54 protein-coding genes and 1 pseudogene (1 of these 55 only partly in view) are annotated in these 55719 nt (G+C 66.8%); 25 read left to right on the top strand and 30 right to left on the bottom strand.

The window, feature by feature from the left end; translation table 11 throughout:
* Positions 1 to 1147 carry the 5' portion of an MFS transporter gene (locus WKW79_RS11275; protein WP_340335242.1) on the bottom strand. 101 nt of this gene lie to the left of the window's left edge, so only the first 1147 of its 1248 coding nucleotides appear in the window; the start codon lies at positions 1145 to 1147; its stop codon lies beyond the left edge, outside the window.
* Positions 1148 to 1296: 149 nt separating this feature from the next.
* On the opposite strand from WKW79_RS11275, the gene WKW79_RS11270 reads away from it, so the two are divergent.
* Positions 1297 to 1797 (top strand): phosphate-starvation-inducible PsiE family protein, encoded by a 501-nt coding sequence (locus WKW79_RS11270; RefSeq protein WP_340335241.1) that lies wholly within the window; start codon positions 1297 to 1299, stop codon positions 1795 to 1797.
* Positions 1798 to 1821: 24 nt separating this feature from the next.
* On the opposite strand, the gene WKW79_RS11265 is transcribed toward WKW79_RS11270, so the two are convergent.
* From WKW79_RS11265 to WKW79_RS11220, 10 genes are read right to left on the bottom strand one after another with little or no spacing between them, the layout of a single operon-like run.
* Positions 1822 to 2811: an NAD(P)H-dependent flavin oxidoreductase gene (locus tag WKW79_RS11265; protein WP_340335240.1), complete on the bottom strand. Its 990-nt coding sequence runs from the start codon at positions 2809 to 2811 to the stop codon at positions 1822 to 1824.
* 18 nt (positions 2812 to 2829) lie between these two features.
* Positions 2830 to 4089 carry a CaiB/BaiF CoA transferase family protein gene (locus WKW79_RS11260; RefSeq protein ID WP_340335239.1) on the bottom strand — a complete coding sequence of 420 codons (1260 nt, stop codon included), beginning with the start codon at positions 4087 to 4089 and terminating at the stop codon, positions 2830 to 2832.
* A 29-nt stretch (positions 4090 to 4118) separates the two neighbouring features.
* Entirely contained in the window at positions 4119 to 5660 is a 1542-nt protein-coding gene (locus WKW79_RS11255; RefSeq protein WP_340335238.1) for an AMP-binding protein, read from the bottom strand.
* Positions 5657 to 6478, bottom strand: coding sequence for an SDR family oxidoreductase (locus tag WKW79_RS11250; RefSeq protein WP_340335237.1), 822 nt, complete (start codon positions 6476 to 6478; stop codon positions 5657 to 5659). Before WKW79_RS11250 ends, WKW79_RS11255 begins: the two co-directional genes overlap by 4 nt.
* The gene (locus tag WKW79_RS11245; protein ID WP_340335236.1) at positions 6475 to 7680 is read right to left on the bottom strand and encodes an ABC transporter substrate-binding protein; all 1206 of its coding nucleotides are present in this window, start codon (positions 7678 to 7680) and stop codon (positions 6475 to 6477) included. Before WKW79_RS11245 ends, WKW79_RS11250 begins: the two co-directional genes overlap by 4 nt.
* Positions 7677 to 8324 (bottom strand): TetR/AcrR family transcriptional regulator, encoded by a 648-nt coding sequence (locus WKW79_RS11240; RefSeq protein WP_340335235.1) that lies wholly within the window; start codon positions 8322 to 8324, stop codon positions 7677 to 7679. The genes WKW79_RS11245 and WKW79_RS11240 overlap by 4 nt, the downstream gene beginning before the upstream one ends.
* Positions 8324 to 9274 carry a branched-chain amino acid ABC transporter permease gene (locus WKW79_RS11235; RefSeq protein WP_340335234.1) on the bottom strand — a complete coding sequence of 317 codons (951 nt, stop codon included), beginning with the start codon at positions 9272 to 9274 and terminating at the stop codon, positions 8324 to 8326. The genes WKW79_RS11240 and WKW79_RS11235 overlap by 1 nt, the downstream gene beginning before the upstream one ends.
* Before the next feature lie 4 nt (positions 9275 to 9278).
* A complete protein-coding gene (locus tag WKW79_RS11230) occupies positions 9279 to 10148 on the bottom strand; it encodes a branched-chain amino acid ABC transporter permease (RefSeq protein WP_340335233.1) in 870 nt (289 codons plus the stop codon).
* Positions 10148 to 10888, bottom strand: a complete 741-nt coding sequence (locus tag WKW79_RS11225) for an ABC transporter ATP-binding protein (RefSeq protein ID WP_340335232.1) — start codon at positions 10886 to 10888, stop codon at positions 10148 to 10150. The genes WKW79_RS11230 and WKW79_RS11225 overlap by 1 nt, the downstream gene beginning before the upstream one ends.
* A complete protein-coding gene (locus WKW79_RS11220) occupies positions 10872 to 11567 on the bottom strand; it encodes an ABC transporter ATP-binding protein (protein ID WP_340335231.1) in 696 nt (231 codons plus the stop codon). Before WKW79_RS11220 ends, WKW79_RS11225 begins: the two co-directional genes overlap by 17 nt.
* A gap of 484 nt (positions 11568 to 12051) precedes the next feature.
* Between WKW79_RS11220 and WKW79_RS11215 the strand changes: the two genes are divergently transcribed.
* Positions 12052 to 12903, top strand: a complete 852-nt coding sequence (locus tag WKW79_RS11215) for an ABC transporter substrate-binding protein (protein ID WP_340335230.1) — start codon at positions 12052 to 12054, stop codon at positions 12901 to 12903.
* A gap of 106 nt (positions 12904 to 13009) precedes the next feature.
* Here WKW79_RS11215 and WKW79_RS11210 read toward each other — a convergent pair whose 3' ends face one another.
* Positions 13010 to 13732 (bottom strand): TetR/AcrR family transcriptional regulator, encoded by a 723-nt coding sequence (locus tag WKW79_RS11210; RefSeq protein WP_340335229.1) that lies wholly within the window; start codon positions 13730 to 13732, stop codon positions 13010 to 13012.
* 120 nt (positions 13733 to 13852) lie between these two features.
* On the opposite strand from WKW79_RS11210, the gene WKW79_RS11205 reads away from it, so the two are divergent.
* Genes WKW79_RS11205 through WKW79_RS11185 form a run of 5 tightly spaced genes read left to right on the top strand, consistent with a single transcriptional unit; the run spans position 13853 to position 20517 of the window.
* Positions 13853 to 14887: an HlyD family secretion protein gene (locus WKW79_RS11205; RefSeq protein WP_340335228.1), complete on the top strand. Its 1035-nt coding sequence runs from the start codon at positions 13853 to 13855 to the stop codon at positions 14885 to 14887.
* Between the two features lie 23 nt (positions 14888 to 14910).
* Positions 14911 to 16665 (top strand): ATP-binding cassette domain-containing protein, encoded by a 1755-nt coding sequence (locus WKW79_RS11200; protein WP_340335635.1) that lies wholly within the window; start codon positions 14911 to 14913, stop codon positions 16663 to 16665.
* A complete protein-coding gene (locus WKW79_RS11195; protein WP_340335227.1) occupies positions 16662 to 17819 on the top strand; it encodes an ABC transporter permease in 1158 nt (385 codons plus the stop codon). Before WKW79_RS11200 ends, WKW79_RS11195 begins: the two co-directional genes overlap by 4 nt.
* Before the next feature lie 9 nt (positions 17820 to 17828).
* A complete protein-coding gene (locus WKW79_RS11190; protein ID WP_340335226.1) occupies positions 17829 to 18959 on the top strand; it encodes an ABC transporter permease in 1131 nt (376 codons plus the stop codon).
* A gap of 16 nt (positions 18960 to 18975) precedes the next feature.
* Positions 18976 to 20517 (top strand): efflux transporter outer membrane subunit, encoded by a 1542-nt coding sequence (locus WKW79_RS11185; protein ID WP_340335225.1) that lies wholly within the window; start codon positions 18976 to 18978, stop codon positions 20515 to 20517.
* A gap of 12 nt (positions 20518 to 20529) precedes the next feature.
* On the opposite strand, the gene WKW79_RS11180 is transcribed toward WKW79_RS11185, so the two are convergent.
* From WKW79_RS11180 to WKW79_RS11160, 5 genes are all read right to left on the bottom strand, one after another.
* The gene (locus WKW79_RS11180) at positions 20530 to 20925 is read right to left on the bottom strand and encodes a tautomerase family protein (RefSeq protein WP_340335224.1); all 396 of its coding nucleotides are present in this window, start codon (positions 20923 to 20925) and stop codon (positions 20530 to 20532) included.
* 92 nt (positions 20926 to 21017) lie between these two features.
* Positions 21018 to 21491: an ASCH domain-containing protein gene (locus WKW79_RS11175; protein ID WP_340335223.1), complete on the bottom strand. Its 474-nt coding sequence runs from the start codon at positions 21489 to 21491 to the stop codon at positions 21018 to 21020.
* 12 nt (positions 21492 to 21503) lie between these two features.
* On the bottom strand, positions 21504 to 23723 hold the full coding sequence (locus WKW79_RS11170; protein ID WP_340335222.1) for a hybrid sensor histidine kinase/response regulator: 2220 nt from the start codon (positions 23721 to 23723) through the stop codon (positions 21504 to 21506).
* 99 nt (positions 23724 to 23822) lie between these two features.
* On the bottom strand, positions 23823 to 23981 hold the full coding sequence (locus WKW79_RS11165; protein WP_340335221.1) for a hypothetical protein: 159 nt from the start codon (positions 23979 to 23981) through the stop codon (positions 23823 to 23825).
* 20 nt (positions 23982 to 24001) lie between these two features.
* Positions 24002 to 24478 carry a hypothetical protein gene (locus tag WKW79_RS11160; protein ID WP_340335220.1) on the bottom strand — a complete coding sequence of 159 codons (477 nt, stop codon included), beginning with the start codon at positions 24476 to 24478 and terminating at the stop codon, positions 24002 to 24004.
* A 225-nt stretch (positions 24479 to 24703) separates the two neighbouring features.
* Between WKW79_RS11160 and WKW79_RS11155 the strand changes: the two genes are divergently transcribed.
* Positions 24704 to 25414, top strand: coding sequence for a response regulator (locus tag WKW79_RS11155; protein WP_340335219.1), 711 nt, complete (start codon positions 24704 to 24706; stop codon positions 25412 to 25414).
* Here the strand turns inward: WKW79_RS11155 and WKW79_RS11150 are convergent.
* Complete coding sequence (locus WKW79_RS11150) at positions 25376 to 26365, bottom strand: ABC transporter substrate-binding protein (protein ID WP_340335218.1); 990 nt, start codon at positions 26363 to 26365, stop codon at positions 25376 to 25378. The genes WKW79_RS11155 and WKW79_RS11150 overlap by 39 nt on opposite strands.
* A 173-nt stretch (positions 26366 to 26538) precedes the next feature.
* Between WKW79_RS11150 and WKW79_RS11145 the strand changes: the two genes are divergently transcribed.
* From WKW79_RS11145 to WKW79_RS11135, 3 genes are read left to right on the top strand one after another with little or no spacing between them, the layout of a single operon-like run.
* Positions 26539 to 27054: a 2,4'-dihydroxyacetophenone dioxygenase family protein gene (locus tag WKW79_RS11145; protein ID WP_340335217.1), complete on the top strand. Its 516-nt coding sequence runs from the start codon at positions 26539 to 26541 to the stop codon at positions 27052 to 27054.
* 45 nt (positions 27055 to 27099) lie between these two features.
* Positions 27100 to 28071, top strand: a complete 972-nt coding sequence (locus tag WKW79_RS11140; RefSeq protein WP_340335216.1) for a Bug family tripartite tricarboxylate transporter substrate binding protein — start codon at positions 27100 to 27102, stop codon at positions 28069 to 28071.
* A gap of 28 nt (positions 28072 to 28099) precedes the next feature.
* Positions 28100 to 28873 (top strand): SDR family NAD(P)-dependent oxidoreductase, encoded by a 774-nt coding sequence (locus WKW79_RS11135; protein WP_340335215.1) that lies wholly within the window; start codon positions 28100 to 28102, stop codon positions 28871 to 28873.
* Between the two features lie 2 nt (positions 28874 to 28875).
* Here WKW79_RS11135 and WKW79_RS11130 read toward each other — a convergent pair whose 3' ends face one another.
* The gene (locus WKW79_RS11130; protein ID WP_340335214.1) at positions 28876 to 29904 is read right to left on the bottom strand and encodes an AraC family transcriptional regulator; all 1029 of its coding nucleotides are present in this window, start codon (positions 29902 to 29904) and stop codon (positions 28876 to 28878) included.
* Positions 29905 to 30063: 159 nt separating this feature from the next.
* On the opposite strand from WKW79_RS11130, the gene WKW79_RS11125 reads away from it, so the two are divergent.
* The 6 genes from WKW79_RS11125 (at position 30064) to WKW79_RS11100 (ending at position 37401) form a co-directional block, all read left to right on the top strand.
* Positions 30064 to 31602, top strand: a complete 1539-nt coding sequence (locus WKW79_RS11125; RefSeq protein ID WP_340335213.1) for an arylsulfatase — start codon at positions 30064 to 30066, stop codon at positions 31600 to 31602.
* 30 nt (positions 31603 to 31632) lie between these two features.
* Complete coding sequence (locus WKW79_RS11120; protein WP_340335212.1) at positions 31633 to 32721, top strand: alpha/beta fold hydrolase; 1089 nt, start codon at positions 31633 to 31635, stop codon at positions 32719 to 32721.
* A 93-nt stretch (positions 32722 to 32814) separates the two neighbouring features.
* Entirely contained in the window at positions 32815 to 34365 is a 1551-nt protein-coding gene (locus tag WKW79_RS11115; RefSeq protein WP_340335211.1) for a long-chain-fatty-acid--CoA ligase, read from the top strand.
* Positions 34366 to 34403: 38 nt separating this feature from the next.
* On the top strand, positions 34404 to 35753 hold the full coding sequence (locus WKW79_RS11110; RefSeq protein ID WP_340335210.1) for an MFS transporter: 1350 nt from the start codon (positions 34404 to 34406) through the stop codon (positions 35751 to 35753).
* Between the two features lie 62 nt (positions 35754 to 35815).
* Positions 35816 to 37039: an alpha/beta hydrolase gene (locus tag WKW79_RS11105; RefSeq protein ID WP_340335209.1), complete on the top strand. Its 1224-nt coding sequence runs from the start codon at positions 35816 to 35818 to the stop codon at positions 37037 to 37039.
* 11 nt (positions 37040 to 37050) lie between these two features.
* The gene (locus WKW79_RS11100) at positions 37051 to 37401 is read left to right on the top strand and encodes a hypothetical protein (protein WP_340335208.1); all 351 of its coding nucleotides are present in this window, start codon (positions 37051 to 37053) and stop codon (positions 37399 to 37401) included.
* Here WKW79_RS11100 and WKW79_RS11095 read toward each other — a convergent pair.
* Together WKW79_RS11095 and WKW79_RS11090 are read right to left on the bottom strand one after the other, a co-directional pair.
* Positions 37386 to 38423, bottom strand: a complete 1038-nt coding sequence (locus tag WKW79_RS11095) for a DUF1254 domain-containing protein (protein WP_422823868.1) — start codon at positions 38421 to 38423, stop codon at positions 37386 to 37388. The two genes, WKW79_RS11100 and WKW79_RS11095, sit on opposite strands and share 16 nt — an antisense overlap.
* 164 nt (positions 38424 to 38587) lie before the next feature.
* A complete protein-coding gene (locus WKW79_RS11090) occupies positions 38588 to 39331 on the bottom strand; it encodes an SDR family oxidoreductase (RefSeq protein ID WP_340335207.1) in 744 nt (247 codons plus the stop codon).
* A 63-nt stretch (positions 39332 to 39394) separates the two neighbouring features.
* Between WKW79_RS11090 and WKW79_RS11085 the strand changes: the two genes are divergently transcribed.
* Positions 39395 to 40435 (top strand): GlxA family transcriptional regulator, encoded by a 1041-nt coding sequence (locus WKW79_RS11085; RefSeq protein ID WP_340335206.1) that lies wholly within the window; start codon positions 39395 to 39397, stop codon positions 40433 to 40435.
* On the opposite strand, the gene WKW79_RS11080 is transcribed toward WKW79_RS11085, so the two are convergent.
* Positions 40432 to 40746 carry an alpha/beta hydrolase family protein gene (locus WKW79_RS11080; protein WP_340335205.1) on the bottom strand — a complete coding sequence of 105 codons (315 nt, stop codon included), beginning with the start codon at positions 40744 to 40746 and terminating at the stop codon, positions 40432 to 40434. The two genes, WKW79_RS11085 and WKW79_RS11080, sit on opposite strands and share 4 nt — an antisense overlap.
* A gap of 288 nt (positions 40747 to 41034) precedes the next feature.
* On the opposite strand from WKW79_RS11080, the gene WKW79_RS11075 reads away from it, so the two are divergent.
* Positions 41035 to 42051, top strand: coding sequence for a tripartite tricarboxylate transporter substrate binding protein (locus tag WKW79_RS11075; RefSeq protein ID WP_340335204.1), 1017 nt, complete (start codon positions 41035 to 41037; stop codon positions 42049 to 42051).
* Positions 42052 to 42113: 62 nt separating this feature from the next.
* Positions 42114 to 43523 carry an aspartate ammonia-lyase gene (locus WKW79_RS11070; RefSeq protein WP_340335203.1) on the top strand — a complete coding sequence of 470 codons (1410 nt, stop codon included), beginning with the start codon at positions 42114 to 42116 and terminating at the stop codon, positions 43521 to 43523.
* Between the two features lie 22 nt (positions 43524 to 43545).
* On the opposite strand, the gene WKW79_RS11065 is transcribed toward WKW79_RS11070, so the two are convergent.
* The 8 genes from WKW79_RS11065 to WKW79_RS11030 all read right to left on the bottom strand — a co-directional run bounded on the left by WKW79_RS11065 (position 43546) and on the right by WKW79_RS11030 (position 51736).
* Positions 43546 to 44535 carry a LysR family transcriptional regulator gene (locus tag WKW79_RS11065; protein WP_340335202.1) on the bottom strand — a complete coding sequence of 330 codons (990 nt, stop codon included), beginning with the start codon at positions 44533 to 44535 and terminating at the stop codon, positions 43546 to 43548.
* A gap of 81 nt (positions 44536 to 44616) precedes the next feature.
* Complete coding sequence (locus tag WKW79_RS11060; RefSeq protein ID WP_340335201.1) at positions 44617 to 45492, bottom strand: alpha/beta fold hydrolase; 876 nt, start codon at positions 45490 to 45492, stop codon at positions 44617 to 44619.
* A 21-nt stretch (positions 45493 to 45513) separates the two neighbouring features.
* Positions 45514 to 47073 carry an arylsulfatase gene (locus tag WKW79_RS11055; protein ID WP_340335200.1) on the bottom strand — a complete coding sequence of 520 codons (1560 nt, stop codon included), beginning with the start codon at positions 47071 to 47073 and terminating at the stop codon, positions 45514 to 45516.
* Between the two features lie 165 nt (positions 47074 to 47238).
* On the bottom strand, positions 47239 to 47874 hold the full coding sequence (locus WKW79_RS11050; RefSeq protein ID WP_340335633.1) for a hypothetical protein: 636 nt from the start codon (positions 47872 to 47874) through the stop codon (positions 47239 to 47241).
* A 39-nt stretch (positions 47875 to 47913) separates the two neighbouring features.
* On the bottom strand, positions 47914 to 48702 hold the full coding sequence (locus tag WKW79_RS11045) for a DUF899 domain-containing protein (protein WP_340335199.1): 789 nt from the start codon (positions 48700 to 48702) through the stop codon (positions 47914 to 47916).
* Positions 48703 to 48829: 127 nt separating this feature from the next.
* Positions 48830 to 49525 (bottom strand): Vgb family protein, encoded by a 696-nt coding sequence (locus WKW79_RS11040; RefSeq protein ID WP_340335198.1) that lies wholly within the window; start codon positions 49523 to 49525, stop codon positions 48830 to 48832.
* Between the two features lie 45 nt (positions 49526 to 49570).
* Positions 49571 to 50791: a helix-turn-helix domain-containing protein gene (locus WKW79_RS11035; RefSeq protein ID WP_340335197.1), complete on the bottom strand. Its 1221-nt coding sequence runs from the start codon at positions 50789 to 50791 to the stop codon at positions 49571 to 49573.
* Between the two features lie 9 nt (positions 50792 to 50800).
* Complete coding sequence (locus tag WKW79_RS11030; protein ID WP_340335196.1) at positions 50801 to 51736, bottom strand: LysR family transcriptional regulator; 936 nt, start codon at positions 51734 to 51736, stop codon at positions 50801 to 50803.
* Positions 51737 to 51855: 119 nt separating this feature from the next.
* Between WKW79_RS11030 and WKW79_RS11025 the strand changes: the two genes are divergently transcribed.
* From WKW79_RS11025 to WKW79_RS11005, 5 genes and pseudogenes are all read left to right on the top strand, one after another.
* Positions 51856 to 52806: a hydroxymethylglutaryl-CoA lyase gene (locus WKW79_RS11025; protein ID WP_340335195.1), complete on the top strand. Its 951-nt coding sequence runs from the start codon at positions 51856 to 51858 to the stop codon at positions 52804 to 52806.
* Between the two features lie 24 nt (positions 52807 to 52830).
* Complete coding sequence (locus tag WKW79_RS11020; protein WP_340335194.1) at positions 52831 to 53985, top strand: CaiB/BaiF CoA transferase family protein; 1155 nt, start codon at positions 52831 to 52833, stop codon at positions 53983 to 53985.
* Between the two features lie 34 nt (positions 53986 to 54019).
* Entirely contained in the window at positions 54020 to 55006 is a 987-nt protein-coding gene (locus WKW79_RS11015) for a Bug family tripartite tricarboxylate transporter substrate binding protein (RefSeq protein ID WP_340335193.1), read from the top strand.
* A gap of 29 nt (positions 55007 to 55035) precedes the next feature.
* A complete protein-coding gene (locus WKW79_RS11010; RefSeq protein ID WP_340335192.1) occupies positions 55036 to 55560 on the top strand; it encodes a gamma carbonic anhydrase family protein in 525 nt (174 codons plus the stop codon).
* A gap of 24 nt (positions 55561 to 55584) precedes the next feature.
* A pseudogene (locus WKW79_RS11005) lies at positions 55585 to 55719 on the top strand (4-hydroxyphenylpyruvate dioxygenase); the annotation flags it as partial.

Genomic DNA, 55719 nt, shown 5'->3' with positions numbered 1-55719 from the left:
ACGCGATCCATCCGCTGGCCAGTTGATGGAAGGCGGTGCCGCAGAAGAACATCAGGTTCAGTGACGCCAAGGCCTTGCCGGACTTGTCCTTCGCGGTCGATGCCTGCCCCATCGCGAACAGCAGGGGCTGCGTCGAGATGCAGCAGCCGAAGGCAAAGAAGATCCACGCATCGAATGACGCCGAGCCCACGAAGCCGCCCTGCAGCCAGCCGCCCGGCACGGCGGCGACAACGACAAGCAGCAACAAGCCCGCCATGAGGTGACTGCTTGCGAGCAAGGCGCGCCGCGCGCCGGTCAGCCTGTCGATGGCGCCCGCGACCAGCGGGCCGACCGCCAATGCCACCGTCAAGGGAAGGAGCGCATTGCCGGCCTCGATCCGCGTGAGCCCCTTGACCTCCATGAACCACGGCCCGCCCCAGACGCCACGCAATGCGAGCGCCGCCGCCAGCGAAGTGAAGGCCAGCAGGACCGGCCCGCGCATTGGGAGCGAGGTCGTCATCCGCAGCACCTCGCCAAACTCCGCTCGCAGTTGCAGCGGCGGCGCAACCGCAGTCCTCTGCATGCCCGGCACGACCAGCGCCACCAATGCGCCGATGCCGATCGCCAGGCCCGCCGACAGCCAGAAGCTGGCCCGCCAACCATGGTGCTCGATGAGCCATGCCATGGGCGTCGCGGACAACAACATGCCGCAGTTGCCGATGCTCAGGATCAAGCCCGACCACATGGCAAAGCGGGCCGGTGGCAGCGTCTTGGCGGCCAGCGTGAAAGGGCACAGCAGCATGCCGCAGCAACCGATGCCCAGCAGCGCCTGCGCCGCGAAGAAACTGACAGTCCCTTGCGCGAGCGCGCCCGCCACGGCGCCGAGCGCAGTGATCCCGAACAGCGACAAGGACACGGTCCGCACGCCAAGCCTGTCCAGCATCACGCCCGCCGGAATTTGCCCCAGCGCAAAGAAGAGATGGTAGGCACCGGTGAGCACGCCGAGGTAGCCGGTGGTCGTGCCGATGTCGGCGGACATGACATCAGTGGCCACGGCGGGCAAGGTGCGAATCAGGTTGGACAGCGTGTGGCCGAACGCGAGGATGACCAGGGGCAAGGCGACTTGCAGGGACGGGGGCAAGCGGATGGAACGACTCGGGATGGGCATCGGGCGATCTTGCCCGAGGTTGTCGGGTCGAAGCAGCAATTCGTTACGCGGTGGCCCCTCCCCCAAGGAGGGGAGCCTGGACGACCCCCATCCCTACCATTGGAGGCTGATAAAAACCTACGGCTTCTTCGCTTGGCATCGCACGCCTTGTGCCGTTTTTCTGGACGACAAGAATGACTCTACAAAGCTCCCAGCCAGCACACGCCTTGGCACGGCATTCATCGACCCCGCAACTCACCACTCAAGTCACCAAATGGTTCGAGACATGCGTCCTGGTGGCGGCCCAGATCCTCTTGATGGCAGTGATCCTGGCGATGGTCGTCCAGTTGTGGATCATGTTCGGATCTGCCATCGCCAGCCAACTGAGCAGCATCGATTCGGTCCCCGAACTCATGAAGTCGGTGCAAACGGCCTTCTCCGGCGTGCTGCTCATCATTCTCGGACTCGAGCTGATGGAAACGCTGCGGGTCTATTTCAAATCGCACCGCATCAGGCTGGAAACCATCCTGGCCGTGGCCATCATCGCGGTCGGCCGCCACGTGATCAACCTTGACGTCGAGCACATGGCGGGCAGTTCGCTCTTCGGCATCGCGGCCATCGTGCTGGCGCTTGCGGGTGGATTCTTCCTGGTTCGTTACAAGGCGCCCTGACGGGGCACGAAGCCCTGCTCCCGCTCAGGCGAATTCCTCTTCGGCCACCAGCTCGCCGAGCCGTTCGCGGATGATCGAATTCGCCTCCTGCATGATTCGCCGCACCAGGTCGCCTGCCGTGGGAATGTCATCGATCAGGCCAGCCACCATGCCGCAGCTCCATGCGCCGGCATCCATCTGGCCTTCGTACATCACCTTGGGATACACGCCCGCGACTTCCGGGGCGATGTCGCTGAACTGGATCGCCCCGCCCAGCACGCGTTCCTTTTCCATCAGGCGTTCCACGGCAGCGTTGTTCAGGACCCGCTCCGTGTTGCGCAGGGGACGAAGGACCAGCCGGGTGTCCAGCTCGGACGCCCGCACGATCGCATCCTTCACGTTCTGGTGCACCGGTGCCTCCTCGGTGACCAGGAAGCGGGTACCCATGTTCACACCGTCGGCGCCCAGGGCAAGCGCCGCCACCAGCGAGCGGCCGTCCGCCATGCCGCCGGAGGCAATGAATGGAATCTTCAACGACTGCGCCGCCCGGGGCAGCAGGATGAAGTTGGGGATGTCGTCCTCGCCCGGATGACCGCCGCATTCGAAGCCGTCCACGCTCACCGCATCGCATCCAATGCTCTCGGCCTTGAGGGCATGCCGGATCGACGTGCACTTGTGAATGACCTTGACGCCTGCGGCTTGCAGCGCGGGCAGCACCCGCTCGGGGTTGTTGCCCGCCGTCTCGACCGCATTCACGCCGCCCTCGATGATGGCGCGGACATAGCCCGGGTAGTCCGGCTGCTTCACACTCGGCAGGAAGGTGAGGTTCACGCCGAAGGGCTTGTCCGTCATCTCGCGGCAGCGCCGGATCTCCTGCGCCAGCGCTTCGGCCGTGGGCAGCGTCAGCGCGGTGATCATGCCCAGGCCTCCGGCGTTGGATACTGCCGCAGCCAGGGGCGCGAGGCCCACGCAGTGCATGCCGCCCTGGACGATGGGGTGCTCGATGCCGAAGAGTTCAGTGATTCGTGTCTTCATGATGGATCCAATGAAAGGTCAGTTGAAGGAAAGGGCGCCGGATTCCAGCAGTCCCTGGATACGTGATTCGTCGAAGCCGGCGGCGCGCAGCACGTCGACGCCGTGCTCTCCCAGCCGCGGCGCTGGTCGCTGTCGGGCGGCCGGTGCGTCCGGCCAGACGGTGGGAACGCCCAAGGTGCGCTGGCGCCCCCCATCCGGGTGTTCTTCCTCGCCCAGCAGCCCGGTGGCGCGCAGGTGAGGATCGGCTAGCAGGTCGTCCAGCGTCGCCGGAACCTGGTTGGGTATGTCGAGCTTGTCCAGCAATTCCACCCATTCGCGCGTCGAACGCGTGCGCATCACTTCGCCGACAAAGCCGTAGATCTCATGGATGTGCCGCGAGCGGGCCGCCTGTGAGGAGAACCGGGAGTCTTCCGTGAAGCGTGTGCCCTGCCCGATCGCGCCGAGGAATCGCTTCCAGTGCGCGTCGTTGTAGATCAGCACGCACAGGTGGCCGTCTGCCGTCTTGTAGGGGCGCCTGTTTTCCGACAGCAGGCGGTCGTAGCCCGCCCGCCCCAGCGCCGGCATGAAGGTCTCGCCGGCCAGATGATCGGCCAGCACGAAATGCGCAATGCACTCGAACATCGGCACCTCCACCTGCGTGCCGCGCCCGGTGCGCTCGCGCTGGTACAAGGCAGCGGTCACTGCATAGGCGAGGTGCAGGCCGGTCACCCTGTCCGCCAACGAGACAGGCATGTAGCGCGGCTCACCCCCCACGTGCTGCTGCATCAGCCACGCAACGCCGGCCGCCCCCTGGATCAGGTCGTCATAGGCCGGCTTGCCTGCATAAGGCCCGCCAGAGCCGTAGCCCGTGGCCACGACATGGATCAACCTCGGAATCCGTTCGCGCAGTGCGTCCGCATCCAGGCCCAGCCGTATCAACGCCGCCTCGCGCACGTTCGTCACGAACACATCCGCGGTGCGCAACAGCTCGATCAGCGCATCGCGTGCGCCGGCCTGCTTCAGGTCGAGCGCCACGCTTTGCTTGCCGCGGTTCCCGTGCAGGAAGACATGGCCCATGCCTTCGCTGCGCGCCACGCCGGCCGCGCGCACGTTGTCGCCTTCCGGCGCCTCGATCTTGATGACCTCGGCGCCCAGACCGGCCAGCGTGAGCGTGGCCAGGGGCCCGAGCACGACCGTGATCAGGTCGATGATCCTCACGCCTGAGAGCGGCAACGTTGCGCGCCCCTCCGCACCGTCGGCTGGCTTCGTGGCGTGCGCGGGGTTGTGGATGCCTGTCATCCGTCGCTCCTCGATGGCGCTCACGAGGCTCAGGCCGCGACGGCGTTGCGTGCCAGGAAGGCATCGCGCACGCGCCGCTTGTAGACCTTGCCCGTGTCCTCGCGCGGCAAGCTCGCTTCGACCGTGACGAACTTCGGCACCTTGTAGCCGGCCATGCGCTCGCGCACGTACTCGCGCACGGCCCGCTCGTCGATGGACTCGCCGGCCGTTGGTTGCACGGCCGCCACCAGCGCTTCGCCCCACTCGTTGTCGGGCACGCCGAACACGGCGCAATCGACCACGCCGGGCATGCGCGACAGCACGGCCTCGATCTCGGCCGGATAGATGTTCACGCCGCCGGAGATGACCATGTCCGACTGCCGGCCCGAGATGAAAAGGTAGCCGTCCTCGTCGATGTAGCCCATGTCGCCCACCGTGACCAGGCCGTCCCGCTCGAGCTTCGCGCGCGCCTCGGGGTTGTTGATGTAGGTGAAGTCGGGGGACGCCGGTTGCCGGCCATGAATGACGCCGATCTCGCCCTTGCCAAGCGCCTGCCCGCCGTCATCGAAAATCTTGACCACGGCACCACCCACCGGCCGCCCGACCGAGCCGGGCTTGCGCAGCCATTCCTCGGCCGTGATGAAGGTCAGGTAGCCGGTCTCGCTCGACGCGTACGCCTCGTGGATCACCGGTCCCCACCAGTCGATCATGGCGCGCTTGACGCCCGCCGGGCAGGGCGATCCCGTCGACGCCACGAACTGCACCGAACTCAGGTCGTACTGCTTGCGCGTCTCCAGCGGCAGGCTCAGCAGGCGCTGGTACATCGTCGGCACCAGGTAGAGGTGCGTGATGCGTTCCTCGCTCACCCGCCGCAGGATCTGTTCGGCATCGAAGCGGGGCTCCAGCCGCAGCCAGGCACCGACGCGCGCGCACGCTGCCGCATAGTTGCCCGGCGCGCTGTGGTACAGCGGCGCGGCGAGCAGGCAGCGCGACTGCGGGGTGACGCCGAGCACCTGGGTGCTGAGTTCGGCGGTGGCGTCCGCCTGCTTCACGGCCTGCTCTTCCGGCAAGGCGATGCGCACCACGCCCTTGGGACGGCCGCTGACGCCCGATGTGTAGGGCATCAATCCCTTGGCCCGCTTGGGCTGCGCGGTGCTTTCCGTCTGCGAGCGCAGCCAGCTCTCCCATTCGAGCGTGCCGGAGGGCAGGTCCACGCCATCGCCCAGGCCGTACATGTTGCGCGTCATGGCCCGTGGTTGCACTGCAATGACCGGCAGCCCGGGCGGAAGTCCGACCGCGACCTGCGGAATCAGGTCCGCGTGGATGACCAGGGCCTTGGCCCGGGAATCGCGCAGCACCCAGCCCGCCTCTTCGTCCTTGAAGTGCCAGTTCAGGCCACACCAGTAAGCCCCGAGGTGCCCGGCGGCCAGGATGGCCTCCATGGCCTCGGGCTCGTTGCGCATCATGACCGCGACAACGTCACCCTCCCCCACGCCCAGCGCCGCCAGGCCGGAGGCGGCCTTCAATGCCCGCTCGCGGATCACGCCTGCCGGGATTTCCGCGTCGTCGAATGCCAGAGTCGGGTAGCTCATGCTGTGGCCCTCGCCTTGCTGGCCTCGACCATGGCATCGGCTTCGGCCACGAGTTTCGGGGAGTAGCGCCCGAGGTTGAGACCGCCATCCACGGGAATCACCTGCCCGGTCACCATCGCGGACCCCGGCGACGCCAGGAACTGCGCCACGGCCGCGATCTCTTCCTTGCGGGCCCAACGTCCCAGCGGGACGATCTCGGTGAGTTCCTTGGCCGCCTGCGGCGTCGGCGCAAGCCGGACCATGCCTTCTGTGTCGGACACCGGTCCCGGCGCGATCGAGTTGATGCGGATGCCGTCGCCCGCCCACTCCATGGCCAGCGTGCGGGTCAGCATGTCGATGCCGGCCTTGGCCGCGCAGACATGGCTCTGCAACATCATCGGCACGTAGGCCTGGGAGGCGGAGATGTTGATGATCGACGCACCGGGCTTGCGAAGGAACTCGTGCGCCGCATACAGCACATGGAAGGTGCCGATGAGGTCGATGTCGATCACGGTACGAAAGCCCTTGGGCGACATGCCGAGCGCCGGCGCACGGAAGTTGCCGGCCGCACCCGAGATCAGCACATCGATATCCCCGAAGCGGTCATGGAATCCGCCCAGCGCGGCCTTCACATCGTCGAACTCGCGCACATCGGCCGACCAGCCGGCGGCACGCTGCCCATTGAGCGCCCCGAGGCGCGCCACGGCCGCATGGACCTTTTCGCTGTCGCGCGAAAGCACGCCGACGTTCGCCCCCGCCCTGGCGAAGGACTCGGCGATCGCCAGGTTGATGCCGCTGGTGCCGCCGGCGACGAAGACATTGAGTGTGGAGGTGGTCATACCGAAAGAGCCTTTCCAAAGGGGATCCATGCATTGCCATCGAATCGTTGCAGCCACAGGTGGCCGTACAACTCGTGATCTTTCTCGCTCGTCGTCAGCGTGATGCCGGGCATGAGCAACGGGGTCGACAGGCCGGAGAGACTGCTGACCTGCTTCATGATGTTTTCGCGCGTCAGGTCGTCGCCGCAGCGCCTCAGGATGTTCTCCAGCACCTGCGCCGCCGTGTAGCCACCGCCGACCAGCGAGTCGCTCGCGTCGGCCTCCGGCAGCCACTTCTTGAGGAACTCGCGCAGCCCCACCACGCCGGGGTCCTTGTCGAATTGCGGGTCGGAGACAGGCTTGTTGTAGACACCGGTGATGGCGCCCTTGCCCGCCTCGGCGCCGGCCGGCCGCATGATCGCGGAGAGCGACGAGCTGCCCAGCGGCAGGATGACCTGCGGCTTCCAGCCGATGTCGTGCGCCTTCTTCATCGACTGCACGGTGAACTTGCCGTTGGACAGCGAGATGAACACGTTCGCACCGCTGCCCTTCAGGCTCACCACCTGCGAGTCGACCGACGCATCGGTGGTCTCGTAGGTGCTCTGCGCAACGATCATGCTGGCCTTGTCGCCCAGGCCGGCCTTGATGCCCGCCAGGTAGTCGCGGCCGAAGTCGTCGTTCTGCATCAGCACCGCGATCTTTGCCGTGGGCATGTTCTCGAGGATCCAGCGCGCGTAGACGCGACCCTCGGCGTTGTAGGTCGGCATGCCCGAGATCGTGAAGGGCGCGCTGGCCACGTCGTTCCACTTGTTCGCGCCGCTGAAGATGAGCAGTTGCGGGATCTTCTTGCCGTTGAGGTAGCGGTAGACGGCGTTGTTGGTCGCGGTGCCCACCGTCTCGAAGATGAAGGACACCTCGTCCTGCTCGACGAGCCGGCGCGTCAGCTCCAGCGCCTTGCCGGGGTTGTAGCCATCGTCGTACTGGATGAGCTTGATGCGCCGGCCGTTGATGCCGCCCTCTTCGTTGATCTTGTTGAAGTACGCGAGCGAGGTCTTGCCGAGCGTGCCCAGGATCGACACCGGGCCGCTGAAGGGCATGGTCGATCCGATCCTGATCTCGGTATCGCTCACGCCCGGCCCGTAGCGCTTCTGCGCCAGCGCGGGCAGCGGTGCTGCCATGGAAGCGATCGCGCCCAGCACGACCGTACGACGATTCAATCTCATGGGGTCTCCTTGATGGATTTCGAAAGGGAACGGGGGGGCTTCTGCGCGTCCGCATGAAGCCCCATGAACAGCCAGCGCATCGTGTTGCGATAGGCCTCACGCGCGCTGTCCGCGCTGGAAAACTTGCCCGCCATGTAGAGCACGCACACGCCGTGGGCGGCCGACCACAGCGAATGCGTCACCTCTTCGGCGTCGTCCGGTGCGAGGCCGTTGGCGATCAGGTCGCTCGACTGGCGCGACAGGATCTCCCTGGCGCGCGCGCTCTGGAAGGCGAGCTCCGGGTACTGGTCCTCGTCGGGTTGCGTCATGTCGAAGATCAGGCGGTAGGCGTTGGGCTCGGCAATCGCAAAGCCAAGGTAGGCCGTGCCGATGGCGCGAGCGCGGGCCGTCGGTGTCTTGCCGCTGTCGAACGCCGCCTCGATCGTGTCCGAGAAACGCGAGAAGGCTGCGGCCCGCACGGCCGCCAGGATCTCGGCCTTGTCCTTGAAGTAGCGGTACGGCGCCATCGGGCTGAGGCCCAGCTCGGCGCCCAGGTCGCGCATGCTCACGCCGTTCACGCCGCGCTCGACGAACAGGCGTTCGCCAACCCCGCAGATGAGTTCGCGGATCTCCTGGCGCTCTTCAGGTGTCTTTGCACGTGGCATCAGAGGCTCCTCTTGTTGCGAAGCGGGAAACGCAGCATCCCGGCCATGCCGCGCGGTTGCAGGAACACGACGAGCAGGATCGCCATGCCGAAGACCGCCCACGGCGCCGCGGTGGAAACCCGGTCGGCCACCGACGGGATGAACTGCACGAAGACGGCACCGATCCACGGCCCCAGCGCCGTGCCCAGCCCACCCACCACCAGGCCCGCCACCATGGTCAGCGAGAGGAATAGCGTGAAGCTGTCGGGTGTGACGAGCTGGACGTTGAGCGCATACAGGCCACCGCCGATGCAGGCGCACACCGCGCTCAGCACGAAAGCCAGCGCCTTGCTGCGCGACACGTCGATGCCGCAACCCGCTGCAGCCACCGTGTGGTCGCTGAGCGCGCGCAGCTCCAGCCCCAGCCGGCCGCGTGCCAGGCGCCGGACGGCCAGCACCACCGCGATGGCCAGCACCAAGGCCACCCAGTACATCCACGTGTCCTGGTTGACCCAGGGCTCGAGCCAGGCCGGCGGCGATGGGCGATCGAGCTGCAGCCCTTGTGCGCCGCCGGTCCAGCGCTCGACCGCCGCATTGCGCACCAGTTGCGGCACGGCCAGCGCGATGGCGAAGGTGGCCAGTGCAAGGTAGGTGTGTTCCAGGCGCAAGATGGGCTTGCCGATCACGAAGGCCAGCACGGCGCCCGCCACGCAGGCCAGTGGCAGCGCGCTCCACCAGGGCAGTCCCGCCTCGACCAGCATCGCGGTCCCGTAGGCGCCGATCGCAAAGAAGGCGCCATGCCCGAGCGAAGGTTGACCGGCCATGCCCGTCAGCAGGTTCAGCCCGACGAGCGCGATGCCCAGGCCGATCGTCTGCGTCAGCTGGAAGGTGAGGAAGGCCGGCACGAACAGCGGCAGCAATGCGGCCAACACGGCCACGGCAAGAAGGGTTCGATTGGAAGTAGTGTTCATGGCATCAGACTCGCTTTGCACTGGGACGGCCGATCAACCCCTCGGGGCGCAAGACCAGCATGCCGACGATCAGCACCATGGCCACGGTGAGCTTGAGTTGCGTGCCGACGACATAGGCGCCCAGCAGGTTCTCCAGCACGCCGAGGACCAGGCCGCCGATCACCGCACCGGGCACGCTCTGGATGCCGCCCATCAGGGCAGCGGCGAAGCCGTAGATGAGCACGCCACTCATCATGTGCGGGTCGACGTAGAGCTGCGGCGCGACCATCATCCCGGCCACCGCACCGATGGCCGCCGCCAGACCCCAGCCGAACGCGGCCATGGCCGGCGTCGAGATGCCGCTCAGGCGGGCGGAGCCCGGGTTCTGCGCCGCGGCGCGGATGGCCAGCCCCATCGCTGTGAAACGGAAGAAGGCCCACAACAACACCAGCAGCACCGTCGTGACGGCGGCCACGCCCAGCTGATGGCCGGACACCAGCCCGCCCGCCAGCGCCCCATCCGGGAAGGGGCTGGGGAACTCGCGCACGTCATGCCCCCAGACGTAGCCGGTGAGGCTGTGGATGACCATGAACAGGCCGATGAAGGCCGCCACGGTGGCCATCGGGGACGAGCCGCCGAGGCGTCCGATCACCCAGCGCTCCAGGCTGGCGGCCAGCAGGAACGCCGCGCCGATGGTGAGCACGAAGGCCACCCAGTACGGCAGCCCCGCTTGCAGCAGCGACCAGGCGACATAGGTCGTCAAGGTGGCCATCTCGCCCTGCGCGAAATTGACGTGGCTGGTGCTGCGGTAGACGATGACCAGCGCCAGGCCGATCAGCGCATAGGCACAGCCCGTGGTGAGGCCCGCGACGATCTGGTTGACGAGCGCTTCCATCAGTGGGCTCCCAGGTAGGCGTCGCGCAACTGGTCACTGCCGCGCAATTGCGACGCGGGGCCGCTCGCCACCACCGCGCCCGTTCGCAGGACGTACGCGTCGTCCGCCAGCGCCAGTGCGATCTCGATGTTCTGTTCGACCAGCAGGATGCCCATGCTGGTTTCCGATTGCAGCCGGCGCAGCAGCCGCATGACCTCGGCCGCGACGCGCGGCGCCAGTCCGAACGAGGGCTCGTCCAGCAGCAGCACCTTGGGCTTGGCCATCAAGGCACGGCCGATGGCCAGCATCTGCTGCTCGCCGCCCGAGAGGCTTCCGGCGCGCTGCTTGCGCCGCTCGGCAAGCCGGGGCAGCCAGCCGTAGATGCGCTCCAGCGTCTCTGCGGCCCCTTCCCTGCTCGGCCTGGCAAAGCAGCCGACCTGCAAGTTCTCCTCGACGCTCAGGTCGATGAAAGTGCCGCGGCCTTCGGGCACATGCGCCACGCCGAGACGCGCGATCTGCTCGGTGCGCCGGCCCGACAGGACCTCCTGGCCGAACATGACCGAACCGGTGAACTTGACCATGCCGCAGATGGCACGCATCAGCGTGGTCTTGCCGGCACCGTTGGCGCCGAGCAATGCGGTGATCCGGCCTTCCTTGATGGCGAGCGACACGTCGCGCGCCACGGCCGGTCCGCCGTAGCCCGCGGTCACGCCGTCCACCGTGAGCAGGGTGGCGGGTTCCACCTCAGTGTTGTTCATCATCGCCAGCTCCAAAGTAGGCGGCCTGCACGGCCGGGTTCGCACGCACTTCGATGGGCGTGCCGGCGGCAATCAGCTTGCCGAAGTCGAGAACGTAGAGGTGTTCGCACAAGCTCATCACCAGGCTCATGTCGTGCTCCACCAGCAGCACGGCACCACCCCGGTTCCTGAACTCGCGCATGCGCTCGGAGAACTCAGTGATCTCGCTGCCGGTCAGTCCCGCGGCGGGCTCGTCCAGCAGGAGCAGCTTCGGCTTCGCGACGGTGGCGCGTGCCATCTCGACGCGCTTGCGAGTCCCCAGCGAGAGGACGTTGACCGGCTCGTCGGCGACCTCTGCAAGCCCGAAGTCGTCGAGGGCCGTATCGACCGCAGCGCGCAGGCCGGCATCGTCATGGGCATGGATGGCGCCGCAGGTGACGTTCTCCCGGACCGACAGCTTGTGGAACAGCGCCAGGTTCTGGAAGGTGCGCGCCAGACCCGCGCGCGCACGCCGGTGCTGCGGCCAGCGCGAGACGTCCCTGCCGTGCCACAGGATGCGGCCGGCGCTGGGCGTGATCGTCCCGGTGATCGCGTTGATGGCCGTCGACTTGCCGGCGCCGTTGGGCCCGATCAGGCCGTAGATGCGTCCTGGCTCGATGGCGAGCGAAACGCCTGAAAGCGCGTGCACACCGCCGAAGGACATCCCAAGTTGTTGAATCTCGAGCACATGTACCGCCTGTCTCTGTGTGGTTCTGAGTTGCCGACCCGGCCGCAGACCGGGTGGCAATCGACCTCATCGCGGTTGGATTCGATGAGTTGCGTACAGTGTAAACAACAATGGTTTATGGTGTAAACAATAAAAGATCTAGGGATTACCCTTGGCCGACTGCACTCAGCCCGACACAGCCATACCTATTTCTGCCAGGCGCGACCTGCCACGCAATACTCACGCCGCTACTCTGCCAACGCGACCTGCACAACGGCATCGCCGGCAAGACGCTAGACATCGCTTCTCATGTTCGCGCTTGACCCCGCGTCGGTCGCGCCGTCAAATTGCCGGCATGCGCCGTCGTCTTGCTCTCTCGGTGGTTGCGGCTTGGGGGGCCAAAGCCCCCGCAATCCTGCTGGCGCAGCCCAAGGCGGACGCGATGCCACGCGTTGGGGTGCTACTTTTTGGAGCCCCTCCAGTGGGTTCCGACCCGTATACGATCGCCAAGGGGCGGCGCCGGTTGCTGGAGCTCGGGTACACAGAAGGCCAGAACATCGAACTCGTCATCCGCCATGGCGACGGACCTCGACAGTTGGCATTGCATGCGAGGGAATTTGTTCGTTCGAAGGTCGACGTGATCTTTGCTGGCGGCCCATTGCCCTTGGACGCGGCACGTGCGGCGACAGACCTCATCCCGATCGTGGCAATCTCTGGCGGCGATCCAGTTCGCGATGGATGGGCTAAATCGTTTGCCAAGCCAGGTGGCAATGTCACGGGCTTGACCGCGACCTTTCCCGAAGTAGTGCAGAAGCAATTCGAACTCCTCCGATTGGCGGTGCCTGGCATTGAGCGCGTTGCCGTGTTACTGCCTGGCAAAGGTACGGACCGCGCCGAAATGGAGGCAAGCGCGCGCGATCTTCGATTGGAGTTGTTCGTCTTGGAGGTCACTGGGCTTGATGGCATGAAAACAGCGCTCGAACACGCGGTCCGACTTGGCGCGCAAGGTCTTGTTGGCAGCGGTGGCAACCTCATCCTTGAACATCGCTTCGTGTTGGCCGAGCTCGCAATCAGGCACAAGTTGCCATCCATCAGCGTGTTGACGCAACTTGCTGAAGCGGGCTTTCTGATGGCCTATGGCGTTGATCTGGAGGCCTTGGGTCGTCGCGCGGCCGACTACATCGACAAGATCCTCAAGGGCACACCACCAGGCGAACTGCCCATCGAGCGCCCAATGGACTTCCAGTTTGTGATCAACCGCAAGACAGCCAGGACGCTCGGTTTGACGCTGCCGCAGTCGCTTCTTGTGCGTGCAGATCGAATCGTTGATTAGAAGTCCGATCTGAGTCCTGAGTGCGCGCGCGTGATTCAAAAGGAAGCGTGCGACCCTTGGCCCGCGAGCCTGGCCGCCTCGAAGGAGCACGCGCGCACGTTGGCCATCATTTCGTCCGAGCCTTCGTCTTCTTCGCAGGCGCGTGCGCCTTGGCAATCGCATCCAGCCCCGCGAGCACATAGCGACACAGGTCATCCACAAGCGCCTGCGGATCGCTCGTCACTGCGGGCAGCACCTTGCCGATGATCTGCCGGGGCGCGATCAGCAACATGACGCCCGGGAGGATGGTCATGACCGCCGCCCGCTGCACCGCGGGGTCCTCCGGCGGCAATCCCAGGATGCGCGCGAGCAGGCCCAGCACGATCTTCGCCTTGGGCAGCATGGCCTTCTGCACCAGCGCCGGCACCAGCGCTGACGGCGACATCACCTCCCTCAACACCACCCGGACACCCCACGGCGGTGCCGCCGTAGTCGCCAATCCGACGACATGCGTCAGCAGCGCGCGCAAGCTGTCGCGCGGGTCGTCGAACTTCTGCGTCAACGCCTGCAATTGCTCGATGCCGATGAGCTGGCCGTGGGCCTCGACCAGCACGGCCTCGTAGAGCGCATCGCGACTGCCAAAGTGGTAGTTGATCGAAGCCATCGGCGTGCCCGCGCGCTCGGCGATGGCCTTGGTGGTGCCGTCGGCGAAACCGCGCTCGGCGAACACCTGGCCGGCGATGTCGAGCAGGTGCTGGCGCGTGGCCTGGCCGTGTGCGCGCGTGGCCCTGGTGGTTGCAGGAGCAGGTGCGGCGGCGGACGTGGCGGTCTTGCGTGAGGTCGACTTCATGGGGCTGTCCCTGTCGGAATCGGGGGAAACAAATTCTGACTTGAATTTGAATTCACATTCAATCAGAATCCAGTCTACTTCAACGCCTGGATGCTTTCAAGTCCATCCCTCGGACACACCATGAACAAGAAACCTCTGATTGCCGGCATCATCGTCCTGCTCGCGGTAGCCGCGGGTGCCTGGTGGTACACCAGCCGCAAGCCGGTGGACTCGAACACGCTGGTGCTCTACGGCAACGTGGACCTGCGCCAGGTATCCCTCGCCTTCGACCAGGCCGAGCGCATCGACAAGCTCGATGTGCAGGAGGGCGACCACGTCAAGGCCGGCCAGGTGCTGGCCACGCTGGACACGCGCAGCCTGCAACTTCGCATCGCGCAGGCGCAGGCGCAGATCCGCGTGCAGCAGCAGGCGCTCGGCAGGCTCCAGGCCGGCAGCCGGCCCGAGGAGATCGCGCAGTCCCGTGCGCAAGGTGATGCGGCAGCGGCCGATGCGGCATTGGCACGCCAGCAACTGGAGCGCCTGCAATCCATCCGCCAGACCACGGCGGGTCGGGCGGTGAGCCAGCAGGACCTCGACAGCGCGCAAGCTCGCGTGAAGGTCGCGCAAGCCCAGCTCGACAGCGCCCGCAAGGGGCAACAGTTGGTCGTCTCCGGGCCGCGCAAGGAAGACATCGCGCAAGCGCAGGCGCAGCTCGACGTGTCGAACACCGCGCTGGCACTGCTGAACCACCAGCTCTCGCAGGCGGAACTCAAGGCGCCGATCGACGCGGTCGTGCGCGCACGCCTCATGGAGCCGGGCGACATGGCCTCGCCGCAGCGGCCGGTCTTCACGCTGGCCATCACCGATCCGAAATGGGTACGCGCCTATGTGACCGAGAGCGACCTGGGTCGCATCAAGCCTGGCATGGCGGCCACGATCGCCACCGACAGCCATCCGGATGAAACGCTCAACGGCAAGGTCGGCTATATCTCCTCGGTCGCCGAGTTCACGCCCAAGGCCGTGCAGACCGAGGAGTTGCGCACCAGTCTTGTCTACGAGGTGCGCGTGCTGGCCGACGACAAGGCCGACAGGCTGCGGCTGGGCATGCCGGCGACGGTGCGGATCGCGCTGGCCCAACGCGCCGACACGGCCACCAATGGCGGGACGAAGCCGTGAGCTCCAACGGCGCCGCGGCGCTCATCGCGACGAAGCTGCACCGGCAGTTCGACGTGAAGGGGCGCGCGCCTGTCGTCGCGCTCGACGACCTGTCGATCAGCGTGCCGGCCGGTTCGCTCACCGCATTGGTCGGCCCCGACGGCTCGGGCAAGACCACGCTGCTGCGCCTGGCCGCCGGCCTGCTGCTGCCCGACAGCGGTGCGCTGCAAGTGCTGGGCATCGATGTCGCGAAGGACCCGCAGGCGGTGCAGGATCGCATCAGCTACATGCCGCAACGCTTCGGCCTGTACGAGGATCTGAGCGTGCAGGAAAACCTCGACCTGTATTCCGATTTGCACGGCGTATCGCACGCGGTGCGGCGCGAACGCTATGCACGCCTGCTGGAAATGACCGACCTCGCGCGCTTCACCTCGCGGCTGGCCGGCAAGCTGTCGGGCGGCATGAAGCAGAAGCTCGGCCTGGCCTGCACGCTGGTGCGCTCTCCGGAACTGCTGCTGCTCGACGAGCCGACCGTCGGCGTCGACCCGCTGTCGCGCCGCGAGCTGTGGGAGATCGTGCAACAGCTGGTCGACGCGGAGCATCTGAGCGTGATCGTGAGCACCGCGTACCTCGATGAAGCCGAGCGTTGCGCACAGGTGTTCGTGATGCGCGAATCCAGGCTGGTGGCCGAAGGAACGCCCGCGCAGATCCGTGACAACGCGAAGGACCTGTGCTTCGTCGCCAGGCCGAAAGAAGGCACCCACGCGCGCACCTTGCAGGCACGATTGCTCGATGCGCCCGAGGCGGTGATCGATGCGGTGCCCGAGGGCGGCGAGGTGCGCTTCATTCGCCGGCCTGAGGTCGACGCATCGGCCATCGAGAGCTTGCTCGATGGCGCGCAGGTCCAGCCGGCGCCCGCGCGGCTGGAGGACGGCTTCATGGTGCTGCTGCGCACGCAGCAGTCGGCTCCGCAGGCTGCAAAGAGTTCCGCAACGACAGCGGTTGCTTCCGTACCCGCCGCCGACAAGCAGGAGGTCGTCATTGAAGTGAAAGACCTGGTGCGCAAGTTCGACGACTTCGTCGCCGTCGCCAGCACCAGCTTCAACGTGCGCCGCGGCGAGATCTTCGGCCTGCTCGGCCCCAACGGCGCAGGCAAGACCACCACCTTCCGCATGCTCTGCGGCCTGCTGCCCGCAAGCAGCGGCTTCCTGCAAGTGGCGGGCGTGAACCTGCGCCATGCCCGAGCGCAGGCGCGCGCGAAGATCGGCTACGTCTCACAGAAGTTCGCGCTCTACGGCAACCTCACCGTGTCCGAGAACCTGAGCTTCTTCGGCGGCGCCTACGGCTTGCGCGGCAAGCGACTGGCCGAGCGCATGCGCGCCGTCGTGCAGGAGTTCGAACTGGCGGGACAGGAAGACGCGACCAGCGGCCAGTTGCCCGGCGGCTTCAAGCAACGCCTGGCGATGGCGACCAGCCTGCTGCACGAGCCGGAGATCCTCTTCCTCGACGAACCCACCAGCGGCACCGATCCGCTCGCGCGCCGCGAGTTCTGGCGGCGCATCACAGCCCTCGCCGAGGCCGGCGTCACCATCATCATCACCACCCACTTCATGGAAGAAGCGGAGTACTGCGACCGCATCGTGATCCAGGATGCCGGCAAGCTGCTGGCGATTGGCACGCCGCATGAAGTGCGTTCGCGTGCGGGCACCCAGGCCGCCAACATGGAGGATGCCTTCATCGGCATCGTCGAGCAGGCGCGCGAGAAGACGCGCGCCGCGCCGCAGGAGGCGATGGCATGAGCAGCACGCCCCAGGGCTGGCGCAGCGGCTCGCGCCTCGTCGCCCTCACCCGCAAGGAGACGCGGCAACTGTTGCGCGACCCGAGCAGCCTGGCCATCGGCATCCTGCTGCCCATCCTGCTGATCCTCATCTTCGGCTTCGGCCTGTCGCTCGACGTCAAGAACGCGCCACTGGCGGTGGTAATGGAAGACAGTTCGCCCACGGCCTTGCAGGCTGTGTCGGGCCTGCAACTCACGCCCTACTTGTCACCCGTGGTGCTCGGCTCCATGAAGGAAGCGGAAGCGTTGCTCGGCGCGCACAAGGTGGACGGCATCGTGCGCGTGCCGAGCGACTTCGCCAGCCGCCTCGGCGAGGGCCGCGCGCGCATCCAGGTGGTGGTCAACGGCGCCGATGCGGCCAAGGCCTCGATCATCCTGCGCTATGCCACGGCCGCGCTGGCCCAGAACGCCGTGCGCCAGGGCGACCTGGACGGGGCGGCCACGGGCGCGCCCAACGCATCGGGCATCGGCGCCGTCACCATCGACGAACGGCTGTGGTTCAACAGCGCCAACACCAGCACCTGGTACCTCGTGCCAGGGCTCATCGTGCTGATCATGACGCTGGTCGGGGCCTTTCTCACGGCGTTGGTGATGGCGCGCGAATGGGAGCGCGGCACGCTGGAGGCCTTGTTCGTCACGCCGGTGCGGCCGGTGGAGATCCTGCTGGCCAAGATCATTCCGTACTTCGGCATCGGCATGCTGGGGCTGGCGCTGTGCCTGCTGGCGTCGAAGTTCCTCTTCCATGTACCGATGGTGGGATCGCTGGTCGTGCTCGTGTTCAGCTCGATGCTGTACCTGATCGTGGCGGTGGCGGTGGGCCTGGTCATCTCGTCGGTCACGCGCAACCAGTTCCTCGCGAGCCAGGTGGCGCTCATCTCCAGCTTCCTCCCTTCGCTGATGCTGTCGGGCTTTTTGTTCGACCTGCGCAACGTGCCGACCGTCGTGCGCATCGTGGGCCAGGCGCTGCCTGCGACCTATTACATGGAGCTGATCCGCTCGCTCTTCCTCGCAGGCAACATCTGGCCGATGGTGGCGCGCAACTGCGCCATCCTGCTGGTCTATGCCGTGGGCCTGCTGACTGTCGCTCGCCTCGTCACGCGCAAGCGCCTGGACTGAAAGACCGCCATGCCCTCCTCCTTCATCGACTTCCTCCTGCGCGTCGCCAACCTGTGCCGCAAGGAACTGCTGGCCATCCTCAAGGACCCGGCCACGCGCGTGATCCTCATCGTGCCCTCGATCATGCAGAGCCTGCTGTTCGGCTATGCCGCCACCTACGACCTGAGCCGCATCGACTATGCGCTGCTCGACCAGAACCACAGCGGCGCATCCACCGCGCTCATCGCCAAGCTGGACGGCACGGGCGTGTTCCATCGAACGATGACGCTGCGCACGCAGGCCGAGATTGCCGAGCCGGTCAACGCAGGCAAGGTGCTGCTGGTGGTCGGCATCGGCCCGCGCTTCGAGCAACAGTTGCAAGCTGGCGAGAACGCGTCGATCCAGCTCATCGTCGATGCGCGCAACTCCAACACGGCCGGCTCCGCCGTGGGCTATGTGTCGCAGGTGGTCAATGCCTTCAATGCCGAATGGCGCGAGCGGCACGGCGCCGGCCCGCCGCCGGTCAGCATCGAGACGCGCGCCTGGTACAACCCGAACCTCACGACACGCTGGAACTTCATGCCCGGCATGATCGCCGCGCTCAGCATGATCCAGACGCTGCTGCTCACCGCGCTGTCGGTCGCGCGCGAGCGCGAACAGGGCACCTTTGACCAATTGCTGGTGACGCCGCTGTCGCCGACCGAGATCATGATCGGCAAGGCCATCCCGCCGGTGCTGATCGGCCTGCTGCAGTCGACGCTGGTGCTGCTGGTGACGGCGCTGTGGTTTCGCATACCGATGGCCGGCTCACTCTTCACGCTCTATGCGGGGCTGGCCTTCTTCACGGTGGCCAGCGTGGGCATCGGCCTGTCGATATCGGCGGTGTCGGCCAACATGCAGCAGGCCATGCTCTACACCTTCGTGCTGATCATGCCGATGATGCTGCTGTCGGGCCTCACCACGCCGGTGAGCAACATGCCCGATGCATTACAGCTTGCCACCATGGCCAACCCGCTGCGCTTCGCGATCGACCTGGTGCAGCGCGTGTACCTCGAAGGCGTCGGCATGGCCACGGTGTGGACCAACCTGATTCCGCTTTTCATCATTGCCGTGATCACGCTGCCATTGGCGGCCTGGCTGTTTCGTCATCGACTCGTCTGAAGCGAGGAGACCCGTCATGAATTCATCCATCCTTCTATCGCGCGCCGTGACCGTGGCGGCGCTTGTGATCCTTGCCGGCTGCGCCGTGGGACCCGACTACAAGGCTGCGGCCATCGATGCGCCGGCCGACTTCTCTGCATGGCACGGCGGCAGCGCCAAGCTTGCCCCTGCCCCGCAACGCGCCTCGGTGCCGGGGGCTGCGCCCTTCGGCTGGAGCGTCTTTGCCGACCCGACGCTCGACGCCCTGCAAGCCAGGGCCCTGGCCGCCAACAACGACCTGAAGACGGCAGCGCTGCGCTTCGCCCAGAGCCGCGTGCAAGGCGATGCGACGCGTTCGCAGCAATGGCCGCAGGTCAATGGCAGCGGCAGCGTGCAGCGCGTTCGCGAGAGCGAGAACGGCGACTTCCGCCGCATCATCAGCGCGATCAATCCGGGCTCCGTCGAAGAACTGGTCAAGGTGCTGAGCGACCCGCACGACATGTTCCAGGCCGGCTTCGATGCATCGTGGGAACTGGACTTCTGGGGCCGCGTGCGGCGTTCGATCGAGGCCGCGACGGCCGACGAGGCGGCATCGAAGGCGATGCTGGCGCAGGCACAACTCAGCGTGCAGGCCGAGGTGGCACGCCACTACTTCCAGTTGCGCTCGGTGCAGAGCCAGTTGCGCATCGCGCGCTCCGATGTCGCCGCGGGCGAAGAAACACGCAAGCTTGTCTCCGCGCGCGCGGACGGCGGGCTCACCACCGACCTCGACGTGACGCGACAGGATGCACAACTCGCCGACACGCGCTCCCGCCTACCGCAACTGATGGCACAGGAAGCGCAGGAGATCAACCAGATCACGCTGCTGGTCGGCGAGCGCCCTGGCGCCTTGCAGGCGGGGCTTGCGGCGCGGCCCGATACGGCCACTGCACCGGCGCTGCCGGACCTGTCCCTCGGGGTGCCTTCGGACGTGGCGCTGCGCCGCCCCGACATCCAGCGCGCGGAGGCGCAGTTGCATGCCGCGACGGCGAGCATCGGCGTCGCTGTGGCGGACCTGTATCCGCGTATCACCATCGGCGCCAGCCTCGGGCTCAACTCGGTGGAGGCGAGCACCTTCCTCGACTGGAGCAGCCGGCAATGGTCGATCGGGCCGAGCCTGCAATTGCCGATCTTCGATGGCGGGCGACGTCGCGCCACGGTGACGCTGCGCAAGCTCCAGGAACAGGAGGCAGCCGTCGCGTACCAGCAGACGGTCCTCAAGGCATGGCACGAGATCGACGATGCGATGAGCGCCTACGCCGCCGAGCGCCAGCGCAACGCGCAGCTCGCGCTGAAGGAGCGCAGCAGCCGCGATGCCCTGCAGCTCGCCAGCGTGCGCTATGAACACGGGCTCACCGATTTCCTGGTGCAACTCGACGCGCAACGCACCCTGCTCCAGGCGCAGCGCGAATATGCGGAAAGCTCCGGAAGGCTGGCCGTTGCGCTGGTGTCGATCTCGAAGGCGCTGGCCTTGCCTGCGACTGCGACTGCGCCCGAGCCGGCGGTGGCGGTCAGTGCGTTGCAGGCCCCTCGCCAGTAGCACCCTGGACGCTCAGCCTTCACCAGGCTTCCAGTCCGGACTGTAGCCACCAAGCGTGGGGTGGTACATCTCATCGCCATCATGCTGGGTGAACTCCACGTTGAGCCGATCTTCCCGCAGGCCCAATATGTCGATGCAATGCGCGCAGAGCGCCTTCGCCAGTTCCATGCGCAAGTCGGCCGTTCGTCCCCGTCGAATGTCGAGCATGAGCAGCGACACTTCTGCCGGCTCCTGCCCGACCTCGGGGATGCGCCACACGCCGCCCTGCCCCAGTTCGCGGATCGCCACGCTGATCCGGCGGATGTCGACGGACATCATCCGCGCGTAGGTTTCGCTCATGGCGACGGCGAGTCGCTTCTTCTCATCTGGCGTGTAGCTGCGGGTGACGTCGAGCTGGAGGTAGGGCATGGCTGAAATCCGTTGAAAAGGCGATTGGGCAACGACTTCGCGCCCATGTCCATCCTGGGCGGCAGTGCGCTCACCGCTTGATCAGAGTCTTCTCAGTTGCCGGCTCGGTAGACGACCTTGAAGCGTTCGCACGCAATCGGCATGGTCAAGCTTGGCTCTCGCCCCACCCGCGCGCATTCGCGGCCAAAGTAGGACCAGTGCACCCTGCGCCAGTATTCCAACGACCCGTCACCTTCGCCCTCGATCGCCGCGAACTCGGCAGTGACTTGCTCGAATGGCAACACCTCGACCTCCAGGGTTTCGATGACACAGGCAGGCCTTCCATCCCAGTAGGTGACAACACTGAGTGCGCCAGGTTTGGGCAGTGAGGCGCCCGCCTTCTCATAGGACCAGGCGAGTGCTGCAGTGGCCCGCTTGACCCCCGTCAGAACCAGGTTGGCAAGCGCGTTGGCGGAGGCCTCGTTGTCGTCAAAGTGAAATGCCTCGAAGAACCGGTTGGCGCAATCCCCTCCGACCTCGGCGCAAAACGCTTCCCAGTACTCGGCGATGGTGGGAGGGATGTCCATGTCATTCCTTGACTACGCTTGTCTGAAGCTGACCAGATGCTCCAGCATCGCTCGCAGCTTCCCCGCCGAAGTCGGCTTGAGAATGATCGGATGCCCGGTCGCCCGTGCCTCCGCAATCCGGTCCGGTGACGATTCACCGGTGACGAAAGCGCAAACCAGCCCCTGCGCGCACTCCCGTTCGAGCATGTCGACCAGGGTGACACCGTTCTCGTCGCGCGTCAGGTTGAGATCGCAAAGAACGATGTCCGGGCATCGCCGTCGCGCGTGTGCAAGCGCCTCGGCACTCCCGGCAGCCTCGACCACCTCGCAGCCCCATCGGCTCAGCAATCCGTGGATGGCCGTGCGGACCGACGCCTCGTCGTCGACGACAAGCACGCGCTTGCCTTGCAGCAGGCCGTCCAGAACCGCAGTGCGCGGCTCGGTGGCGCGCATCTGTGGATCGGTGCGTTTCAACAGCAGGCGCACGACGGTGCCCTTGCCCGGAATGGAGTCGATGGCGATCCGATGGCCCAGCAACAGTGCCAGCCGATGCACGATCGCCAGGCCCAGGCCGAGTCCCGCGCCCATGCCGTTGCCTCTGCCTGCGGCCCTGTAGAACTCCTGGAAGACATGGGGCAAGTCGTCCGGATCGATGCCGATGCCGGTGTCCGCCACCGTCACCTCCACATGATCGCCGCGCCGCCGGCAGCCGATCAGCACCCGGCCTCTTTCCGTGTAGCGGACCGAATTGGCCACGAGATTCAGCACTATTCGCTCCAGCAGCAACGGATCGGAGCAGGCCCAGAGCGATGTCTTCACCACCTTGAGCGACAGGCCCTTCGCCTTTGCAGTCGAGGCGAACTGTGATTGAAGGCGCGACAGCAGCGCCTGCAACGGCATGGCCCGCGGTTCCGCCCGGACAGCTCCGATGTCGAGCTTGGACAAGTCGAGCAGCGCCTCCAGCAGTTCCCTCAGCGAATCGACCGATTGCTCGACACATTCCGCCAGTGCCTCCGCGTCCTTCGGCAACGCGACCATGCGCAGTTGCCCGATGAAGAGCGCCAGCGCATGGATCGGCTGCCGCAGGTCATGGCTGGCCGCGGCCAGGAACCGCGTCTTGGCCTCGTTGGCCACGGCCAGGTCGCGGGTCCGTTCGGCGATGCGCGCTTCCTGCATCGTGTGCGTTTCCTGGAGGCGTTCGGCCATGCGGTTGAACTGCGTCGCCAGGGCCTCCAGTTCGTCGCCCGTGTGGAGGGTGATGCGCTGCTCGAACTGCCCGCGGCCCAGTTGCCTCGCACGCGTCTCGATCTCGTGGATTGGGCGCACCATGCGCCGCGCCAGCAGCACGCTGGTCGCGACAGCCGCGGCGACGCCCAGCAGGACCAGCACCACCGAGCGCGCAATGGACGCATACACCGGACGAAAGGCCTCCTGCAACGACTGCTCGGCAAAGACCGTCCAGCCGAGGTCCGGCACCGGCACCGCGGTCGACACCACCGATCGCCCCTGGATGTCCCGCGCCTCGCCGACCAGCACGCCGGCGTTGGTCCGTTGCGCGAGCGCACGGCGCACGTGCGGCAGGCTCGACAGGTTGGTCTTGCCGAGGATCAGTCCCATGTCGGGGTGCGAGATGAGTTGCCCATCGCTGTCGACCACGTAGGCCACGCCACCGGACTTGAGGTGCGCCTGCGCGACCATGTCCCAGATGAACTTGAGGTTCACCTCCGCGACGAGCACGCCGCCCGCGTGGTCGCGAGCGGCGCCCACCGAGACGTACGGCTCCGTCTCCTTGAGGAAGTGGACCGGTCCCACATGGTCCAGCGCGGCCCTCGTCGCGACGAAGGCCGGATCGCCCGACACGTCGCGGCCGCTCTTCGCCACCGTGACGCCGAAGCGCGACAACAGGAACTGCTCCCGGCCGCTCGGCGAGATCAAGCGGAGCTCGCTGATCTCCGGGTGGTAGCGCAGCAGGGCGCCGAGTTCCAGCCGCATGTCGTTGGTGTCCGGGTCGGCGAACACGTCGAATTTGCCGGCGCTGAAGTGCAGCGCGTCGCGCACGCCGCGCATGAAGATCGCGATCTCCTTGGCCGCGTAGTGCGCCGTGGCGAGTTGCACCTCCTCCAGCGCCGCGACCGATGCGCGATAGGCGAACCAGCCGCCCACCGCGCCGCTGATGACCAGCAGCAGACTCACCAGCCCGGCGAAGTAACCCGCGTACTTCCAGAACAAGCTTCGGCGCGCGAAAGTCTGCATGGCCCTTTCCCGGTGAATCGATCGACCTCCCCGATTCGAACCCGAATCCGCGCTGGCGGGGTCGGGACAAACCCATCGCGGGGCTTGTCCCGTTCCTCATCACTTGTTCGTGGGAGTCTGCGCGTCAATGGCGGCTGCGGCGCTGTCCGCCTGGATCGAGCCGCCACCACCGCCACCGCCGCAACCGTGCACGGACACCGTCACCGCGAGCATGACCAAGAGGCGCACCGTGGCGCGCCAGATGGAAGTGCTGTTCATGGCGTCACCGCGAAACGACCCTAACGCCAATCCGAATCAGGATCGACGCGGGTCGCCTTGCCCTGGAATGTCGGGCTGAACGGCGCGGTCTGCATCATCCAGAGTTCGTCCTCGCGACGCGACACGTAGATGTTGAACATCGGGCCATCGGCAAAGGTGACTGTGCCGCGGCAGTCGCTCTTGAGCGTGTAGGTGCCGTTGCTGCCCTGGTCGATCACGTCCACGATGCCATTGCGGCTCAGCGTGATCCCCGGCGTCGTCACCACGCCGTCGCCGGTGAACTTGAGCACCTCCATGATGGCCTTCGGCACCGCGGCCGGCGCTCCCGGCGGGATGAAGAAGCCCGTTGCCGTGAACAGGTACGTGCCGCGCAGGCTGCGCACATCGCACTGCCTCCGGCTGCCGCCGTCATCGTGCGCCATGCCCGGCGCCGACCATCCCAGTGCGCAGCAAGCCAATGCCAGACCTGCCACCGCATGACGAGAAAGCTGACTCATGATCGACTCCAATCAGGTTGATCGCACCCGCGGGTATGCGAGTGCGTGCGGGCATTGTGGAGAGCGAGGCCTCACCGCAAAATGGCCCTGAAGGGCCGCCGTCGGCCCCCAAGCGCGGGCGGCGCATCGCCCGGGGAGCCATGCCGTGGTGTCCTTGCCAAGGTGGAAACTGTTGCGACTCGCGGTGTGCCGACGGGCCCTTCGGGCCGGCCCGAAAGTCACGGCATGAGGATGCTCGTCGTCGACGATCACCCGCTCATCCAGGAGGCGGTCGGCAACGCGCTGCGCCGCCTCGACCCGCGCATCGAGATCGACGTGGCGGGCGACTGCACGACGGGCCTCGCGCTCGCAGCGCAGGGCGCCGAGCCCGAACTGGTGCTGCTCGACCTGAACCTGCCGGGCCTGTCGGGGATTGCGGGCCTGAAGGCGTGGCGCTCGCGCTTTCCGGCGGTTCCGGTCATCGTCCTGTCGGCCACCTGCGACCAGCAGACCGTGCTGGCGGCACTCGGCGCGGGTGCCTCCGGCTTCATTCCGAAGTCTTCGTCCAACGAGGTGATGCTGCATGCGGTGCGCCTCGTGATGGACGGCGGCAAGTACCTGCCGCCCGAAGTGCTGTCGGCCTCGTCCAGCCACGAGGGCGCTGCACCGCCGCCGCGCAGGAAGGCGCCGTCGATGGAATCGCTGGGCCTCACCGATCGCCAGGTCGACGTGCTGCGCCTCATCGCCAACGGTGCGTCCAACAAGATCATCTGCCGCGAACTCGGCCTGGCCGAGCGCACCGTGAAGGCGCACATCACGGCCGTGCTGCGCACCCTGAACGTGACGAGCCGGACACAGGCCGCGCTCGCAGCGGTCAGGCTTGGACTGCCCGCACAAGGTCAGAAGGGCGAGGAACGCTCAGCGGACGCCTTCGGTCATCTCCAGCAGGACCCATGACGGGAGCGTGAGCCCGAGATTGGCGACCGTCGTCACGTTCACCACGAACTCGAAATTCCTTGGCTGCTCGATCGGCATCTCCGCCGGCCTGGCGCCCCGCAGGATGCGCGCGGTGGGCTCGGCGAGCGCATGGAAGTGCGCGGTGAGCGACGCGCCGTAGGTCATGAGGCAGCCTTCCACGACATAGCGGCGCATCTCGCAGGTCGCGGGCATGCGATTGGCCGCGAGCGCATCGAGGAAGGCCTTGCGGTTGAAGGTGATGACTGGCGACGCCAACTGCATGATGCCCTGTGCGCCCCATGCCTTCGCGCTGCCGACGGCTGCGACCAGATCGACCGGGCCCGTGATCTCGAAGTCCTTCGCTTCCATGCCCAGCGCCGTGGCCGCGTCCCGCACGGTCTGCACCGTGTTGCTTCCACCGCCGGCCCGGTTCCACACCAGCGCGACGCGCTTCATGTCCGGCACGATGCCACGCAGCAGGTCCAGGCGTTTGGCCGACAACTCGAGGTCCTGGAATGCCACGCCGGTGATGTTGCCGCCCGGTTGCGCAAAGCTGCCCGCAAAGCCCATGCCGACGGGGTCGTGCACCGCCATCACGATGGGGATCGTCGTCGTGGCCCTCTGCGCGGCACGCACGGCGGGCGGCGCAGCGGTGACGAGGACTTCAGGCTTCAGGGCGGCGAGTTCGACCGCCAGCCGGGGGAGCGCGCCGAAGTCGCCTTCGGCCCACCTGTAGTCGATGTGCAGGTTCGTGCCTTCGACGAATCCCTGTTCGCGCATGCCTTCCAGGAAGCTGCGCAAGTTCGGCGCCTGCATCGCGGAGTCCATGCCGAGGAAGCCGATCCGGCGGACCGCCGGGTCCGGTACCTGTGCCGTGGCGCTTGCGGCGGCACACAGCGCGAGCCATGCACAGCGGGCGATCCATGCGAGCGTCGGCTTGACCGAGGGCATTCTGTTTGACCTTCAAGGTTGTCGCGAGCCTGGCAGAGGTCATCGCCGTGGGCGCGCATTTTATGGCGCGAGACAGCAAGGCCGTGGCGCGACAAGTCAAGCGATGGATCGTCGGGAATCGCAAAGTCGAGTGATCGCAAGCCTGCATCCACAGACATCCAGAAGGAGACCCCATGCAAATGACATTCCCCACCGCGCGCCATGACAGGCTGCTGACCGTCGACACCAGCAAGGCGGCCTGGGTCAAGGACGCCCTTGCGCCCGGTATCGACGTGTGCCCCGTGTTCCTGGATGCGCAGAACGGCATCTGGGGCCTGCGCGCGAGGTTCGCTCCGGGCACGACGCTGCCGAAGCACCTGCACACCGGGACGGTCCACATGTTCACGCTCTCGGGTTCGTGGAACTACGTCGAGCATCCCGAACAGCCGCAGACCGCCGGCTGCTATCTCTACGAACCGGGTGGCTCGCTGCACCAGTTCATGACGCCGTCGAGCAACAGCGAGGCCACCGACACCTTCATGCTGGTGTTCGGCGCCAACGTCAACTTTGACGCCGAAGGCAACTTCATCGGCATGGCGGATGCCGGCCTGATCGAAATGGCGCTCAACAAGGCGGCGGGCGCGCAGGGACTCTCGCCCCTGAACTACATCCGCGGACTGGGCGGCGCCTACGCCTCCGCCACGAATTGACAGGCCACCGACGCCAGGCCTGACCACGAAAGCAAAGGAGACATCATGAAGTTCCATAAGACACTCGCCATCGTCGCGACCCTGGCCTGCGCCAGCGCGGCCTCGGCACAGGGCTATCCCACCCGCCCCATCACGATGGTCGTGCCCGCCCCCGCCGGCGGCGCCACCGATGCCATTGCCCGTGCGTTGGCCACCGAGATGGGCCAGCAGCTCAAGCAGCCCATCGTCGTGGACAACAAGCCCGGTGCCACCGGAATGCTGGGGACGCAGGCGGTGGCACGCGCCGCGCCCGACGGCTACACCCTCCTCATGACCGTGAGCGCACCCATCCTCAACGCACCCTACCTGTTCCAGAAGGTGCCTTACGACGTGAGCCGCGACCTCGCGTTCATCTCGCAGGTCTGCACGGCGGCCATGGTGCTGGCGGTCGGCAAGGACGTGCCCGCCACGACGATGAAGGAGTTCACCGCCTGGGCCGAGAAGAACAAGGGCAAGGTGTCCTATGGCTCCTTCGGCATCGGCGGCGCCGGCCATCTGGTGAGCGCCTACCTGAACGAGACCCGCAAGCTCGACATGAACCACGTCGCCTACAAGGGCGAGGCGCCGATGGTGCAGGACATCATCAGCGGGCAGATCCCGTGGGGTGTGGGCTCGGTCGGCACGCTGGCGCCGCACATCGCCAGCGGCAAGGTGCGGGCGCTCGCCGTGTTCGGCGACCACCGCCTGAAGGAGCTGCCGAACGTGCCGACGATGGCCGAGGCCGGCTTCCCCGAGCCCGAGTACCGGCCCATGGGCTGGATGGTGATGATGGCGCCGGCCAACACACCCGCGCCAGTGCTGGCGCGCCTCGAAGAAGTCACGCGGGCGGCGACGCAGTCCGACAGCGTCAAGGCCCGATTCCAGTTCTTCGGGTTCGAGGCAGTGGGTTCGAGCGCGGAGCAGTTCCGCCGCGAGTACGAGGCCGCCCGGCCGGTTGCGCAGAAGCTGATCCAGATCTCCGGCGCGAAAGCGGAATGAACCGTTCGATCCTCAGAAAGACATGTCGATGACGAAATCACTCGAAGGCAAGACAGCGCTGGTCACTGGCGCGGCACAAGGCATGGGCCTGGCATTTGCAGAGGCGCTCGCCGAAGCCGGTGCGCATGTCGCACTCACCGACGTTCTCGCGGAAGAGGTCGGCGTACAGGCCGCGAGGCTGGCCGCACGCGGCCTCTCGGTTCAAAGCCACGCGCTGGATGTGACGAACAAGGCGGCCTGGGCCGAAGTGATGGACGCGCTGGCCGCCGCGGGGCGCAGCGTCGACGTGCTGGTCAACAACGCAGGCATCGCCGTGCCGGGCAGCATCGAGGAATGCAGCGTCGACACGTGGCGACGCACCATGGACATCAATGCCCTGGGGCCCCTGCTCGGCTGCCAGGCCGTCATCCCCGGGATGAAGACGAAGGGTGGTGGCTCGATCATCAACATCTCGTCGATCTTCGGACTGGTCGGGGAGCCCCGCGTGGTCGCCTACTGCGCGTCCAAGGGGGCGGTTACGCAGCTCACGCGATCTGCGGCCGTACAGCTCGCGCCGTACGGCATCCGCGTGAACAGCGTGCATCCGGGCTTCGTGGCCACGCCGATGGTGCTGGGCGCGATGAAAAGAGCGCCCGCCGCCATCGCCCAGGAGTACGAGGCCCGCACCGTGGGCCAGACACCGATCGGCCGCATGGCCGAGCCGGAGGACGTGGCAGGCGCCGTGGTGTTCCTCGCGAGCGATGCCTCGCGCTACATGACTGCCGGGCAGATGGTGATCGATGGTGGCTTCATCGCACGCTGAGCCTACGATTCGACCGACAGCAGTTCCGGATTGCGCAGGAGTTGCGTTGGCGCATGGCCGAACCAGCGATGGCAGTTGCGCGTCAGCGTGGCCTGGTGCGAATAGCCCAGCATCATCGCCACCTGGGTCAGGCTCGGTGAGTCCGGCCGGCCGATCAGCTCGCGCAGGCGGTCCCGCCGCACCTCGTTGACGATGTCCTCGAAGCTGAAGCCTTCGTTCGCGAGGCGGCGCTGGAAGGTGCGCGGCGGCATGCCCAGCGCCTGTGCGATCGTGCTGTTGGTCAACGGCCCGGTGCCCATGAAGCGTCGAACCAGCACGCGCACCTGGTCGGCCAGCAGGCGCTCCGGTTGCGGGAAGGTCTGCTCGAGGTAGTTGCGGGCCATGCGCTGCAACGTGGGGTTGTGCTCGGCAAGAGGCTGCTCGAGTTCCGCGGCGCTGACGCGAAGCCCGGCGCGCGGCATCGAGAACAGGCACTCGCAGCCCAGGCCCTTCGCATAGTCCGCGGGCGTGCCGATCCTGGCGTGGGGAAACAACACCACCGGCGCACGCGCGCGCGGCCCCGAGAGCGTGCGGAAGATGCGGATGCACAGGGCCACCGACAACTCCAGCGTCTGGGGGCACGGCGGCTTGTTCGGCAGCACGATCTCGAAGGTCAGGTCCACCAGCCCGGCACGGCCTTCGACCGGGTCCGTCGTGGCGCGGATCGCCGGGCTGTGGACGAAGGCATAGCGGCCCGCGAGCCGGAACGCATCGCCCAGGGTCGGCGCATGCCGGATCAGGATGGCCAGCGGGCCGAACATCTCCATGTCCTGCACCGCCGCCAGCCGCAAGCCGAAGTCCGGCTTGCCACTCGCCTCCGCCGAGCGCTCCAGCAGCGTCATCAGGGCGGTGTAGGGAATCAGCGCCTCGGGGTCGGCAATCGTCTTGCCCGTCAGGCCCACGCGTCGAAGTTCGCGCGCCGCATCCAGCCCCAGCGAGGTGGCGAGCGGCACGTAGCCAGCGAGACAGGCGGCGCGGATCAGGGCTTTCATGGGTCGGGTTCCGGGGGCGGAAGCCGCAGGGCAGGCAACTGTTGCCACGGCCCTGCGTACTGGCGCGACATGCTAATGGTGTGGCGCGACAAGTCAAGTCAAGCAGCGCCACGAATCCTAAAGTTCAGGCATCGAAAGACACACGACAGGAGACAAGCAATGAGCGACAACACCGCCTCCAAACCGCGCAAGCCGAACATCCTCGTCATCTGGGGCGACGACATCGGCTGGCAGAACGTCAGTGGCTATGGCATGGGCACCATGGGCTACAAGACGCCGAACATCGACCGCATCGGCCACGAAGGCATCCGCTTCACCGACCACTATGCGCAGCCCTCGTGCACCGCGGGCCGCGCGGCCTTCATCACCGGCCAGTACCCGATCCGCTCCGGCATGACCACGGTCGGCATGCCCGGCGACAAGCTGGGTCTGCAGGCCGCCTCGCCCTGCCTCGCGGAGGTGATGAAGAAGGCCGGCTACCGCACGGGCCAGTTCGGCAAGAACCACCTCGGCGACCGCAACGAGCACATGCCGACGGTGCACGGCTTCGACGAGTTCTACGGCAACCTGTACCACCTCAACACCGAGGAGCAGCCCGAGTACCGCGACTACCAGCGCTTCGCCCGCAACTACCCGGGCGGCCCGGAGGCCTATCGCAAGAAGTTCGGCACGCGCGGCGTGCTGCATTCCCGCGCCAGCGAGGTTGACGATCCCACCGAAGACCCGCGCTTCGGCCGCGTGGGCCGCCAAACCATCGCCGACACCGGGCCGCTGACGATCGAGCGCATGAAGAACTTCGACGGCGGCGAGTTGGTGCCGCGCGCCATCGAGTTCATGCGCGAGTCGCAGGAGGAAGAAAAGCCCTTCTTCCTCTGGCTCAACACCATCCGCATGCACCTCTACACGCACCTGGACGACCACTGGCGCTACGCCGCCGAGGAGTTCACGCACGAGGACGACCTGCACGGCAGCGGCATGCTCCAGCACGACCACGACATCGGCCTGGTGCTCGACTACCTGGATCGCAGCGGGCTCGCGGAGAACACCATCGTCTGGTACTCCACCGACAACGGCCCCGAGCATTCGTCATGGCCGCACGGCGGCACCTCGCCCTTCCGCGGCGAGAAGATGACGACCTACGAAGGCGGCGTGCGCGTGATCTCGCTCTTGCGCTGGCCCGGCGTGATCGAGGCGGGCCAGGTGCTCAACGGCATGCAGGCGCACCAGGACATGTTCACCACGCTGGCCGCCGCCGCGGGCGCCTCCCACATCGTCGAGCAGATGAAGGTCGACAAGCGCCAGTACATCGACGGCTACGACAACCTCGACTACTGGACCGGCAAGACGACGTACAGCGCACGCGACCACTTCTTCTACTACTACGAAGGCAAGCTGGCCGCCATCCGCCTGGGTCCGTGGAAGTTCCACTTCTCGACGAAGGAGGACTACTACGACAACCTGACGCCGCGCACCATCGCGCTCATCCACAACCTGCGCAGCGATCCTTTCGAGAGCTACTCCAGCAAGGACTCCTACGGCCATCTGGCGCAGAAGGCCGCGTGGCTGTCGCAACCGCTGGGCGAGCTGATCGGCACGCACCTGAAGACGCTGAAGGACTACCCGCCGGTGCAGGTCGGCAAGTCCTTCGACAAGTCGAACCTGGTGCAGGACTTTCTCGGCAGCGTCAGGAGAAATTGAGGGCATGCCCTCTGCCACAAGGACCCCACCATGACCACCACATCGACATCGGCCTCGCCAGCAGCGGCCGGCCTGCCGCAGCAGATTCACACCCAGGTCGAACGCGCCATCCAGCGCGGCCTCAAGGGACTCGACTACCTCGGCTCCCCCGCGCCCGCAGTCGGCACCACGCCCAAGACCGTGCTGCACCGGCGCGGCACGCTGACCCTCCAGCACTACCACCCGACCGCCGCAGAGGTCTATCGCATGCCGATCCTGATCGTGATGGCCACGAGCAACAAGGCCTTCATGCTCGACCTCGCGCCCGGACGCAGCCTGATCGAGTTCCTGCTCGGGCGCGGCTACGACGTGTACGTGATGGACTGGAACGCACCGAGCAAGCGGGAGAGCGGGTTGCGGCTGGAGGACTACACGCTCGACTTCATCCCCGACTGCCTCCGTCGCGTGCAGCAGCATGCCGGCGTCGACGACGTGACGCTGATCGGCTATTGCATGGGCGGCGTGCTGTCGACGATCTACGCGGCGCTGCATGCCGATGGCCCGGTGAAGAACCTCGTCGGTCTCGCCACGCCCATCGACTTCAGCAAGATCGGCTTCAAGGACGTGATGGACAGGCGTTACTTCGACGTCGACAAGCTGGTCGATTCGGTGGGCCTGATCCCGCCGAAATTCATCGAGACCGGCTTCGAACTGCTGCGCCCCGCGGGTCGCATGGCGAATGCGGTGCGCCTGTGGGACAACATGTGGAACGACGAATACGTCCAGTCATACCGCCTGATGGAGCGCTGGGGCGCCGAGACGCTGCCGATGGCGGGCGAATACTTCCGCCAGCTCACCAAGGAACTGTTCTGGAAGAACGGCCTGTGCGAGAGCACGCTGAGCGTCGGCGGACGGCCCGTGCGGCTCGACGCCATCCGGGCATCGCTGCTCAGTGTCGTCGCCGCGCACGATCACCTGGTGCCGCCCGAGTGCGCGCGGCCCCTGGTGGATCGGATCGGTTCAAGCGACAAGCAGGAACTCGTGCTGCCGGGCGGCCACGTCAGCCTGGTGGCCGGCCCGAATGCCGTCAAGCGACTCTGGCCCCGACTCGACCAGTGGCTTGAAAGCCGATCCACCTGACGTCCTCATCAGGAACCAGGCCAATGCGGGAACCAGCGCGGCCCCGCGGAGCTTGACTTCATCCCGACCGCGCAGATCCGGAGACAAGACATCATGCAACTCACCCGTAGCCTGCGCCGCGCGGCGCAGATCTTTCCCAGACGCACCAGCACGGTCTTCGGCGACCGGCGCAGGACCTGGGCCGAAACGCTCAACCGCGTCACGCGCCTGGCGGCAGGCCTGGTGACGCTCGGCGTCCAACCCGGCGACCGCATCGCGCTGCTCGGCCTGAACAGCGACCGTTACCTGGAGGCCACCTACGCCGCCCTGTGGGCCGGCTGTGTCGTCGTGCCGGGCAACACGCGCTGGGCACCGGCCGAGCATGCCTACGCGCTGCAGGACAGCAGCCCCTCGCTGCTGATGGTCGACCAGGACTTCGCCGCGATGGCCCGCACGCTGCCCGGCTTCGATGCGGCGCGCACCGTGTTCATGGGCGATGGCGCATCGGGCGACCTCGTGTCGTACGAGACCTTGATCGAGCAGAGCGCGCCCTTGCCCGAACGCGCCGGCAGCGGCGACGACATGGCGATGATCATGTACACGGGCGGCACCACCGGCTGGCCCAAGGGCGTGATGCTCTCGCACACCAACATCGTGTGGGCTTCCACCACCTTCTCGGTGGTCTGCCTCAACGAGCCGGAGATCGTCTACCTGCATGCCGCGCCGATGTTCCACCTGGCCGCCATGTCCGCGATGCTCAACTACACCGGCGCGGGCGCCACGCAGGTGATCCTCCCGCGCTTCGACCCGGCCGCCGTGGTCGACGCCATCGCCGGCGAGAAGGTCAACATGTCGCTGCTGGTGCCGACGATGATCGACCTGGTCGACCGCCACCTGGAGGCGCATCCGGCCGACGTCGGCAGCCTGCGCAACCTGGTCTACGGCGCATCGCCGATCTCCGAGACGCTGCTGCGGCGCGCGATGAAGAGCCTGCCGAACGTCCGCTTCTACCAGGGCTACGGGCAGACCGAGATGGCCGGCGGCGTGGTCGTGCTGACGCCCGAGTTCCACACGGTCGACGGCCCGAATGCACGCCTGCTGCGCGCCGCCGGCCGGCCAACGCCGGGCACCGACATCCGCATCGTCGATGCAGACATGAACGACGTGCCGCGCGGCACCGTCGGCGAGGTCGCGGCGCGTGGCCCCAGCGTGATGCTCGGCTACTGGCGCAAGCCGGAGCAGACGCAAGCCGCCATCGTCGACGGCTGGCTGCGCAGCGGCGATGCGGGGTACATGGACGAGGACGGCTTCATCTTCCTGGTCGACCGCGTGAAGGACATGATCGTCTCGGGCGGCGAGAACGTGTACTCGGCCGAAGTCGAGAACGCACTGGGCAAGCATCCGGCCGTGCTCGAGTGCGCCGTGATTGGCATTCCGGACGCGCAATGGGGCGAGGCGGTGCATGCCGTCGTGCGACTGCGCGATGGCTCAGACGCCGATGCGACAGAACTGACCCGCCACTGCGGCGAGTGGATCGCGAACTACAAGCGCCCGCGCTCCTTCACCTTCCGCGCCGAACCCCTGCCGCTCTCGGCCACCGGCAAGGCGCTCAAGACCGAATTGCGCAAGCCCTTCTGGGAAGGCCACACGCGGCAGGTCGGTTGAACCCCATCGAACCAGCATTCAAATCAACGGAGACATACGTGACGACAGGACTCATGCAACCCGGGCTCGACATCGGGTCGACACCCACCCAGGACGTGGACATCACCTATCGCAAGATCACGCTGCGGCTGATCCCGCTGCTGTTCATCTGCTACGTGATGAACTACATCGACCGCGCCAACATCGGCTATGCGCAGTTGCAGATGAAGCCGTCACTCGGCTTCAGCGACACCGTGTACGGCCTGGCGGCCGGCGTGTTCTTCATCGGCTATTTCCTCTTCGAACTGCCGAGCAACATGCTGCTGCGCCGCATCGGCGCGCGCAAGACCATCCTGCGCATCATGCTGGGCTGGGGACTGGTGTCCGCCGCCACCATGTTCGTGTCCACGCCCCTGCAATTCTACGTCGCGCGCTTCCTGCTCGGCGTGTTCGAGGCAGGCTTTCTCCCGGGGATCATGCTGTACCTGACCTTCTGGTATCCGGCGCAGCGGCGTGCGCGCGTCATTGCGCTCTTCATGTCGGCCACGGTCGTCGCCAGCATCCTCACGGGGCCAGTGTCCGGCTGGATCCTGCAGAACATGCATGGCGTCAACGGCTGGGAAGGCTGGCAGTGGATGTTCCTGCTCGAAGGCCTGCCGAGCGCCGCGCTGGGCATCGTCGCCTGGCTGTACCTGCCCAACAACCCGAGCGATGCCAGGTGGCTGACCTCGCACGAGAAGCAAACCGTGCAGCATGGCTTGCGGCAATCCAGTGAAGACGCCTTGCCGGCCGTGCGGCATTCGCTGCGCCAGGCCTTCCTCGATCCGAAGGTGTACCTGCTGTGCTTCGCCCTGTTCGCGATCCTGTGCGGGGGCTACTTCCTGAGCTTCTGGACGCCGTCCCTGATCAAGGAGCTGGGCGTCACGAGCCCGCAGCAGATCGGCCTGTATGCCGCGATCCCCAGCATCATTGCCGCGGTCGTCATGGTGTTCTATGGCCGCCATTCGGACGCGCGCCAGGAACGCCGGTGGCACTTTGCCGTCGCGGCCTTCGCCGCCGCAATGGGTTTGCTGGCAATCACAGTCGCGCGGTCCGACCTCGGCTTGCTGCTGGCCGCGCTCACGCTGACCAGCGTCGGCGTCGTCTCGGCCCTGCCGATCTTCTATGCGATCGCGACCGCGCACCTGTCCCGGGAGGCCGCCCCGGCGGGCCTGTCGATCATCACCAGCCTGGCCAGCCTGGCGGGCGTCGTCAGCCCCGCATTGATCGGTGCGATCAAGACCCGCACGGGCAGCGCGGACAGCGGACTGTATGTGTTCGGAGCCTTGCTCGTGATCGGCGCCATCGCCTTGCTGATCGGCATGCGGCAGGAACCGGGACACCCCATCACCCACGGCAAGAGCGAATGAAGCACAAGCAAAGCAGACCATCCGTCATCGGCATGACCACCACCCGCGCAGGCGCGCCCCACATGCGAAGAGCACACAGGCCAGACCGCGAGGCCCGCGCCTTCCTGCGCTGGTTCAACCTGTCGTCGCAACGACCGGTCGATGCGTATTCACTGCCACAGCAACGCGCACTCTGGAGACTGGTGGCCCTGGCATTCGGCCGCAGGATGCCGGTCACGGTGACCGAGCGGACCATCGACGGACCCACGGGACCCATCGCCCTGCGGATCTTCAGCGCTGGCCATCGCGAAACGCCGGCGCCCGCGTTCCTGTGGTGCCACGGCGGCGGCTTCGTGGTCGGCGGCCTGGACTCCGCCGATTCGATCTGCCGCAGCATCGCCAGCATCGCCGGCTGCACCGTCATCGCGGTGCGCTATCGGCTGGCGCCGGAACACGCGCTCTCGGCGGGCCGCGAGGATTTCCTGGCCGCCCTCGAATGGGTCGCGGCCAACGGCGAGACCCTTGGAATCGATGGCAGCCGGCTCGCCATCGGTGGCGATTCGGCTGGAGGCAACATTACCGCCGCGGTGGCGCAAGAGACGCTGCGACGTGGCGGCCCGGCGCTGCGCCTGCAGGTGCTCGCCTATCCTGCGACCGACCTGCTTCGGGAGTTTCCTTCGAAGGCGGAGAACGCGGAGGGCTTCATGGTCACCGCGCAGATGCTGGAACACGTCCGGGACACGGTCGGCACTGCCGCCGATGCGGCGGATCCCTGGCTGTCGCCGGCTCGCAGCCAGGACTTGCGCGGTCTCGCCCCGGCCGTGCTCATCAGCGCCGGATACGACCCGATCCGCGATGACGGCTTGGACTATGCCGAACGCCTGCGCACCGCGGGCGTGCCGGTGGAATTGCTGCACTACGCAGGGCAGTTCCACGGCTTCCTGAACTTCGACGCCGTCATCGGCGCAGGCCGCGACGCATTGCGGCGCATTGGCGATGCACTGGCCAACGCCTTTGGCACCGCACATGCCATCGACCGCACGATCGAGATCTCAGATGCGTCGCCCGACGCGCTCTGCACGACCCTCGCCGTGCATGCCGACATCGCAGCCACGGCGCTGACCGGCTGGATCGCGGCCGAGCGCTGGGCCGAAGTCCTGCTGCGGCAGATATCGCCCGAAGTGGCCGGCCTGTTCGGGCTGCTGCTCCAACCCCCTCTGATGCCGGCCGTCCTTGCGAGAAGCGACCTGATGTCGCGGCTTGGCCCGCTCGCCGCACGCCAGACCTATCCGGCCGGCACAACCTGAAGAACACGACCATGAAAAATGCAACCTTCCCCGACTCCATGCAGATGTGGCGCGAGGCCTTCGATCAACTCGAAAGTGCCATCAACGCAGGGGGCGTTCGCCAGCTGGAATCCGCCAGGTTTTCCAAGGCGCTCCATCAGGTCCTGAGGGCCTCGCTCGGCATGCGGCAGGTCAGTGAAAGCGCCAGTGCACGCTGGCATGCGCAACTCGACATTCCGAGCCGGACCGAGTTCGCCGCGCTGGCCGCAGCGGTGCAGCGCATCGAGGACAAGCTGGACCTGCTGCTGCCCGAATGCGCATCGACGAACCCGAGGCCACAACGCACGCGCCGGCCACCCGCCAGGCCTCAATTGACGGCCTGAGGCTCCGGAAAGTGCCATGTGCCGGACAGGATGTCCGCCCGGGGCCGATACAGCCGCACCGTGTAGTTCCAGCCCTTGACGATGGGCAGGCAGTTGGACGTCTGGGTGTTGCATCCGCCGAACTGGATGTTGATCGAGCCGTCATCGCTCCTGCGGGCCGTCAGGTTGTTCAGCGAGTAGGCACCCGCCGGATTCTTCTCGTAGTAGCCCGCCGCGTTGTAGACGCTGACGGACCAGAAGCCATCCACGGGCACATCCTTCACCGAAAGCCGGTAGACCGTCGTGCCGTCGTTCTTCGCGGGCGTGAAGTTGAGGTAGGTGGCATCCTTGTCCGGATTGCCGCCCCACGCGGCCGCCGCGCCGACCAGGCGACGGACCGGGTCCACGTCGTCCCGGGTGCCGAATGCACGCTTGAAGTCGGGGATGGTGGTGGAGAGCGTGATCAACGCGTCGCGCACCTTCTTCTGGCTGACCGGATCCCAGTTCGGCAAGTCGAGTTGGCCCGGCACGCGCTGCGTCACCTTGACGGCGTCCTGCAAGGCGTGGACCTGCTTGATGTCATCCGGATTGGCCGGGTCCACCAGCGTGCGGAAGGCGGTGACGACGTAGCGCGTGCCGACGTTTTCGCGGGTCAAGGTGTAGGTGCCTGCGCCGTAGTACACGTTCGGCGTGTAGTGGTCCTCGTTGATGATCTGCAGCGCCATGTAGCGCTTGCCGGGATCGGGCAACGCAATGGTGACCGGGCCCGCATCGAGATCGAAGACCGCCGACGAATAGAAGGTGTCGCGGTTCAGGCGGATCACCGTCTGGTTGTCGATCGACGCGGGCTCGCGGCGATGCAGCAGCTTGCCGAGGCCGCCACTCTGCTTGGCCAGGGAGGTGATGTACAGGTCGCTCTCTGCCCGGACGAAGTTGTCGACCGTGACCGGCACAGGCGTTCCGCCTGCGGACTGAGCGTGTACCGGATTTGTCATCACCAGAAGTGCGCCGAATGCGCAGGCCGTGAAGCGCTTGATGTGCATGTTGTGACGCCCGGAGCGGGACCAGGAAGTTGCACAGGGCATTCTGCCGCCGCGGCACCTCTGCGTCGACGCACTGCCCCAAAGGGCAAGCTGCCCTGCCCGCGTGTGCGTGCAGCATCGAGCCCGTGCCCAATCCTGAGAATCGCGGCACGAGCCCCCGACCTTCAACGTGCGGCCAGCCAACCGTCGAGCGTGGTCGCGCCGAGCCACGCGCCAGCGGCGGTGGTCAGCGAGCCGTCATCGATCCGCATGCCGAAGTAGGCGGCCTTCGCATCGGCCACCACGGTGATCGGGTTGCCGCTGGCACGCAGGTAGCGCTCCGCCATTGCGGCCATGCCGGCGCGCTCCGGCCCGCCGATCTCGACCATGCCGTTGACCGGCGCACCCAGCGTGCTGTCGGCCATGGCGGCGGCCACGTCCTGCGCCGCGATGGGCTGAACGTGCGCGGCCGGCAGCCGGACCGTGGCGCCCTCGGTGCCCGACTGCACGATGGCCGGCAGGAACTCCATGAACTGGGTGGCCCGCACGATGGTGTATGGAATGCCCGAGGCTTCGATGAGCTGTTCCTGCACCAGCTTGGCGCGGAAGTAGCCGCTGCCCTGGAGCCGCTCGGTGCCCACCACCGACAGCGCCACATGGTGCTTGACGCCGGCCGCTGCCTCGGCCGCGAGCAGGTTGCGGCCCGAGGTCTGGAAGAAGTCCATGACCGCCGCGTCCTCGAAGGACGGCGAGTTGGCCACGTCCACCACGACTTGCGCGCCCGCGAGCGCGGCGGCCAGGCCTTCGCCGGTGAGCGTGTTGACGCCGGTGTTGGGCGAGGCCGCGACGGCCTCGTGGCCACGTTGCTGGAGCAGCGCGATGAGCTTGCTGCCGATGAGGCCGGTGCCTCCGATGACGACGATCTTCATTTCATGTGCCTTTGATATGAGGTGTTGATGCGTCGATGGTAGGCATGGAACAATGTGGCGGAAATGACGAAGACCCCTGAATTACTGCCAAACCGTTCGGCCGGCCGGCTGCGCCCGAAGCGCGTGCTGTTCGTCGCGTTCCCCGACATCGGCCTGCTCGACCTGACCGGTGCGCAGACCGTGTTCTGGGCCGCCAACAAGGCGATGGAGGCGCGCGGCCTGCCGGGCTACGAGCGCTGCACCGCCAGCCTCGACGGCGGCCTGGTGCGCAGCGCAGAAGGGCTGGAAGTGCAGACCGATTCACTCGCCCGCTTCCGGCCCTCGTCGGTCGACACGCTGGTCCTGCCCGGTTCTCCGCACATGGCCCGGGTGCTCGACCATTCGGCACCGCTGGTCAAGTGGCTGCGGCGCGCCTCGGGCAAGACGCGCCGCACGATATCGGTGTGCAGCGGGGCCTTCCTGCTGGCGGCAGCCGGCCTGCTCGACCACAAGCGCGCCACCACGCACTGGCTGATGTTCGACATGATGGGCCAGCGCTTCCCGTCCGTGGAGATCGACCGCGACGCCATCTTCGTGCAGCAAGGCCCGATATGGACATCGGCCGGCGTCACGGCCGGCATCGACCTGGCCATGGCGCTGGTCGAGGCCGACTGCGGACACGAGGTGGCCATGGAAGTGGCGCGCGAGTTGGTGGTCTACCTCAAGCGCCCCGGCGGCCAGTCGCAGTTCAGCGAGCTGCTGCAAGCCCAGGCCGAAGACTCGGCCGCGATGTTCGACGAGTTGAACCTCTGGATCGCCGGCAACCTCGAGCGCCCAAACCTCGGCGTCGAGCAACTGGCCGAGCAGGCCCACATGAGTCCGCGCAACTTCGCCCGCGTCTACAAGCAGAAGACCGGGCGCACGCCAGCCAAGGCGGTCGAGGTGTTCCGGCTCGAGGCGGCCCGGCGCCTGCTGGAGGATTCCACCCGCAACGTCGACCAGATCGCCATGCTGTGCGGCTTCGCCGACGAGGAGCGCATGCGCGTGACCTTCCAGCGCCACCTGGGCGTGGCGCCCCGGGACTACCGGCGGCGCTTCGCGGTTCGAGGGAGCTCGGCGACTTAAACGCAATACGCCGCGGATCGACGATGTCGAAGCCCAGCATGGTCCACGACGGCGCGTAGCACGGTCTCCCAGTCCGGGCGCAACCGCAGGCCCTGTTCGTAGAGGGCACCGCCCTGCCCTGGCCCGTCGAACACCGGGCAGTGATAGCCGCGCCGCGTGGCCACCACGGCACTCGCAAAGTACATGTCGGTGAGCGTGCCGTCGTAGCCGTTGTTGAGGATCAGGAGCGGTCGTCGCTCTGCGGCGCACGCTTCGGCCGGCAGCAGGTGGCCCCGGAGGGTCGTGCCTTCGAACGGGATGCGCAGCGGCACTGCGGGGTTGGGCCCAACGCGAGCGCACGGTCCAGCAGTTGCGATTGGCGCCGGAAGGATTCAAGCGGCCGAGGGTCCACTGGCTCGCCGTAGAGCGGGTGGCAGGACGCCGCATGGAAGCAACTCGCGCGCAGCGGTGAACCCGGTAAGGGCCACTGATTCACAGAATTAGTATTTCTTATGAAGTGGCTATTGACATAAATAAAAGTGAAAGACCGGCCTAGACTTTGTGCGTGCCTGACACCCGACATCTGCTGATCTGACTTCACAAGCCAAGGAGACATCTTCATGAACACTTTGAATCGCGCCGACTCCACGACTCGTTCGTACCGTCGACATCTGCTCGCGGCCATCGCGCTGGCTGCGCTGGCCGGTGGCCCGGTCGTCCATGCCCAGACGGCAGGCCAGGCCTATCCGAGCCGGCCCATCCGCCTGGTGGTCGGCTTCCCGCCTGGCGGATCGTCGGATGCCACGGCCCGGTTGCTGGGCGCAGCGCTCAGCACCCGGCTGGGCCAGCCCGTGATCGTCGACAACAAGCCCGGGGCCAACACCGTGATCGCTGCGCAATACGTCAAGAGCCAGCCGGCCGACGGCTACACGCTGCTCGCTGCCCAGTCTTCGTTCGTCATCAGCCCCTCGCTGCAAAAGCTGAACTACAACATCGCCACGGACTTCACCTCCGTCGCGCTCCTGGGCGTGATTCCGCTGGTCATGGTGACGCCCAATGAGCTGCCGGCGAAATCGGTGTCCGACCTGTTCGCCATGGCCAAGGCGCAGCCGGGCAAGCTTTCCTACGCAAGCTACGGCGCAGGCAGCGCAGGCCATATCGCATCCGAGCAGATCCTGGTGCGAGCCGGCATCGACATGGTTCATGTGCCGTACAAGGGATCCGGCCCCGCCATCGTGGATGTGATGGGCAACCAGGTGGCCATGATGCTGGCCACGGTGACGGCCTCGATGGGCGTTGCCAAGGAGGGCAAGGTGCGCGCCATCGCGGTGACCAGCGCAAAGCGGGTGGCGGCATTGCCCGCTGTGCCGACGTTGGCGGAATCGGGCCTGCCGAACTACGAATTGGTGGAGTGGGAAGCCATACAGGCCCCCGCCGGCACGCCCAAGGACGTGGTCGAGACCCTGAACAAGGCGTTTCGGGACGTGGTTTCCTCGCCGGAGGTCCGCGAGAAATTGGCCAATCTCGGGATCGAGGCGGACGCTTCCAAATCGGCTGCCGAGGTCGGGACCTTCATGCAGAAGGAGCGCGACAAGTTCGCCAGGATCGTCCAGGACCGCGGCATCAAGGTTCAATGAATCGATGTGCCGTGATGTCTGCAGCCCACCCAACCATTCAGCAACCAAATTCAGGAGCGGCCATGAACGAGTCTTCTGGCGTTGAATCTTCACGGACCGAAAAGGACTACGTCGGCGAGGTGAGCATCCCCCGCGACAAGCTCTACGGCGTGAACAGCGTGAGAGGGCAGGACAACCTGACCGTCTCGACTCAAACCGTGGGCCACTACGCCGAGTTCGTCAAGGCCTTCGCCCAGGTCAAATGGGCCGCGGCGCTGGCGAACCGGGATCGTGGCGTGATCGAAGCCGAGGTCTGCGACGCCATCGAGCAGGCATGCCGGGATCTCATCGATGGAAAGTTCAAGGACTCCCTGATCGTCGACTTGATGGAAGGCTCCGGCGGCACGTCCACCAACATGAACTTCAATGAGGTGATCGCGAACCGGGCGCAGGAGGTTCTGGGCAGCACTGCCGGCTCCTACGAGGTGGTGCATCCCAACGACCACGTCAATCGATCGCAGTCGACCAATGACGCGTACCCCTCGGCGCAGAAGATCGCGACCTACGAAATGCTCGCGCCCCTCGTCGACGCCCTGACCGGGTTGGCGGCCACATTCGACCGCAAGGCCAGGGAATTCGCAGACGTCCTCCATCTCGGGCGCACATGCCTGCAGGACGCGCAACCGATGCGACTGGGCCATGTGTTCGAGGGCTATGCCGCCCTGACCCATCGATTGAAGGCAGAGTTGGCGGCGGTGCGAGCCAAGCTGCTGACCCTGCCGCTGGGCGGCACCGCGATCGGCACGGGCTTCGGCGCGCCCGAAGGCTACCGGGCAGCGGTGTTCGCGCACCTGGCCGAGCTGACCGGCGTCAGCTACCTTGCCCCGGACAACTCGTTCGACGCGATGCAGAACATGGACACGTTCTCCAGGGTGTCGGCGGAACTGCGCACCTGCGCGACCGCGCTGGCCAAGGTTGCGTCCGACCTGACAGTGCTTTCTTCCGGACCCGTGGGCGGGCTCGGAGAACTGCGGCTCCCGGAAGCGCAGGCCGGTTCGTCCATCATGCCGGGCAAGGTCAACCCGGTCCTGCCGATGGCCATGATCCAGTTGAGCTTTGCAATCGTCGGCAACGACGTTGCAGTGGCCCAGGCTGTCCAGTACGGCGAACTGGAGATCAACCACTTCGAACCGGTGGTGGCGTCACGGGTCTTCGACAGCATCCACTTGTTGACCCATGGCATCCAGCGCTTCAGCGCGAAATGCGTGGCCGGCATCACGGCCGATCGCGCTCGCAACGAGGAGCACCTGCTGGAATCGATGGCGGTCGCGACGGCGCTGGTGCCGCGCCTCGGCTATGCGAAGGTGAGCAAACTCGCTCGCCAGTCCGTGGACGAGCAGCGCTCGCTGGTGGCGATCCTGGATGCGTCCGGGATCCTGTCGAGGGATAACACCCTGGCAGCGATTCAGAAGGCCTCTGTTCCTGCTTTCTGATGCCCGTGGCCGCGGGCTTGCCTCAGATCCTTTCGGCAGACTCGGTCCACGCGTGCAGCTGCATCAAACCGGGCAGCGACGGATGGAGGGCCCTCAATTCCTTCCGGACGGGCCCGTCCAGGATGGAGCTTGCGAGGTCAAAGGTTTCTCTTCCGAGTTCGCCGTACTCCCCCTGGCGGACATGGAGAAACATGCTCCGTTCGGCATGGAGCTCGGGCACGAAATGCTGGCGCACCGCGGCGGCTGACCGGCCCCCCTGCAGAAAGCACAAAGGGGTGGTGACGGCCCATCCGATCCCGCCCGCCACCATGGCCGTCAGCGTATCGGCGGTCTCGACTTCCAAGCGGCGCGCCGGGTTGATCCCGACCCGTCTGAGCGCACGTTCGACCTGCTCGCCAAGGTGTGACTGAACGTTGTATCGAACGATGGGAAGCTGCTTCGCCAGTTCCACGAGGTCGGGCACGCTGCGGCAGGCCCACGCGTATCCCTTGGGCGCAATGACGAAGAAACGCTCCGACAAGAGAAGGTGATTCGCCATGCCATCGAGGTCGAGGCTTCGCGTCGAAATGACGAGATCAAGTTCACGCCTGGCGAGCGCTTCCGCCAGATTGGGCGTCAGGCCCGTGCGAACGGACAACTGCGCGGTCCCGCGAATCAGCTGCTGCACCAACTGCGTTCCGCAAGTGGCGGCGAACGAGTCGACGAGGCCCACGCGAAGACTGGGCTTGATGCCCTTGCTGGCTTCGATCACCGCGCCCCGCAGGTTCATGGCCTGGTCGAGCAAGGTGGCGCCACGGTTGACCAGCGCCACACCCGCGGCCGTGAGCGTCAATGGACGGGCCGAGCGATTCAGGAGCGGGGTGCCGAAGTTGTCTTCCAGCAAGCGCACCGACTGGGACACCGCTGACTGCGTGATGCCAAGATGCTCGGCCGCCTTGGACATGTTGCAGTCTTGCGCGGTGGCCAGGAAGATCCGTAGCGCTTGCATGTCGATCGGTCGCGTCTCCGCCATATTTGCACCTTCAATTCAAGGCGGCAATCTTGCCTCATCGTCGGCCTGCGAGGACGGCGCAGACGGGATCGAGGCCAGTGGTCAGGACGCGTGCAAGCGCAAGAAGTCCATGACGCGTTGCTGGGCCGCATCGGCATCGACGTTCGTGTACAGCGCGAGGTGGGTGCCTTCTTCGAGCTTGAACAACTCGGCGCCCGGGATCGTCTCGGCCGCGAAGTAGCTCTGCGCAGGTGGAAGGTCCGAGTCGACCGTGCCCTGGACGATCAGCGTCGGTGCGGTGATCCGTTCGAGCTCGAGTGATTCGATCCGGCCGAACTGCTCGATATCGTTGTCGTAGCCTGCCCGCCGGTCCTTGCCCTGCTCGGCGGTCGGGCCCAGGTCGAGGATGAACTGGCGCTTGGTGTCATCCGCGAAGACCTCGGCCACCTGCTGCGCCAATTGCTCCTTGGTCAAGTCTCCTTCGCTGCTTAGCGCGCCCGCGATGTACTGCCTGGGCTGATGCGCCGCGAGCACCCGCATGAGCCAGCGTCCCGCCGCTGTCGTGAACATCAGCCGGTTGACGGCCGTCATGTGCGTGTCGTGGTACGCCTGGCCGACCGCGGCAAAGGCGACCAGCGACATGAGCTTGCCGGGATGCCTGACGGCCAGCCGGTAGCCGGCAGGACCGCCACCGGACCATGTGTAGACCGCGGCCCTCGCGATGCCGATTTCGTCCAGCAGCGCGGCGAGCAGGTCGGCCTGCTGGTCGATGGTGCGCCGGTCATGCAGCGTGGTGCCGAGGTAGCCGGGCCGGGAAACCAGGATGGCCTTGAACTCGTCCTTCGGCAGTAAGCGGGCCATCAGCTCGGCCGCGTCGATGCCGCCCGGGCTGCCGTGGATCACGAGCACCGGAATGCCTTCGCCGACAACGGCGTACTCGATCGGGCCGAGCGGCGTGTCCGCAATGGAGGGGGTCAATCGCACCCGCTGCACCCCTGCCTACTTCGACGCACTCCCCGCACTCGCCAGCTTGTCATGCGCTTGTTCGACGGTGAAGCTCGCCGCCTTCTGCCGCGGCGGAAACTCCTTGAAGGTCGCCATGAACTCGCCCACGATCGCCTGCGCCGCGAACATGCGATAGCCCTTCGACATGAACCAGTCGTAGTAGGTGTTGGAAGTGATGTCGGCCCGCTCCAGCGGATCGGTGCGGAGGTTGAAGCACTTGGGCGTTCGCAGCACGGTGAACGGGTCCATCCAGATCTTCAGCGTGCCTTCGGTGCGCTGCTCCAGGAAAACGAACTTCCAGTTGTTCATGCGCACCGCGACGAGGTTGGAATCGTCGTCGAAGTACATGAAGCCCTGGCGCGGGCTCTTCACGCCCTCGGTGGTGAGGAAGGGCAGCAGGTTGTAGCCGTCCAGGTGCAGCTTGAACTTCTTGCCGGCCGCCGCATGGCCGCCCTTCTTGCACTTCCCGACAATGTCCGGCTCGCCCGCCATCGCCAGGAAGGTCGGCAGCCAGTCGTGGTGCTGCACGATCTCGTTGCTCACCACGCCCGCCGGCACCTTGCCGGGCCAGCGCACCAGCATCGGAATGCGGAATGCGCCTTCCCAGTTGGTGTCCTTCTCGCTGCGAAACGGCGTCATGCCCGCGTCCGGCCAGGAGTTCATGTGCGGGCCGTTGTCGGTCGAATACATGACGAAGGTGTCTTCCGCGATGCCGAGTTCGTCCAGCAGGTCGAGCAGTTGGCCCACGTGCTTGTCGTGGTCGACCATGGTGTCGTGGTAGGTGGACTGGCTGTCGCCCGCCTGCCCCACGCTCTCCGGCTTGGGATGCGTGCGGAAGTGCATGTGGGTGGTGTTGACCCAGCAGAAGAAGGGTTGGTCGCCCTTGGCCTGCTTCTTGATGTACGCCGCGGCGCCGGAGACGATCTCGTCGTCGATGGTCTCCATGCGCTTGCGCGTCAGCGGTCCGGTGTCCTCGATCTTCTGCTTGCCGACGCGGCCCCAGCGCGGCTCTTCCGTCTTGTCGTCCTTGTCGGTGGCCTGGCACTTGAGCACGCCGCGCGGCAGGAACTTGGCGCGGAAGCGTTCGTCCTTCGGGTAGTCCGGATCTTCCGGGTCCTCCTCGGCATTCAGGTGGTAAAGGTTGCCGAAGAACTCGTCAAAGCCATGCACCGTGGGCAGGTACTTGTTCATGTCGCCCAGATGGTTCTTGCCGAACTGCGCGGTCGCGTAGCCCTGCGCCTTCAGCAGCTCGGCAATGGTGGCGTCCTCGGCCTGCAAGCCGATGTCGGCGCCAGGCATGCCGACCTTCGACAAGCCCGTGCGATGCACGCTCTGTCCGGTGATGAAGGAGGACCGGCCGGCGGTGCAGCTCTGCTCGCCATAGGAGTCGGTGAACATCATGCCTTCGCGGGCGATGCGGTCGATGTTCGGGGTGCGGTAGCCCATCACGCCGTGGCTGTAGCAGGAGAGGTTGTAGATCCCGATGTCATCGCCCCAGATGACAAGGATGTTGGGCTTCTTCGCGGAATCGGCCTTCTTCGACTTTGACGCCATGCTCGCTCCTGGTGGTTGAGGTGTCGATCAAGAATCCGCGGCTGGCGCTCTTACAAAAGGCCGTTGCGACCTTGCTGATTCCACTCCCCGACTGGCCAAGCCGAAGCTTCATGCTAGCCGTCATGCACATTGCATTGGTGTAGTCCGATGCCTACGCGAAGCGATTCAACACCCTCCGTGCGAACACTTGCGCGGGGCGGACGGCAGGGCGCCGTCGATGGGTGCCGAGTGCTTGCTGGCGCCGCGCTTGGCGCGCCATGCACGACACGCATCGAAGCCGCGGCATGCCCCGCTGGCAAACAGCCCCGTTACCGCGAGCATCGCCGCCGTGTGTACGCCGATGGCGGCCAGGGCCAGCCACAGCGTGTCCGAGGCGCTGCCTGCCCGCGCCGCCGGGTCGCCCATGCACAGCGGCGCCAAGGCCGGCACCAGCATCAGGCCGGCGCCGTGCGCGGTGGACATCATGAAGGCCCACAGCGCCAGCCCGGCATGCCCCGCGGGTTGACGTGCCAGGCGGGGTGCGCGGCCCGACAGGTGCACGCCAGCGGCCACCACCATCAACCCACCCGCCACCACTTGCATCGCCGTGCGATCCATCGACACGCCGAAGGCCACCGCCGCTGCCACCAGCGCCACCGAGGCCGCATGCCCCGCCGCGATCGGCAGCAGCGCCCGCAGCGCCTGCGCACGGTCCTTCGAACGCAGCGCCCAGGCGGCCGCCAGCATCCAGCCGCTGGCCGGATTCAGCCCGTGGAAGGCGCCGAGGCCCGCGACCGCAAGCCACGGCCAGAGGCTCGCCATGCTGTCCATTTGCCTGGCCTTTTCATGCGGCGCCGCGCCTCAGGCGTCGGCGTGGCAACAGGCGTGACCCGCCGGCGCAGGCTTCAAGACCGACGCGGGCTCGTAGAGGTCATGGTGGCGCACCCAATCCATGGGATAGGCCAGGTTGTGCTCGTCGCGGCCCTTGGGCGTGAGGTCGAGCATGTTGTAGGTGCCCATCATCACTTCGACGCCACGCCCGTAGGTCGAGTACGTGTGGAACACCTCGCCCGCCTCGTCCTTGAAGAACACGCTGACGCCGGGCAGTTCCTCGCGCATGAAGTGGCGCTTGCCGTAGTTGTAGTCGACCTCGTTTCGCGCCTTGTCCTCCGGCGTGAAGCTGACGCCGAAGTCGAAGTTGAAGTCGCTGCCATGCGAGGACACCCAGTTGAAGCGCCAGCCCATGCGCGCCCGGAAGCGCTCGATCTCGGCCAGCGGCGCGCGCGAGATGACGAGCATGGTCACATCGCGGTGTTCCAGATGGATCTGCATGCCGTCGATGTGGTCGGCCATGTACGAGCAGCTCTGGCAGCCCTGCGCCCAACCCGGGCCGAGCATGAAGTGCTGCACCAGCAACTGGCTGCGGCCTTCGAAGAGCTCGGCGAGGCGGCGCGGGCCGTCGGGCGTGTCGAAGATGTAGTCCTTGTCGATGCGGGTCCACGGCAGCGCGCGGCGCTCTCGGGCGATCTCGTCGCGCAGGCGCGTCAGTTCCTTTTCGCGGGCGAGAAGTGACTTGCGCTGGGCAAGCCATTCGTCATGCGAGACGACGGGATGGTTCATGGTGCTGGCTTCAGCGGTGGCTGTGTTCATGGTGAGTTCCTTGGCTCGATGAGCCTTTGCGTTTGGACAAGGCGCGGCCCAGCCGGCCGTGGCTGGCCCGCGATTGATTCGATTGCGATGGCCGAGGGGGTCGTCAGGCCAGCGTGCTGGCCTTGCCCTAAGTGGCGCTCGATGCGCGTGCCGGGCGACGAACGACGCGCACCTTGCCGCTGGAGCCACCGCCGCAGTAGAAGAGCCCGGCCCCATCGGATTCAAGGCCGCTGACGGCCATGCCGGGCGGCATCGCCACACTCTCGATCACCGCGCCGCTCTGCGGATCGATGCGGCGAATCTCGCTCGCCTCGTCTTCCCACGTGCCGTGCCACAACTCGCCATCGACCCAGGTCACGCCGGTGACGAAGCGGTTGGTCTCGATGGTGCGGATCACCGTGCCGGTCTGCGGGTCGATCTGGTGGATCTTGCGGTCGCGGTACTGGCCCACCCACAGGCTGCCCTCGGCCCAGGTGAGCCCGGAGTCGAAGCCGTGGCCCGGCGCCGGTATCGTGGCCAGCACCTCGCCAGTGGCCGGATCGATCTTGTCGATGCGCTGTTCGGCGATCTGGTAGAGGTGCGTGCCGTCGAAGGCGGTGCCGGCGTCGCAGGCGCGGTCGAGCGCGCGGGTGGTTTCCCCGCTCTGGGGGTCGAAGGCGATCAAGCGGGTGCCGGTGGCGGCCCAGATGCGCTTGCCGTCGCTGGTCACGCCGGCGATCTTCTCGGCGCCGTCGAAGGGGCCGTATTCGCGCACGATCTCCGCGGCTTGCGCGGCAGCTTCGGGCCTGGACTTGCCGCGGGACGGGGCGGTACTGAGGGACATCGCTGGCTCCTTGTCGCGCCTGGAAGCGGCGCCATGGAGCGAACTCTATTCAATCGGCAGCGCTGTGGGGAGTAACAAGATCGTCGTGAATCCCGCAAGCGGCGGCGCCAGCCAGCGCCGCGCCCTGGCCTGCCCGATGGCGCGCACCCTTCCCTCCGCCTCCAGGTCGGCCAGCGCCCGCTGCACCGTGCGCTGGCTGGCCCCCAGTGCCAGGGCCAGCGCGGAGGTCGACCAGGCCGCGCCGTCGGACAGCAGCGCCACCAGCGCGCCCTGCTCGCCATCGACGGGCGGCGCGAGCACGACGACGGGGCGCTCGTCGTGCGGCTGCAACTCGAAGCCGCGCGCCGTGGCCTCGATGCCGGCCAGGGGCTTGAGCAACGCGCGCAAGCGGCCGATCTCGACGCGAAGACGGGCCCGGTGTGTCTCATCCGGATGGCGGGTGCGAAAGGCGTATTCGATCAACGCTTCGCGGTCGGCATCGCCCGGCCAGGCCTCGGCCAGGGCGCGCGCCAGCGCGAACAGGATGGGCCGGCGTGCCAACGGCAACCAGGTGCCGGCGGCATGCACCCGGTGGCGCAGCGCATCGATCACCAGCGCGTCGGAATCGAGCAGCGCAGCCACTTCGTCGAGGCGCAGCGCCTGCTCGCTGCCCCCCACGCGGCGACGGGCCGCGGTGCGGCCAAACGCCGCCTGTGCCTCCGCCACCTCGCCCAGCAGCGCCGGCACGCGGGCGCGTTCCGCCGCCTCGCGCGCGCGGGTCAATGCCGCTTGCGCCGGGCCGATCCGCAGCGAACGCAATGCGAGTTCCGCGGTGGCCAGTTCCGCCACCGCCGCCAGCGAGGGCGGCAAGCCGCGCAGGTCGAGCCGCGCCAGGGCTTCCGCCGCCTCGTCCAATCGGCCGATCAACAGCAGCCGCCGCGCCGCGATCAACCGCGCCTGCAGTGCGTTGCGAGGGTCGGCGCGCGCCTCCAGCGTGCTGGCCGCGGCGGCCAGCGCCCGCGGCGAGCCGCCGAGGTCGCGCATGGCCAGCGCCACCTCGGCCTCGGCGACCACGCAACGGGCACGGGAGTGCTCCTCATGCGCGCCGAACGCGCGGCCGGCGCGCCGCAGCAGGTCGCGGGCGCGCGCGAGTTCGCCGAGCTGCGCCATGGCGATGCCACGCAGCGCCAGCGCCGGCGGGTCGTCGCGCAGGGCCACGCGCTTGAGCGCGCCGAGCGCATCGCCCGCAGCCAATGCGCGTGCGGAAGCGGAGATCAGGGAATCCATCGCCTCAGGCTAACCTGCCGCGCGTCCCCGCGCTTGCGCGCTCTCCGCCGCCGACACGCCCGCCAGATGCGCCACCAGCAGCCGCGCTGCCGGCGACAGCCTGGCCTCGTCATGGAAGCAGATCGCGAAGCGCCGCCTCGCCCACTTGTCGGTCAGCGGCACGGTCTTCAGCCCATGGGCCGGCGCCACCGGATCCGCCACCTCGCGCGGCACGACGGCAATGCCCAGGTTGGCGCGCACGCAGCGCAGGGACGCCTCGAAGGTCGACACCACCGCGCGGTAGCTGATCGGCTTGCCGATGATCGCCGCCGCCCGTGCCAGCATGGTATGCACCGCCGTCGAGGCCGGCAGCCCGACGTGGTCGTATTCCAGCGTCTCCTCGAAGTCGCAGCGCTTGCGGCGCGCGATGGGATGCGAGGGATGGGCCACGATCGCCAGGTGGTCGTTGCGATAGGCGCGCGTCTGCAGGCCTTCCAGGTCCGCCGCATCCCAGCACACCCCCACAGGCGCCAGGCCTTCGCGGATGCTGCGCACCAGGTCGCGGCTCAGCGTCTCCTCGATGTCCACGCGGATGTCGCGATGCGCCGGCATCTGCATGAAGCCCGCGATGTCGTCCGGCAGGAATTCCGCGATCGACGACACCGAGGCCAGCACCCGCACCTGCCCCTTGATGCCCTTGCCATACGCGCTCATGTCGCGGGCCACGCGGTCGGCACCGGCCAGCATGGCGCGCGCATGTTCCAGCAGGATCTCGCCGGCCCCGGTCGGTACGACGCCGCGCCGCTGGCGCTCGACCAGCACATTGCCGACCACGGCCTCCAGTTGCGCGATCCGCTTGCTGATGGCGGACGGGACGATGTGGTGCTGCTCGGCGGCGCGGGCGATGTTGCGCGTCTCGCAGACCGCGACGAAGAGGCGGAGGCTGGTCAGGTCGAGGTCGTGCATGAGATTCCGATCTGGAACGTCTGGCGTTCCAGGTTACCGCTTTTGCAATGCATTGGGAATCCCTAAAGTCCATCCCACGACGCAAGCCCTCCGCGTCGACAAGCTGGAGACAAGCAAGCATGAGCACCCAACACCGCCGACTGCCCGCCACCGCCGTGATCCGCGAGGTCGGCCTGCGCGACGGCCTGCAAAGCATCGCCACCATCCTGCCGACCGAACACAAGCGCGAATGGATCCGCGCCGCGCATGCCGCCGGCCAGCGCGAGATCGAGGTCGGCTCCTTCGTTCCGGCGCGCCTGCTGCCGCAACTGGCCGACACCGGCGAACTCGTGGCCTTCGCGAAGACGCTGCCGGGCCTGTTCGTCTCGGTGCTGGTGCCCAACCTGCGCGGCGGCGAAAGCGCCATCGCGGCCGAAGCCGACCTGATGATCGTCCCGCTCTCGGCCAGCCACGCGCACAGCCTGGCCAACCTGCGCAAGACGCCCGATGACGTGGTCGCCGAAGTGGCCCGCATCCGCGCCGCCCGCGATGCTGCCGGATCGAAGACGCTGATCGAAGGCGGCGTCGGCACCGCTTTCGGCTGCACGCTGCAAGGCCAGGTCGACAAGCAGGAAGTGCTGCGCCTGATGCAAGCATTGCTCGATGCCGGCGCCGACCGCGTGAGCCTGGCCGACACCGTCGGCTATGCCGACCCGGCCATGGTGCGCGACCTGTTCGAGGACGCCGTGAAGATCGCCGGCGAGCGCTTCTGGTGCGGCCACTTCCACGACACGCGCGGGCTCGGCCTGGCCAACGTCTATGCCGCGCTGGAAGTCGGCGTGAACCGCTTCGACGCCTGCCTCGCCGGCATCGGCGGCTGCCCGCATGCACCCGGCGCGAGCGGCAACGTCTCGACCGAAGACCTGGCCTACATGCTGGGCAGCATGGGCATCGAGACCGGCGTCGAAATCGACCAACTGTTGGCGCTGCGCCAGCGCGTCGCCGGCTGGCTGGCCGGCGAGACGCTGCACGGATCGCTGTGGCAGTCCGGCCTGCCCAAGACCTTCGGCCAATCCTTCGCCACCGCCTGAACACCAATACCGAGACAACACCCCATGACAACCACCACTGCCCCTCTCCCCCTCGCCGGCGTCCGAGTCCTCGAGTTCACCCACATGGTCATGGGCCCGACCTGCGGGATGATCCTGGCCGACCTCGGCGCCGAGGTCATCAAGGTCGAGCCACCGGGCGGCGACAAGACCCGCAAGCTGCCGGGCCTGGGCATCGGCTTCTTCCGCTCCTTCAACCGCAACAAGAAGAGCGTCGTCATCGACATTGGCACCGAGGAAGGCCGAGAGACCGCCGCCGAGCTGGCCGGGCAATGCGACGTGGTGCTGGAGAACTTCCGCCCCGGCCTCATGGAAGACTTCGGCCTCGACTACGCCACGCTGTCGAAGAAGTTCCCGCGACTGATCTACGTGACGCACAAGGGCTTCCTGCCCGGCCCCTACGAGAAACGACTGGCGCTCGATGAGGTCGTGCAGATGATGGGCGGCCTCTCGTACATGACGGGCCCGGTCGGTCGGCCATTGCGCGCGGGCACTTCGGTCAACGACATCATGGGTGGCATGTTCGGCGCGATCGGCGTGCTGGCCGCGCTGCGCGAGCGGGAGCTGACGGGCAGGGGTCAGGAAGTGCAGAGCGCGCTTTTCGAGAACTGCGTGTTCCTCAGCTCGCAGCACATGCAGCAGTTCCTCATGACCGGCGAGCCGCCGCCGCCGATGCCCTCGCGCGTGTCGGCCTGGAGCGTGTACGACGTGTTCACGCTGGCTGAAGGGCAGCAGCTCTTCATCGGCGCGGTGAGCGACAAGCAGTTCGCCACCTTGTGCAAGGTGCTGGAGCGCACCGACCTGCTGTCGTACCCCGGCTTCGCGGACAACGCATCGCGTGTGGCCGTGCGGCCCGAACTGCTGGCCAAGCTGGGCGAGATCCTCATCGACCACCGCATCGAGGAACTCTCGCCCAAGCTCGAAGCCGCAGGCATTCCCTACGCGCCCATCATGCGCCCCGAACAGCTCGTCGAAGACCCGCACCTCAAGGAGAGCGGCGGCCTGGTGCCGATGACGACGGAAGACGGCGGCGTGACCGACGTGGTGCTGCTGCCGCTCATGATGGGTGGTCGCCGCCCCGGTGTGCGCAGCGCGCTGCCCGGCATTGGGGAGCACACGGAAGAAATCCTCGCCGGCCTCAAGAGCCGGGCGCTCGCCTGATCAAGCATTTCAAAAGACCTCCGGAGACAACACAATGACTTTCGCAATTCAACGCCGCGGCATCACTGCCCTCTTCGCCTCGCTGGCCCTCTGCGGCGCAGCCACCGTCGTGCACGCCGCCGACAAGAGCAAGCCGCTGCGCGTGGTGCTTCCGGTCGGCGCGGGCTCGGGCGTCGACACCATCATGCGGGCGGCCACGCCCTCGCTGACCAAGGCACTGGACGGTCAGCCCGTCGTCATCGAGAACCTGCCGGGCGCGGGCGGCATCACGGGCGCCACCGTCATCGCGCGTGCGGCGCCGGATGGGCAGACCATCGGCGTCGTCTCCAACAACCACGTGGTGAATCCGAGCGTCTTCAAGAAGATGCCCTTCGACGCGATCAACGACTTCACCGTGATCTCGGTGGTGGGCGCCACTCCCTTCGTGCTGGTTGTCAATCCGAGCAAGGTCCCCGCGAAGAATGCCAAGGAATTGCAGGCCCTGCTCAAGGCCAAGCCCGATACGTACAACTACGCCTCCTCCGGCAACGGCACGATCCTGCATCTCGCCGGCGCCATGTTCATGGATGCCGCGGGCGTCGACGTGCGTCATGTGCCGTACAAGGGCGTCGGCCCGATGGTGGCCGACATCATGGGCGGCCAGGTCGAGATGGGCGTCGTCGCGGTCCCCGCGGTGCAGGGCCAACTCAAGAGCGGCGGGTTGCGCGCCATCGGCGTGATGGGCAAGACCCGCGTGGCATCGCTGCCCGACGTGCCCACGATGGCCGAGCAGGGATTCCCGGACGTGGACGTCGCGGGCTGGTTCGCGGTCGTCGGACCGGCCAAGCTGCCGCCAGCGGAGGTCAAGCACCTCCACAGCGCCGTCGTCACGGCCTTCTCCATGCCGGAAACCAAGGAGGCCATGGCGAAGCAGGAGAACATCATCAACCCGATGACGCCCGAGGCCTCGCTGGCCTTCTTCAAGGCCGAGCAGGAGCGCTATGCGCGGCTGGTCAAGAAGGCCAACGTCACGGTCGAATAGCAAGCCCGCAAGCAGGAAGGATCACGACCATGGCGCTCTATCGAATCGGCGGGCATGCGCCGCACGTCCCGGCCTCGGCCTTCGTGGCGCCTGAAGCCACGTTGATCGGCCAGGTCAGGCTCGGCGAACAGGCCAGCGTCTGGTTCGGCGCCGTGGTCCGTGGCGACAACGAACCGATCGACATCGGCGATGCCAGCAACATCCAGGAAGGCGCCGTGCTGCATGCCGACCCGGGCTTTCCGCTGCGCATCGGCGCCAACGTGACGGTGGGGCACCAGGCCATGTTGCATGGCTGCACCATCGGCGAGGGCTCGCTGATCGGCATCCAGGCGGTCGTGTTGAACGGCGCAGTCATCGGCAAGAACTGCCTCGTCGGTGCAGGCGCCATCGTGACCGAGCGCAAGGTCTTCCCTGATCGCTCCCTGATTCTTGGTGCGCCCGCCAAGGTTGCTCGGCAACTGACCGACGAAGACGTGGCGCGACTGCTGCAAAGCGCCGCCGGCTATGCACGGCGCGCAGCCGAATACAACGGCGGCCTCGAGCGCATCGACTGATACCTCACAAAACCGGAGATCCGCATGACCGACTTGTCCGAGAACCCGATGGGCCTTCAAGGCTTCGAGTTCGTTGAATTCGCTTCGCCCGTCGCGAACACCCTGGAGCCCTTTTTCGAGAAGCTCGGCTTCACGCTGGTCGCCAAGCACCGCTCCAAG

The organism is Variovorax robiniae (genome assembly GCF_037889955.1).
In the GTDB taxonomy this organism is placed as follows: Bacteria; Pseudomonadota; Gammaproteobacteria; order Burkholderiales; family Burkholderiaceae_C; genus Variovorax; species Variovorax robiniae.
Note: the sequence above shows the minus strand (reverse complement) of the source record. Positions and strands in the feature narration are given on the sequence as shown.

Bases quoted from the DNA above. Each gene is read 5' to 3' on its own strand.
- WKW79_RS11040 (WP_340335198.1), bottom strand. From the start codon at position 49,525: ATGTCCCTCAGTACCGCCCCGTCCCGCGGCAAGTCCAGGCCCGAAGCT.
- WKW79_RS11020 (WP_340335194.1), top strand. From the start codon at position 52,831: ATGACAACCACCACTGCCCCTCTCCCCCTCGCCGGCGTCCGAGTCCTC.
- WKW79_RS11225 (WP_340335232.1), bottom strand. From the start codon at position 10,888: ATGATGAACAACACTGAGGTGGAACCCGCCACCCTGCTCACGGTGGAC.
- WKW79_RS11150 (WP_340335218.1), bottom strand. From the start codon at position 26,365: ATGCCCTCGGTCAAGCCGACGCTCGCATGGATCGCCCGCTGTGCATGG.
- WKW79_RS11135 (WP_340335215.1), top strand. From the start codon at position 28,100: ATGACGAAATCACTCGAAGGCAAGACAGCGCTGGTCACTGGCGCGGCA.
- WKW79_RS11245 (WP_340335236.1), bottom strand. From the start codon at position 7,680: ATGAGATTGAATCGTCGTACGGTCGTGCTGGGCGCGATCGCTTCCATG.
- WKW79_RS11165 (WP_340335221.1), bottom strand. From the start codon at position 23,981: ATGAACAGCACTTCCATCTGGCGCGCCACGGTGCGCCTCTTGGTCATG.
- WKW79_RS11090 (WP_340335207.1), bottom strand. From the start codon at position 39,331: ATGAAGATCGTCGTCATCGGAGGCACCGGCCTCATCGGCAGCAAGCTC.
- WKW79_RS11085 (WP_340335206.1), top strand. From the start codon at position 39,395: ATGACGAAGACCCCTGAATTACTGCCAAACCGTTCGGCCGGCCGGCTG.
- WKW79_RS11160 (WP_340335220.1), bottom strand. From the start codon at position 24,478: ATGAGTCAGCTTTCTCGTCATGCGGTGGCAGGTCTGGCATTGGCTTGC.
- WKW79_RS11050 (WP_340335633.1), bottom strand. From the start codon at position 47,874: ATGGCGAGCCTCTGGCCGTGGCTTGCGGTCGCGGGCCTCGGCGCCTTC.
- WKW79_RS11035 (WP_340335197.1), bottom strand. From the start codon at position 50,791: ATGGATTCCCTGATCTCCGCTTCCGCACGCGCATTGGCTGCGGGCGAT.
- WKW79_RS11030 (WP_340335196.1), bottom strand. From the start codon at position 51,736: ATGCACGACCTCGACCTGACCAGCCTCCGCCTCTTCGTCGCGGTCTGC.
- WKW79_RS11075 (WP_340335204.1), top strand. From the start codon at position 41,035: ATGAACACTTTGAATCGCGCCGACTCCACGACTCGTTCGTACCGTCGA.
- WKW79_RS11115 (WP_340335211.1), top strand. From the start codon at position 32,815: ATGCAACTCACCCGTAGCCTGCGCCGCGCGGCGCAGATCTTTCCCAGA.
- WKW79_RS11130 (WP_340335214.1), bottom strand. From the start codon at position 29,904: ATGAAAGCCCTGATCCGCGCCGCCTGTCTCGCTGGCTACGTGCCGCTC.
- WKW79_RS11140 (WP_340335216.1), top strand. From the start codon at position 27,100: ATGAAGTTCCATAAGACACTCGCCATCGTCGCGACCCTGGCCTGCGCC.
- WKW79_RS11100 (WP_340335208.1), top strand. From the start codon at position 37,051: ATGAAAAATGCAACCTTCCCCGACTCCATGCAGATGTGGCGCGAGGCC.
- WKW79_RS11250 (WP_340335237.1), bottom strand. From the start codon at position 6,478: ATGACCACCTCCACACTCAATGTCTTCGTCGCCGGCGGCACCAGCGGC.
- WKW79_RS11265 (WP_340335240.1), bottom strand. From the start codon at position 2,811: ATGAAGACACGAATCACTGAACTCTTCGGCATCGAGCACCCCATCGTC.
- WKW79_RS11095 (WP_422823868.1), bottom strand. From the start codon at position 38,423: ATGCACATCAAGCGCTTCACGGCCTGCGCATTCGGCGCACTTCTGGTG.
- WKW79_RS11120 (WP_340335212.1), top strand. From the start codon at position 31,633: ATGACCACCACATCGACATCGGCCTCGCCAGCAGCGGCCGGCCTGCCG.
- WKW79_RS11240 (WP_340335235.1), bottom strand. From the start codon at position 8,324: ATGCCACGTGCAAAGACACCTGAAGAGCGCCAGGAGATCCGCGAACTC.
- WKW79_RS11220 (WP_340335231.1), bottom strand. From the start codon at position 11,567: ATGTCCTTCGGCGGTGTGCACGCGCTTTCAGGCGTTTCGCTCGCCATC.
- WKW79_RS11170 (WP_340335222.1), bottom strand. From the start codon at position 23,723: ATGCAGACTTTCGCGCGCCGAAGCTTGTTCTGGAAGTACGCGGGTTAC.
- WKW79_RS11190 (WP_340335226.1), top strand. From the start codon at position 17,829: ATGCCCTCCTCCTTCATCGACTTCCTCCTGCGCGTCGCCAACCTGTGC.
- WKW79_RS11065 (WP_340335202.1), bottom strand. From the start codon at position 44,535: ATGGCGGAGACGCGACCGATCGACATGCAAGCGCTACGGATCTTCCTG.
- WKW79_RS11045 (WP_340335199.1), bottom strand. From the start codon at position 48,702: ATGAACACAGCCACCGCTGAAGCCAGCACCATGAACCATCCCGTCGTC.
- WKW79_RS11105 (WP_340335209.1), top strand. From the start codon at position 35,816: ATGCGAAGAGCACACAGGCCAGACCGCGAGGCCCGCGCCTTCCTGCGC.
- WKW79_RS11155 (WP_340335219.1), top strand. From the start codon at position 24,704: ATGAGGATGCTCGTCGTCGACGATCACCCGCTCATCCAGGAGGCGGTC.
- WKW79_RS11205 (WP_340335228.1), top strand. From the start codon at position 13,853: ATGAACAAGAAACCTCTGATTGCCGGCATCATCGTCCTGCTCGCGGTA.
- WKW79_RS11125 (WP_340335213.1), top strand. From the start codon at position 30,064: ATGAGCGACAACACCGCCTCCAAACCGCGCAAGCCGAACATCCTCGTC.
- WKW79_RS11230 (WP_340335233.1), bottom strand. From the start codon at position 10,148: ATGGAAGCGCTCGTCAACCAGATCGTCGCGGGCCTCACCACGGGCTGT.
- WKW79_RS11210 (WP_340335229.1), bottom strand. From the start codon at position 13,732: ATGAAGTCGACCTCACGCAAGACCGCCACGTCCGCCGCCGCACCTGCT.
- WKW79_RS11255 (WP_340335238.1), bottom strand. From the start codon at position 5,660: ATGAGCTACCCGACTCTGGCATTCGACGACGCGGAAATCCCGGCAGGC.
- WKW79_RS11145 (WP_340335217.1), top strand. From the start codon at position 26,539: ATGCAAATGACATTCCCCACCGCGCGCCATGACAGGCTGCTGACCGTC.
- WKW79_RS11260 (WP_340335239.1), bottom strand. From the start codon at position 4,089: ATGACAGGCATCCACAACCCCGCGCACGCCACGAAGCCAGCCGACGGT.
- WKW79_RS11025 (WP_340335195.1), top strand. From the start codon at position 51,856: ATGAGCACCCAACACCGCCGACTGCCCGCCACCGCCGTGATCCGCGAG.
- WKW79_RS11185 (WP_340335225.1), top strand. From the start codon at position 18,976: ATGAATTCATCCATCCTTCTATCGCGCGCCGTGACCGTGGCGGCGCTT.
- WKW79_RS11195 (WP_340335227.1), top strand. From the start codon at position 16,662: ATGAGCAGCACGCCCCAGGGCTGGCGCAGCGGCTCGCGCCTCGTCGCC.
- WKW79_RS11010 (WP_340335192.1), top strand. From the start codon at position 55,036: ATGGCGCTCTATCGAATCGGCGGGCATGCGCCGCACGTCCCGGCCTCG.
- WKW79_RS11055 (WP_340335200.1), bottom strand. From the start codon at position 47,073: ATGGCGTCAAAGTCGAAGAAGGCCGATTCCGCGAAGAAGCCCAACATC.
- WKW79_RS11015 (WP_340335193.1), top strand. From the start codon at position 54,020: ATGACTTTCGCAATTCAACGCCGCGGCATCACTGCCCTCTTCGCCTCG.
- WKW79_RS11180 (WP_340335224.1), bottom strand. From the start codon at position 20,925: ATGCCCTACCTCCAGCTCGACGTCACCCGCAGCTACACGCCAGATGAG.
- WKW79_RS11235 (WP_340335234.1), bottom strand. From the start codon at position 9,274: ATGAACACTACTTCCAATCGAACCCTTCTTGCCGTGGCCGTGTTGGCC.
- WKW79_RS11175 (WP_340335223.1), bottom strand. From the start codon at position 21,491: ATGGACATCCCTCCCACCATCGCCGAGTACTGGGAAGCGTTTTGCGCC.
- WKW79_RS11070 (WP_340335203.1), top strand. From the start codon at position 42,114: ATGAACGAGTCTTCTGGCGTTGAATCTTCACGGACCGAAAAGGACTAC.